Origin of the sequence: Methylobacterium oryzisoli, from assembly GCF_046557895.1 — a bacterium.
Classification (GTDB): domain Bacteria; phylum Pseudomonadota; class Alphaproteobacteria; order Rhizobiales; family Beijerinckiaceae; genus Methylobacterium; species Methylobacterium oryzisoli.
Genome location: NZ_JBKIBX010000037.1, coordinates 610 through 42,694, shown reverse-complemented (window position 1 = coordinate 42,694; position 42,085 = coordinate 610). Strand labels below are relative to the sequence as shown.

Below are 42,085 nucleotides of genomic sequence, written 5' to 3'. Positions count from 1 at the left end.
CCCTTCTCCTGGGGGGGGGGGGGTTCCCCGCGTCCATCATTCAGGCATCGGCGGAAGTGGGACGGTGGTGCCGCAAGCCCCCGGACGGCGCCCCGCTCCGACCATCCCCTCAATGCCCGAAGCCCGATTCGATGAACTTGTACAGGAAGACCGCCGCGATCACCCAGACCACCGGCTTCACGCCCCGCGCCCGCCCGGTGAGGAGCTTGAGGGCCGCGTAGGTGATGAACCCGAAGGCGACGCCGTTGGCGATCGAGTAGGTGAAGGGCATCAGCACCGCCGTGACGCAGGCCGGGATCACCTCCGTGAGGTCGTCCCAGTCGAGGTTCACGAGGTCGTGCAGCATCAGACAGGCGACGTAGAACAGGGCCGGCGCCGTGGCGTAGGGCGGCACCGAGCCGGCGAGCGGCGCGAAGAACAGGCAGGCGAGGAACAGGACGGCCACCGTCAGGGCGGTGAGCCCGGTGCGCCCGCCCGCCTCGACGCCGGACGCGCTCTCCAAGTAGGCCGTGGTGCTCGACGTGCCGAGAAGCGCGCCCGCGAAGATCGCGCCGCTGTCGGCCATCAGCGCCCGGTCGAGGCGCGGGTTGGGGCCCTCCCGCAAGAGGCCGGCCCGGCTCGCGACCCCCATCAGGGTCCCGGTGGCATCGAACAGCTCCACCAGGAAGAGCACCAGCACGATGTTGAGGAGGCCGGCCGAGAGCGCCCCCGAGAGGTCGAGGGCGAACAGCGTCGGGGCGATCGAGGGGGGCCACGACACCACGCCCTGGAAGCTGTTGCCGGCGACGACGAAGCTGAGGGTCGTGACGGTCAGGATGCCGATCAGGAGCGCGCCCTTCACCTTCCGGATCGAGAGCGCCGCCACCAGGATGAAGCCGGCGACCGCCAGCGCCGTGCTCGGCTTGTGCAGGTCGCCCAGCGTCACGAAGGTGGCCGGGCTCGCCGCCACCACGCCCGCGTTCCTGAGCGCGATGATCGCCAGAAAGAGCCCGATGCCCACCGTGATGGCGATGCGCATCGAGCGCGGGATGCCGTCCACGATCAGGCTGCGCAGGCCCGTGAGGGTGACGACGAGGAAGCAGACGCCGGAGATGAACACCGCGCCGAGCGCCGCCTGCCACGTGTAGCCCAACTGGAGCACCACCACGTAGGCGAAGTAGGCGTTGAGCCCCATGCCGGGGGCGAGCGCGATGGGATAATTGGCGAGGAAACCCATCAGCGCCGAGGCGAAGGCCGCGATCAGGCAGGTGGCGACGAAGACCGCCCCCTTCGGCATGCCGGCATCGGCCAGGATCGAGGGGTTGATGAAGACGATGTAGGCCATCGTCAGGAAGGTCGTGAGCCCGGCCAGCAGTTCGGTGCGCACGGTGGTGCCGTGCGCGCGGAGCGCGAACAGCCGCTCCAGCACGCCCCCCGGCGGCCCGCCGGCCGGGTCCCGCATCGCATCCATCATCCCCGCTTCTGCGCCGCGGCGTCCATCACCGCCCGATAGATCCGGTCCGGCGCGAAGGGCGTCGCGGTCAGGCGCACGCCCGTGGCGTCGCGGATCGCGTTGGCGAGCGCCGCCGCCACCGGGTTGAAGGGGCTCTCGCTCATCGACTTGGCGCCGAGCGGGCCGATGCGGTCGTGGGTGTCGGCGAAAAACACCTCGGTGACCGGCACGTCGGCGCAGGCCGGGATGTGGTAGCTGCGGAAGCTGCGCGTCGCGACGTGCCCGCGCGGGTCGAGCCGCACCGCTTCGTGGAGCGCGGCGCCGAGCGCCTGGGCCACCCCGCCCTCGATCTGCCCGCGGCACTGCGCCGGGTTGAGCACCCGGCCCGCATCGGCGGCGTGGACGCTGCGCAGGACGCGCACCTCGCCGCTCCGCGGATGCACCGCCACCCGAAAGGCCTGCACGTTGAAGGCGATGGAGCGCGGGGTGCCGTCCGCCCGGCCCTCCGCCGCCAGCGGCGCCAGGGCGGCGAGCGGCACCGGCCCGCCCGGGGTCTCGACCGCCGCGGGGCCGAGCCGGCAGGCGGCCGGATCCGCCCCCGTCCGCGCCGCCGCCGCGGCCAGGATGCGCTGCGCCAGCGCCTCGGCGGCGCGGAATGTGGCCTGTCCGGCCACCACGATCCCGGTGCTGCCGTAGGCGCCGGTGTCGTAGCCGACCGCGTCGGTGTCGGCGTGGTGCAGCGCGATCCGCTCCGGCGCGGTGGCGAGCACGGAGGCGGCGATCTGCCCGTGCACCGTCGCGGTGCCGTTGCCGAACTCGGCGGTGCCGACCGCGAGCGCGTAGGTGCCGTCCGGCGCGAGCGCGAGGCGCGCCTCGGCGACGTGGCCCCGCGGCGGGATCGTGTCGATCATCGCGAGCGCCATGCCCTGGCCGATGCGCCAGTCCGGCCCGGGCGCCGGCAGGCCGCCCGGCGTGGCCATCGCGGTCTCCGCGAGGTCCAGGCACTGGTCGAGCCCGTAGCTGCCGTACTCGACGTCGTGCGGCGCGAGGCTTTTCGAGACCATCGGGTCGCCCGGCCGCACCACGTTGCGGCGGCGCAGGGCGTAGGGGTCGAGCCCGAGGCCGCGGGCGAGGTCGTCGAGGGCGGATTCGAGGGCGAAGATGGTCTGGCTCAGGCCGTAGCCCCGGAAGGCGCCGGCCGGCAGGGTGTGGGTGTGGACGGCGTAGCCGTCCACGCGCTTGTTCGGGCAGCGATAGACCGCCAGCACCTCGTTGCAGCCGTGGTGCAGCACCCCGCCCGCGTGGTTGGCGTAGGCGCCGGTCTCCGACAGCACGTCGAGGGCGATGGCCGTGAGCGTGCCGTCGCGGCGCGCGCCCACCCGCACCCGCACCCGCATCGCGTGGCGGGTGGTGGCGCCGATGAACTGCTCCTCGCGGGTGAAGTCCCAGCGCACCGGGCGCTTCAGGCGCAGCACCGCCAGCGCCACGAGGTCCTCGGTCAGCATCTCCTGCTTGCCGCCGAAGCCGCCGCCGACCCGCCCGCAGACCACCCGCACCCGGTCGCGGGCGAGGCCGAGGAGGGCGCAGAGCGCGTCGCGCGTCAGGAACGGCACCTGCGTCGAGGAGCGGATCACCAGCCGCCCGTCCGCGTCGAGCCAGCCGACCGCGCCGTGGGTTTCGAGATGGGCGTGCTGGACGCGCTGCGAGCGGTAGGTGTTTTCCACGACGAGGTCCGCCGCGGCGAAGCCCGCCTCCACGTCGCCGATGGCGCCGTGGACCTCCGCGGCGAGGTTCGGATGGGCGCCGGGCGGCCCGGCCCCCGGCCGGTCGGCGGGATCGTGGACGAGGGGCGCGCCGGGTTCGAGCGCCGCCTCCGGGTCGAGGAGGGCTGGGCGCGGCGCGTACTCCACCACCAGCGCCCGGCAGCCCGCCTCGGCGGCGGCCTCGCTCTCGGCGGCCACGGCCGCGACCCGCTGGCCGGCGAAGCGCACCACCGCGTCGAGCATCAGCGTGTCGGGCGCATCGTCGCGCGGGTCGTGGTGGCGCCCGGTCGAGAATGGAACCGCCGGCACGTCCTCGTGGGTGAAGACCGCGACGACGCCCGGCACGGCCAGCGCCGCCGAGCGGTCGATGCGCCGGATGCGGGCATGGGCGTGGGGGGCGCGCAGCACCCGGAGGTGCAGCGCCCCGTCCAGCGCGAGGTCCTGGGTGTAGCGCGCGCGCCCGCTCACCAGGGCGGGCCCCGCGGGCGCGGGCTGGCTGCGCCCGCACGGATCGGCGCCGGAGGAATCGAGCGCGAGGCCCGCCACCGCGTCCGCGATCGCCCGGTAGCCGGTGCAGCGGCACAGGTTGCCCTTGAGCGCGTCCGCGAGGTCGGCGCGCTGCCCCTGATCGAGGCTCGCCGCCGTCATCACCATGCCGGGGGTGCAGTAGCCGCACTGGAAGCCCTGCGCGGCCAGGAAGGCCGCCTGCACCGGGTGCAGCTGCGCGGGCACCGGGTCGCCGGGCCGGCAGGGGCCGGCGAGCCCCTCGATGGTCGTGACGCTGCGCCCCTCGGCCCGCCACGCCGGGACGAGGCAGCTGTGCACCGGCTCGCCGTCGAGATGCACCGTGCAGGCGCCGCAATCGCCCGCATCGCAGCCCTTCTTGACCCCGAACCAGCCCAGCTCCCGCAGGAGCGTGCGCAGGCACTGGCCGGGCGCCGGCCGCGCCTCCTGGTCGTGGCCGTTGACGGTCAGGATCATCCCTCGGTGCCCCCGTCGAAGGCGCGCCGGATCTCTTCGGCGAGGAGACGGGTCACGTGGCGGCGCCAGTCGGGCGCGCCGTGGACGTCGTCGTAATAGGCCTCCTCCGGGATCGCCGCGTCGAGCGCCGCCGCGAGTTCGTCCGCGCCGGGCAGGGCCGGACAGCCGATCCGGACCGGCCGGCGGGTTGAGGCCGTGACGGTGAGCGCGAAGGCGCCGCCCGCGTCGCTCGTGCCGATCAGGAGGGCGCCGGAGCGGCCGTTCGGGCTCAGGGAGATGCGCCGGACGAGGCCGCGCCGCCGCAGGGCGGCGTCCGGCAGGTCGATGCGGTGCAGGATCTCGCCCGGCCGCAGCGCCGTCTCCTGCGGCCCCCGCACGAAGTCGAGCACGGAGAGCCGCCGCTCGCCCCCGTCCGGGGTCCAGATCAGGCAGGTGCCGTCGAGGGCGGCGGCGAGCGCGGTCATGGGTCCGGCCGGCAGCGCGAGGCAGAGATTGCCGCCCACGGTCGCGGTGTTCCAGATCTTGAACGAGCCGAGCAGCGCCCGGCAGCACGGGTCGATCAGGGCGGCGGCGCGCCACTCCGGGGGCAGGTCGAGCCGGTGGAGCTGTGCGAGGGTGCAGGTGGCGGACAGCGACAGGCCGTCCGCGCTGATCCGGGCCGGCGGCCAGCCGAGGCTCGTGAGGTCGAGGAGCCGGGTCACCGCGGGCTGCGGTTCGGAAAAAAGCCACGTCCCGCCCGCCAGCCACGCGTCCCCGGCCTGCCGCAAGGGCAGGTCCGTGCGCGTGCGCGGGGTCAGGACGCTGGTGACGGTGGTGAGGTCCATCGCGGCTCCGCCTGCCCGAATCGGAATGGGTCCCGGGCCGGACCACGATACTCCCACATCGCCGCGCGCTTCTCCTCTCCCGGCCTCTCATGACACCCGCGGGAATCTGTTTCACGACGGACCGTGCAAGCCCCAGGCCGGCTCAGGCGGCGTCGAGCCGCCAGTCGATGGGCGGCAGGCCCTTGCCCGCCAGCCACGCATTCGCCTGCCCGAACGGACGGCTGCCGCGGAAATCCGCCCGCCGGTTCAGCGGCGAGGGATGGCCGGCCTCCAGCACGAGGTGCTTGGCGCGATCGACCAGGGCGGCGCGCTGGCGGGCCGGCGCGCCCCAGAGCAGGAAGGCCGCCGCGGGCTGCGCGGCCGAGACCGCCGCCACCGCCTGATCGGTGAGGGCCGACCAGCCGAGCTTGAGGTGGGCGCCGGCCTTCCCCGCCTCCACGGTCAGCGCGGTGTTGAGGAGGAGCACGCCCTGCCGCGCCCAAGGCGTGAGGTCGCCGGTGGTCGGCACCGCCGTGCCGGTTTCTTCGGCCATCTCGGCGAGGATCACCTTCAGGGAGGCGGGCAGCCGCCGCCGGCCGCGATACGAGAAGGCGAGGCCGTGGGCGTCGCCGGGGGTGGGATAGGGGTCCTGGCCGAGGATCACCGCCCGCACGCGGTCGAGCGGCGTGAGCGTGAGCGCCCCGAACACCGCCTCGGGCGCCGGCAGCACGGTGGCGCCGGCCTCCCGGCGGGCATCGACGGCCTGCGCCACGCGCTCGGCGCTGCCGTCGGTGAAGAAGGGCAGCGAGAGCCAGGGCGAGCCGCTCGCGCGGAACCGGGCGAGCGCGCCCGCGACGCTGTCGGGATCAGGCATGCGGCCTCAACGGATCAGGATGCGTCCTGTTTCCACGCGGACCGGCGCGTGCGCGGCGATGTAGCTCATCACGAGGTTGGCGAGCAGCGGACCGTCGGTGGCGCCGACGAGCGTGCGCCCGTCCGCGAGCATGCCGTAGCCGTTGCCGCCGCTGAGCATGAAGTTGTTGGCGGCGACGCGGTAGCGGCGCTCGGGATCGAGGGGAGCGCCGTCGGCGCGCGCCGCCGTCACGCGCCGGCCGACCGGCGCGGCGGCCTCCACCGTGACCGTGAGGCCGGAGACCTGGGGGAACCGCCCGGCCGGGCGGCCGAGTTCGGACAATCCGTTCTCCAGGGCGGCGAGCACCTGCGCGCCGGTGATCTCCACCACCACCAGGGTGTTGCCGAAGGGCATCTCGGCCGAGATGTCGCGGCGCGTCAGCGTGCTCCCGGCCATGTAGAGCCGGTTGCCCCGGAAGCCGCCGCCGTTGGTGATCGCGATCTCGGCCTCGCCCGCCGCGCGCATCGCGTCCGCCGCGAGGTCGCCGAAGGCCGTCTCGCCCTGGCGGATCGCGCTGATGCGGGTGTCGAGATCGACGTCGGTGCGCCCCACCGGCACGTCGAGTTCGCGCGACAGCTCCCCCTCCAGCCGGGAGACGATCGCCTGCACCTCGGGATCCGGCTCGACCTCGCTCGAATCGTGGATGCGGAAGCGCGGGGTCCAGACGAGCCGGCGCGTCTTGCCCTCGCCCACGATCTCCACCCGCACGTCGATCGCCGTGACGTAATACCCCTCCTCGCTCGACTCCACGAACACCGTGCGGCCGTCGTAGCGCAGCGCGAGGTCGTGATCGTGGCCCGACAGCACCACGTCCACGAGGCGCGAGCGCACCAGCAGGTCGTCGGTGGGCCGGTCGGTATGCGTCACGGCGACCAGGAACTCGGCGCCTGCCGCCCGCAGCCGCGCGGCCTCCGCCCGCAGCGTGTCGAGGGCCGGCCCGAACCGCCAGTCGCCCGAGCGCGCCTTCTGGGGCGTCTCCGGCAGGGCGAGGCCCACCACCCCGACCTTCACGGGGCCGAGCGTGACGATCGTCGAATCCAGCATGCCGGGGATCGGGGTTCCGTCCGCCCGGCGCAGGTTGGCGGCGAAGAACGGGAAGGTCGCCTCGCCGAGCCGCTGCAGGTAGATCTCCTGGCCGAAATCGAACTCGTGGTTGCCCGGCACGAAGACGTCCGGCCGGATCAGGTTGGTGAGCTCGATGATGTGGCGGCCCTTGTCGAAGCCGGACATCAGCGAGGGCGAGAGCGTGTCGCCCGCGTGGCAGAACAGCAGGGGCACGCCCCGCGCCCGCTCGGCCTTGACGATCGCCGCGAGCTTGGCGAAGCCGCCGCGCCCGTCGAGCGCGCCCATGCGGTAGATGTCGTTGACGAGGAGCAGCGTGAAATCGGCGTCGGGCCCGAGCGCCCAGGCCGGCCCGCCGGCGAACGTCACCGAGAGGCCGGCCCCGACACCGAGGCCGAGGGTCTGGCGGCGGGTGGGGCGGGACATCGGAACTCCGGAGCGGGGATTGGGTGGCCCTTTGTGGCCGAGGTTCTTGAATGGTGGAAGACGGAAGGGGTGATGCGCGCAGGCGAGCCGCCCCTCCGAGGCCGTGCGGCCTCGCGGCGGGTCGGCCGGAGCGCTCCCCGAGCTTGCTCGCACGCCCCGATTGCCAATCCGATTTTGTAATGCGATATAACTATAATACCGGATCGGCAGGCCGCACGGCGCCCACGACCAGATCCGGATCAGGGAGAGCACGCCATGACGGACGCGAGGCAACCGGCCCGCCGCCGCCCCCGACCCTTTCGCGCCCTGGTCCTCGCGGCCCTGCTCGGAGCGCTCGCCCCGCCGGCCCGGGCGCAGGCCCCCGCGATCTCCGGCGACGTGGTGCGGATCGGCGTGCTGGCCGACATGTCGACCGGCATGGCCGACAATTTCGGCACCGGCAGCGTCACGGCGGCGCGCCTCGCCCTGGAGGATTTCGGGCCGACCGTGCTCGGCAAGCGCATCGACCTCGTCTCCGCCGACCACCAGAGCAAGCCTGACGTGGCGATAACGCTGGCCCGGCGCTGGTTCGATCAGGACGGGGTCGACATGATCACCGACCTCGACAACTCGGCGATCGCGCTCGGCGTGCAGGCGCTGGCGCGCGAGAAGGGCCGGCTCGCCCTCATCACCGGTTCGGGTTCGACGGTGATCACCGGGGCGCAGTGCTCGCCGAACGGGGCGCTGTGGGTGATCGACACCTACGCGCTCGCCCGCACCATCGCCAAGCCGCTGGTGGAGGCGGGCGAGGCATCGTGGTTCTACATCGTGGCCGACATCACGCTCGGCAAATCCTTCGTGGCCGACGTGACGCCGGTGGTGACGGGCGGCGGCGGCAAGGTGGCGGGGCAGGTCTTCCACCCGCTGCTCTCCCCCGACCTCTCCTCGCAGATCCTGCAGGCGCAGGGGTCGAACGCGGGCGTGATCGCGCTGTTCAACGTCGGGGGCGACGCGATCAACGCGGTCAAGCAGGCCTCCGAGTTCGGCGTGCTCGGCGGCCGGCAGAAACTCGCGGGCTTCTACATGACGGCGGTGGACGTCCGCGCCCTCGGGCTGCCGGTGGCGGGCGGGATGTACCTCGCCGAGGCCTTTTACTGGGACCAGGACGACGCCGCCCGCGCCTTCGCCAAGCGCTTCTACGAGCGCCAGCGCGCGATGCCGAACAGCTACCAGGCGGGCGTCTACTCGGCGGTGACGCACTACCTCAAGGCCGTGCGCGAGGCCGGCACCGACGCGCCGGACGCCGTGATGGCCAAGATGCGCGAGATGCCGATCGAGGATTTCATGACCCGGGGCGGGCGCCTGCGGCCGGACGGGCGGGTGATCCGCGACGTCTCGCTGTTTCAGGTGAAGCGGCCCGAGGAATCGCGCGGCGAGTGGGACCTGCTCAAGCGGGTCGCGACCTTGCCGGGCGCGGAGGCCTTCCGGCCGATCGAGGCGAGCGACTGCCCGCTGGTGAGGAAGCCGTGAGCCTGCCGCCGCCCGGCCTCGCCTTCGCGTTCGACGCGCGGATCGCGGTCGCCCCGCCCTGCAGCGTCGGCCCGACCCGGGCGGGCGAGCGGCGCGTGATCGCGATCACCGGCGGCACGGTGGCGGGGCCGGGCCTCTCGGGCCGGGTGCTGCCGGGCGGAGCCGACTTCCAGACCATCGAGGCGGACGGGCTGACGCTGGTGCATGCCCGCTACGTCATCGAGGCCGCGGACGGGGCGCTCGTCTACGTCGAGAACACGGGTCTGCGCTTCGGCCCGCCCGAGGCGCTGGAGCGGCTGCGCCGGGGCGAGGCGGTCGATCCGGGCCTGATCTACTTCCGCACCGTCCCGCGCTTCGAGACGGCGGCCCCGCACCTCGCGTGGCTCACCACCAGCCTCTTCCTCGCCACCGGCGCACGCGCGCCGGACCACGTGCGCCTGAGCGTGTTTCGGGTGACGTAAGGACAGCGCATACGGGCCAGGCCCTGTTCCGTTCCCCTTATGCGAGGCTGCGCCTAAGCCGGGTCGGTCACGAAGGTCACCACCAAGCGGCCGCCGAGCGCGTGCGCCACCTCATCAAGGCGCCCGAGCTTGGTGCGGTGGTTCGGGTCGAGGACACGCCGCACCTCGCCCTCGGCGACCCCCAGGCGATCGGCGAGCGCCTTGCGGGTGTCGCCCTTCCGGCGAAATGCCTCGTAGACCGCGACCTTCGCGGCCAGTTCCGCCGGGGGCGCGATCAGGCGCCAGCCGGATTGAAGCGCGGACGGAGACGGGATTTCTTCCTGGTCACGCATGCGGCTGCGCAAGGCTTCGCGCAGACAGTCGGACGCGGCGGCGATCGCCTCCGCCTCATCGTTGCCAAAGGTCCGGGCCTCGGGAAGATCAGGAAAATCGACGAGATACGCCTCCTGCTCTACCTGCCGGAACCGGGCGGGATAGGTATAAGAATTCGCCATAGCATTCACGGTTTCCATCAGCATCCGAGCGGGGCTCGCAGGATACAATCCCGGCTAAATCGTCAAACGGCGTCCGAGCCAAGCCCTAGCTGTTCGAGCAAATCATCGATGTAAAAGCGGGGAAGATCCTTATCCGGAACCGTTGTCTTGCGTCCTCCGACGTAGACGGTGCCGTGGCTTCCCTTTCCCTCGCCGGGCTGCCAGTCATAGTACAGACCGTTCTTACGGCAATAACGCCGAACAGCGCGCAAAAACGCGTCCCGCTTCATGTCGCTTCTTCCTGAGATTGGGTGGTTTTGCTCGGTTCATCGTTTTGTCTCTCTCTAGGCGATGCCCCCAGACGAGGAGCTTAGCCGCCAGGGCAACAGGCGTCACGGTCAGTCCAGTCGATATCGTACAAATTTGTACGTTTGTCAATCAGATCGAGAAGGCGCGAGCACACGGAGCCGCTACGCGGCCCAGTCCCCTGAGTTCCGGGGTCGCATTCCGCTGACGCTGCATGTGCCCGGGAAATGGGGGTCTGGCGCGGAGCGAACCGCCGAACCAAGATCAGAACAGGAAGTAGCGCTGGGCCATCGGCAGCACCTCGGCGGGCTCGCAGACGAGGAGTTGGCCGTCGGCGCGCACGTCGTAGGTCTCGGGGTCCACCTCGATCACGGGCGTGGCGTCGTTGAGGATCATGCTGCGCTTGCCGATGCCGCCGCGCACGTTCTCGACGGCGACCAGCTCCTTCTGCACCCGCAGCTGCTCGCGCAGGCCCGCCTCCACGGCCGCCTTCGACACGAAGGTGAGGGAGGTCGCGGCCGGCACGCGGCCGAAGGCGCCGAACATCGGCCGGTAATGCACCGGCTGGGGCGTCGGGATCGAGGCGTTGGGATCGCCCATCGGAGCCGTCGCGATGGCCCCGCCCTTGATCACGAGGTCCGGCTTCACGCCGAAGAAGGCGGGCGACCACAGCACGAGGTCGGCGAGCTTGCCGGGCTCGATCGAGCCGATGTGGCGCGACACGCCGTGCGCGATGGCCGGGTTGATCGTGTACTTCGCCACGTAGCGGCGGGCGCGCAGGTTATCGTTCCCGGAGGCGTCGCCCGGCAGGGCCCCGCGCTGGCGCTTCATCTTGTCGGCGGTCTGCCACGTGCGGATCACCACCTCGCCGACCCGGCCCATCGCCTGGCTGTCCGAGGACATGATCGAGAGCGCGCCGAGGTCGTGCAGGATGTCCTCCGCGGCGATCGTCTCGCGGCGGATGCGGCTCTCGGCGAAGGCCAGATCCTCGGGGATCGACGGGTCGAGGTGGTGGCACACCATCAGCATGTCGAGATGCTCGTCGATGGTGTTGCGGGTGTAGGGCCGGGTCGGGTTGGTGGAGGAGGGCAGCACGTTGGGCAGGCCCGCCACCTTGATGATGTCGGGCGCGTGGCCCCCGCCCGCGCCCTCGGTGTGGAAGGCGTGGATGGTGCGGCCCCGGAAGGCCGCGATCGTGTCCTCCACGAAGCCCGACTCGTTGAGCGTGTCGGTGTGGATCATGACCTGCACGTCGTGGGCGTCCGCGACCGTGAGGCAGCAATCGATCGCCGCGGGCGTCGTGCCCCAATCCTCGTGCAGCTTGAGCGCGCAGGCGCCGGCCCGGATCATCTCCTCCAGGCTCTCGGGGCGCGACGCGTTTCCTTTGCCGGCAAAGGCGAGGTTCATCGGGAAGGCGTCGGCGGCCTCGATCATCCGGGCGATGTGCCAGGGACCGGGCGTGCAGGTGGTGGCGAAGGTGCCGTGGGCCGGCCCGGTGCCGCCGCCCAGCATGGTGGTGACGCCGGAGGTCAGGGCCTCGTCGATCTGCTGCGGGCAGATGTAGTGGATGTGGCTGTCGAAGCCGCCGGCCGTCAGGATCTTGCCCTCGCCCGCGATCACCTCGGTGCCGGGGCCGACCACGATGGTGACGCCGTCCTGGATGTCCGGGTTGCCGGCCTTGCCGAGCGCTGCGATCCGCCCGCCTTTGAGGCCGACGTCGCACTTCACGATGCCCCAGTGGTCGAGGATCACCGCGTTGGTGATCACGGTGTCGACGGCGCCGGCCGCGTTGCTGGCCTGCCCCTGCCCCATCCCGTCCCGGATCACCTTGCCGCCGCCGAACTTCACCTCCTCGCCGTAGCGGGTGTGGTCGTGCTCGACCTCGATGACGAGGGCGGTGTCGGCGAGCCGGATCCGGTCGCCCTTGGTCGGTCCGAACATGGCCGCGTAGGCGGCGCGGGGCAGGCTCGCGGGCTTGGGGGTGTTGGCCATGGGCAGCAGCGTCCGGTCAGACAGGCATGGGAGTGAAGTCGGGGTGGCGCGCCGCCCGGCTATCGAAGGTCAGCGTCGTGCGGGCGCCCGCCCGCCGGTTCAGGCTGCCGATCAGGTAGTCTTGCAGGCCGGCCGGGCCGTGCCGCCAAGCGTCGACGGCTGCCGTGACCGCCTCCTCGTCCGAGAAGACGATGTGCGGCGAGGCGATCATGACGTCGATCAGCGCGAGGACCTGCGCCTTGTCGAACCGTTGCCGGCGCATGAGGGTCCAAACGAACTCGATCAGGACGATCGGATTCACCAGCACCGGATCCGCGAGTCGCTCGGCACTGTCGATGAAGGCGATCGCGCGCGGCGACTGGTCGGCGTCGTCCTCGAGAGTCTGTCGCAGCAGGACGTTCGTGTCGATGCCGATCATGGGCGCGACTTCGTGCGCTCGTCCTCGGCGACGAGGTAATCCCCGATCGGATCGTCGCCCGGATCCGGCGTCGCGCCCGCCGCCCTGGCGCGCCGCGCGATCGCCCGCATCTGTGCGAGACCGTCGCTCGCCCGGGCGAGCGTGGCGCGTCCGCTGTCATCGACCACGAGAGACAGCTTGTCCCCGGGCACCGCGCCGAGCGCGCTCTGCGCCTCGGCCGGCAATGTGACCTGTCCCTGAGCGGTCAGCGTGAGGGCGAAGCGTCGCATCGCTGAAGTCCTCGTTCGTGGGAGCGGACGGTCGATCCTACAGCGTCCCCATCACGTCGCCGCGGAAGCCGTACACGGCCCGTGCCCCGCCCATCGGCACCAGCGTCACCTCCCGGGTCGACCCGGGCTCGAAGCGCACCGCCGTGCCGGGCGCGATGTCGAGGCGCTGGCCGCGGGCCTTGTCGCGGTCGAAGCGCAGGGCCGGGTTGACCTCGAAGAAGTGGTAGTGCGAGCCGACCTGGATCGGGCGGTCGCCGGTGTTGGCCACCTCGATCAGGGTGCGCGGCGCCCCCTCGTTGAACACGATCTCGCCCGGGAGCGTGGCGACCGCACCCGGCACGTCGGCCGAGACCGCGCCGCGGATCGGGTGGTGCACGGTCACGAGCTTGGTGCCGTCCGGGAAGGTCGCCTCGACCTGGATGTCGTGGATCATCTCAGGGATGCCCTCCATCACCTGGGAGGCGTCGAGCACCTGGGCGCCCGCCTGCATCAGCTCGGCCACCGTGCGCCCGTCGCGGGCGCCCTCGACCACGAAATCGGTGATGAGCGCCACCGCCTCGGGGTGGTTGAGCTTCACGCCCCGGGCCAGACGGTTGCGCGCCACCTGCGCCGCCATGGCGACGAGGAGCTTGTCCTTCTCGCGGGGTGTGAGCAGCACGGACGCGTCCTCTGGGTTGGGCGGAGAGCGGAGCCTTCGAGCATCCTTCACGAGGCTCGGGCGTGAGGCAAGACGCGGGCCGAGGCTCAGGTCTGCCAGACGCGGGGCAGCGGCGCCCCGCGGAATCCTTCGAGCAGGTGGGCCGCCGCGCGCCGCAGGGCGCCGATCTCGCGGGCGAGCAGGCGCACGACCAGCATGCCGTTCCAGGCGCTCGCCCCCGCCTCGACCTGCAGGGCCTCGCACCCCGCCGCGTCGATCAGCGCGCGCATCCGGTCGAGCTCGGCCTCCGCGTCCGGCGCCACGTGGACGAGCGTCGCCAGCGCCCGGGCGCCGCCGGCCACGGCCGGGCGCGCCATCAGGTCGGCGACCGCCCCGTCGAGGCGCAGGGTGTCGGCGTAGACGAGCCTCCCGTCCCGGCGGATGCGCCACGCGTCGTGCAGCAGCCCTTCGCGCACGCTCTCGCCCCGGGCCGCGCGGCCGAACACCAGGGCCTCGAACAGCGTCAGGGTGGCGTCGGGCGCCATCTCGGCATCGAGCCGCCGGGTCAGGCGGGAGGCATCGTACAGGATCGTCTCCTGCGGCAGCCACGCGAGGCGCGCCCCGGAGGCGAGCGTGAGCCGGGTCGCGAGGTCGGTGACCGGCCCGTCCGAGCGGTAGATCTTTTCCGCCGCCGTCGTGGTCAGGACGAGGTCGGCCCCCGGCCCGAGATCGGCCGTGACGGTGAAGCGGTCGCCGCAGGCGATCCCGCCCGCGCTGTTGAGGAGCACGCCTTCGAGCACCGGCCCCTCGGGACGGGGCAGGCGCAGGCGCAGGGGGCCGGCCTCGGCGAGGTCCGTGAGGCGGGTGGCGCCGCCCGCGAGCCGCGCGGCGGCGAGCGCGACGCGGCCGAGGGAGCGCTGGCGCTGCGGCCAGGGAGCGGAGGGGGACATCGGCCGCCCTTTAAGCGTGGCCGGGCGCCCCCGCGCAAGTCGGGTCCATCGCGCATGGCCCCAGGCCGCGCTAGGATCGCAGGCGAGGAGCGAGGGAGCACGCGATGGCCCAGGAGCCGACCTCCGAGGAACCGACCTCCAATGAACCGACCTGCCGCGTCGTGGGCGCGGGCGCCGACTACGTCGGCAAGCAGGCGCTGACCTACGCCCCCGGCATCTCGGCCGAATCGGTGGGCGCGAAGGCCATCCACCTCCAGACCGTGACGATGCCGCCGGGCGCGCGGGCGAGAGCCCACCTGCACGAGGGGCACGAGACGGCGCTGCACGTGCTGAGCGGGGTCGCGGGCATGTGGTACGGCGCGCGGCTGGAGCACCACATGTGGTCGCGCGCGGGCGACTACGTCCACATCCCGGCCGGGGTGCCGCACCTGCCCTACAACGCCAGCCGCACCGAGCCCTGCACGGCGGTCATCGCGCGCACGGACCCGAACGAGCAGGAGAGCGTGGTCCTGCGGCCGGACCTCGACGGCCTGCGCCCGGCGGGCGAGGACCCGATGGCCTGAGGGGGTCCTGGGCAGGGTCCGGGATCATCGGGCCCCGGCGGGTCCAGGGCGGGGCGCCGGAGCGTGCTTCCCGTCAGATCTCGGTCGGACGGCCGGCGGCCACGACGAGGAGACGGCCGTCGCCGAGCGTGCGCGCGGCGGCGCGGCGGATGTCGTCCTGGGTCACGGCGCCGATCAGGCCGTTGCGGCGGCCGATATAGTCGATGCCGAGGCCCTCGAAGGCCACCTGCACGAGCTGGTGGGCGATCTTGGTCGAGGTGTCGAAGCCGAGCGCGTAGGAGCCGGTGAGGTAGTCCTTGGCCTTCTGCAGCTCCTCGTCGCTGGGACCGTCCTGCGTGAGCCGCGCGATCTCTTCGGCGATCACCGCCAGGGCCTCGGCGACGCGCTCGTTCTTGGTGGCGGTGTAGCCCCAGGTCATCGAGGCGGCCCGGTGGCTCACCAGGGAGGTGCCGACCGAGTAGGCGAGGCCGCGCTTCTCGCGCACCTCCTGGAAGAGCCGCGACGTGAAGGCGCCGCCGCCCAGCACGTGGTTGAGCACGTAGGCCGGGATGAAGTCGGGATCGCGCCACGGCACGCCGTCGGTACCGAAGCGGATCACCGATTGCGGCACGTCGAGATCCACCACGATGCGCCGTCCGCGGCCCGCGATGCGGGTCGGCGGCACGGCGGCGAGCGCCCCGCCCTCGCCGAGGCGCCCGAAGGCGGCGTCGAGCGCGCGCTGCAGCGCCTCCTCGCCGATGGCGCCCACCGCCGCGACCTTGACCCGGCCGCGGCTCAGGAGGCGCGCGTGGAGCGCCACGAGGTCGTCGCGGGTGATGCCCGACACGCTCTCGATCGTGCCGCCGGAGGGCCGGCCGTAGGGATGTCCCGGATAGGCCTCGGCGAAGAAGCGGCGCGAGGCCATCACGCCGGGATCGTTCTGCTGGTAGCGCAGGCCCGCGAGCATCTGCGCCCGCACGCGCTCGATGGCGGCCTCGTCGAAGCGGGGCTGCGCCAGGGCGAGCGCCAGGAGCTCGATCGCCTCGTCGGCGTGCCTGACCAGCATCTTGAGCGAGCCGCCGATCGCGTCGGGACCGGCATGGAAGCTCAGCTCGATGGCGCGCGCGGCGAGGCGCTCCTGGAAGGCGTCGGAGCCGTAGGGCCCGGCCCCCTCGTCGAGGAGGCGCGCCAGCATCTGCACGGCGCCGGACTTGCCCTCCGGATCCTGGGCGGCGCCGCCCTCGAAGGTGAAGGCCAGCGCGATCAGCGGCACGACGGGGGATTCGACGTGCCACGCCTCGACGCCGCAGGCGGCGGCGACCGGGCGGGCCTGGGCCGGGGAGGAGGCGGGGCTGAGGGCGGCGGTCCGGGTGACGGCATCGGCCGGGGTCATGGGGGACCTCTTCTAGAGCATTGTCCGACGAAGTGGATACCGGTTCGTCGCAGACGATGCGGCAAATAAGGACTTGGAACGGCGCCCGGCCGCAGCGCGATCGGGCGCCGCTCTCGTTCCGGTTCGGGTGCGGGCGGCGCAGGCTCAGGCGGCGGTGATGGCCGTCGGCGCGTCGGCCTCGCGGGCCTTGGTCAGGTAGCCGGTCACGGAGCGGGCCGGGACGAGGTAGCGCTCGGCCACCGCCGCCAGCCGCCGGGCCTCCACCGCTTCGATGTCGGCCGGCCAGCGGCGCACATCCTCGATGCTCTCGCCGATGGCGAGCGCCGAGCCGTAGATGCGCGCGAGCGACGACTGGCTGTCGGAGGAGTAGACCGTCTCGGCGACGAGCCGGGTCTTGGCCCGCTCCAGCGCCTCGGGAGAGAGGGCCTCGCCGGGCAGGCGCCGCAGGGTGGCGTCCACCGCCTGCTCCAGCGCCTCCAGGCTCACGCCCTCGGCCGGCACCGCGTAGACGGAGAAGCGGGTGTCGTCCATGGCCGAGCCCATGTACCACGCGCCCGCATTCACGGCGACGCCCTGCTCCATCACGAGGGAGCGGTAGAGGTACGAGGTCGGCCCGCCGCCCATCACCTCGGCGAGGAGTTCGAGGGCGTGGCCCTCCCCCTCCCTGGCGGTGATGCAGGAGGGGGTGAGGTAGAGCCGCTGCAGGGTCGGCTGCTCGACCTTCGGGTCGGCGACGCTGAGGCGGCGGGCGGCCCGGGGCTCGGGCTCGCGCGGGCGCTGGCGCACCGGCCGGGCGCCGCGGGGCGCCACCCGCCCGTAGGTCTCCTCCGCGAGCCGGCGCACCTCGTCGACCGTCACGTCGCCGGCCACCACCAGGATCGCGTTCTCGGGGGTGTAGAAGCGCTCGTAATAGGCGAGGGCGTGGGTGCGGTTCAGGTCCTCGATCTCGTGCATCCAGCCGATGATCGGGATCCCGTAGGGGTGATGCACGAACAGCGAGGCGGCCATCGCCTCCGAGAGCTGCGCGCTCGGGTCGGTCTCGACCCGCATGCGGCGCTCCTCCAGCACCACGTCGCGCTCGGGCGCCACCACGGCGTCGTCGAGGACGAGGCCGGTCATCCGGTCGGCCTCGAACTCCATCATGGTCCGCAGGTTGTCGCGCGCGACGCGCTGGAAATAGGCGGTGTAGTCGAAGGACGTGAAGGCGTTCTCCTGGCCGCCCAGGCCCGACACCACCTTCGAGAAGGTGCCCACCGGGTGCGTCTCGGTGCCCTTGAACATCAGGTGTTCGAGGAAGTGCGCGATGCCCGACTGGCCGAGCGGATCATCCGCCGAGCCGTTGCGGTACCAGATCATGTGGGTCGCCACCGGGGTGCGGTGGTCGGGGATGACGACGACGTCGAGACCGTTGTCCAGGACGAAGGAGGCGACCTCCGGCCCGCCCGCCTCCGCCCGCCCGAACGGCGCCGCGTCGAGGCGCAGGGCGGCTCCGGGATAGCCGAGCGGGCGGGTGAGCGGGCGCGTCCTGAACAAGTCCATCCTGCTGTCCTTGTGAGCGGGCTGCCGGATTCGCCCGTGGTGATCGTGGAGCGCTTCCCTGGTGGGAAGCCCCGGTGGGCCTCGCGCGAATCGCCGGCCCGTCGCCCGGATGTGGGACTGTTCAACCGATGTTTCTAGAAGATTTTAAGGCAGGACGCGGCTGCGCCCTGCCTGATATGCGCCGACGACAGACGTGGCGGGAAACGGCACAGTTTCGGCGGCCGCGCCGCCGAGGCTGAGCTTGGCGCTGACTGCGTCAGCGCGCCCGCGAGCGCAGGTAGGCGCGCGGATCGGCCTCCTCGCGCTCCTTCTCGCTTATGCTCTGCCTCGGGCCTTCGGGCGCGCGCGCCAGGCGCCCGTTCGGCGGGGCGCGGTAGCCGGTGGGCGGATCGGTGAGGACGTCGCGGCTCGGCTCGACGTCGGAGACCGGGGTGTCGTCCTTGCGGCCCTGGAGGAGCTGCAGCGGGTTGAGCCAAGTCGATTCGCGCACGTTGTCGCCGGGCTTGTAGGTCGGCTCGGTGGGAACCCCCGCGCCCTCGCGGCGGCCGGCGCGCATCTCGTGGATCGAGAGCGTCATGTTGTTGTCGTTCATGCGGCCCTGCTCGCCGCGGGTGATGGGCTTGCGCGCCTCCTTGACCTGCTTGGCGCGGGCGGCGACCTCCGGATCGGTCGGCCATTGCGGCGTGGCTTCGCGCACGGCGCTGCGGGGCACGGGGGGCGGCAGGGCGGCGTTGCCGGCCTTCGGCGGCAGCACCAGCGGGGCGCGCTCGCGGTAGGTGATCGTGGGGCGCTCCGGCTCGATCAGGCCGATGTTCGACAGCGTGTTCTTCATGAACACACCCTCCTCGGCCTGCGCGACGGACGCGACGCCGCACAGCAGCGCCGCGAGCGTGAGGATCGTGCGATGGTCGGTCATGCTGGCTCCCGGACCCTGGCCGCCGCGGATACGCGACGCTTCTCGTTACCTTGGGCGTGGGTCCGGTTTCGGGCGAAGGTATGGCGCAGCCTGTGGAGGACCGCACGCGGGACCGGCCCTGTGGCGGGCGTATCACAGGCCGGTCAGGCGCCGTGCCCCGGCGCGGCGTTGCGGCGCTCGATCCAGAGCCCGTCGTAGAGGAGGCCGACCACCCCGAACACGATGGCGGCGTCCGCGACGTTGAACACGTACCAGGACCAGCCGACCGCATGCAGGTGCACGAAGTCGAACACCGCCCCGTAAGCGACCCGGTCGATGGCGTTGCCGACCGCGCCGCCGACGATGAGGCCGAGGGACACGGCGACGAGCCGGGTCGCGGCCCGGGCCATCCAGACGGTGAGCGCCGCCGAGGCCAGGACCGAGACCGCCACGAGGAGCCAGCGCCCGAGATCGCCGTCCTGCTGCAGGAGCCCGTAGGAGACGCCCCGGTTCCAGACCACCACGAGCTGCGCGAAGGGCGCGAGCACCACCGGTTGGTGCAGCGGCAGGTCGGCCAGGAACAGCAGGCCGAGCTTCGTCGCCTGGTCGAGCGCGAGCGTCGCCAGGGCGACGAGGAGCCCGAGCCAGACCGGACGCAGCCCCATCACTCCGCCGCCCGGGCGGCGTTGAGCGCGTCCCACTCCCGCAGGGCCTGGGCGTCGCGGGGGGTCACGTCCGGGTAGTCCGGATCGCTGCCCACCGCGGGCGACACCTTCCAGGAGCGGGCGCATTTGCGCCCCTCGGCCCGGGCCGGCACCACGGCGACGCCCGGCACCTCGTCGAGCCGGAAGGCGTCGGCCGGGCCCTCGTCCGCCTCGATCCGAACGCCTGAGGTGATGCAGACCTCCGCGAAGTCGATCCCGTCGAGGGCCGCGCGCAGCTCCGGATCGGCCACGTGGACCACCGGCGCGGCCTCCAGGCTCGCGCCGATGCGCTTGGCCGCCCGCTCGATCTCCAGCGCCCCGGTCACCACCCGGCGCACCCGGCGGATCTTCGCCCAGCGGGCGTCGAGCGCCGCGTCGCGCCACGCCTGCGGCGTCTCGGGCAGGGTCAGCAGGTGGACCGAGCCGTCCGCCGAGGGGGTGCGGGCCAGGAAGGCCTCCTCGGCCGTGAAGGCGAGGACCGGGGCGAGCCAGACCACCACGCGCCGGAAGGTTTCCTCCACCACCGCCAGCGCCGCGTGGCGCGTGGGGCTGGAGATCGGGTCGCAGTAGAGCGCGTCCTTGCGCACGTCGAAGTAGAAGGACGAGAGGTCGCCCGTCATGAAGCCGTTGAGCAGCGCCACCACGCGCTTGAAGTCGTAGGTGCGGTAGGCCTCGCGGATCTCGCCGTCGAGTTCGGCCAGCCGGTGCAGGATGAAGCGCTCCAGCTCCGGCATGGCCGCGGCCGCGGCCCGGTCCTCCGGCACGACCCGGTCCTCCGGGCGGTGGTGGGCGAGCGTGCCGAGCATCCAGCGCAGGGAGTTGCGCAGCTTCCGGTAGGTCTCCGAAAACGTCTTGATGATCGGCGGGCCGATGCGCAGGTCGTCGGTGTAGTCGGAGGCGGCCACCCACAGCCGCAGGATGTCGGCGCCGGACGCCGCGATGACGTCCTGGGGCGCGACCACGTTGCCGCGCGACTTCGACATCTTCTCGCCCTTGGGGTCGAGGACGAAGCCGTGGGTGAGCACCACGTCGTAGGGCGCGCGGTCGCGGGTGCCGCAGGATTCGAGCAGCGAGGAGTGGAACCAGCCCCGGTGCTGGTCCGAGCCTTCGAGGTACATCACCGTGTCGTCCCCGCCGTCGCGGCGGCGGCGGATGCCGGCGAGGCCCGGGAAGGCCTTCGGGTCCTCCAGTGTGAAGGCGTGCGTCGAACCCGAATCGAACCAGACGTCGAGGACGTCCGTGACCTTCTCGTAGGCGGCGGGATCGTGGTCGGGCGCGAGGAAGCGGGCGCCGTCGGGATCCGTGAACCACGCATCCGCCCCTTCCGCCGCGAAGGCGTCGGCGATGCGCGCGTTGACGCGCTCGTCGCGCAGGATCTCGCTCGTGCCCTTGCGCACGAACACCGTGATCGGCACGCCCCAGGCGCGCTGGCGCGACACCACCCAGTCCGGGCGGTTGGCGATCATGCCGGTGATGCGGTTCTGCCCCTGCGGCGGCACCCACTGGGTGGCCGCGATCTCGCGCAGGGCCACCTCGCGCAGCGTCCGGCCCTGGAGCGCCGCCACGGGCGCGTCGAGGGCGATGAACCATTGCGGCGTGTTGCGGAAGATGACGGGTTTCTTCGAGCGCCAGGAATGCGGGTAGCTGTGCTTGAGGGTGCCGCGCGCCACCAGCGTCCCGGCTTCCGCGAGCGCGGCGATCACCGCCTTGTTGGCGTCGCCCTTCTCGCCCTTCTCGGTCAGCACGCGCCGGCCCGTGAGGCCCGGAGCCTCCTCGGTGAGCACGCCGTCGGCATCGACCGTGTAGGGGATCGCCACGTCGAGGCCCCGCGCGCGCAGGGCGCGGCCGTTGGCCGTCCAGACCTCGAAATCCTCGCGGCCGTGGCTCGGGGCGGTGTGCACGAAGCCCGTGCCCGCCTCGTCGGTGACGTGCTCGCCCTCCAGCATCGGCACGGAGAAGCCGTAGCCGGCGTTCCAGCGCGCGAGCGGATGCGCGAGCGTCAGGCCCGCCAGCGCCTCGGACGCCACGTCGGCCACGCGCTCGTAAGCATCGACGCGAGCGGCCTTGAAGACGTCGCCCGCGAGTTGGTCAGCAACAATGCAACGAAAATCAGGTTGAACCCAGTTCTCTTCAGGAGCGGCAGAAACACGATAGAGTCCGTATGAAACCTTGCGGGAATAGGCCACGGCCCGGTTGGCCGGGATGGTCCAGGGAGTGGTGGTCCAGATGACCACGTGGGCGCCGGCGAGCGCCGGGTCGGCGGAGGTCACGACCGGAAAGGCGGCCCAGATCGTGTCGCTGACGTGGTCCTCGTACTCGACCTCGGCCTCGGCGAGCGCGGTCTTCTCGACCACCGACCACATCACGGGCTTCGAGCCGCGGTAGAGCTGGCCCGTCATCGCGAAGGTCATCAGCTCGCGGGCGATCTGCGCCTCGGCCTCGAAGGCCATGGTGGAGTAGGGATGGTCCCAGTCGCCCGTGACGCCGAGGCGCTTGAATTCCTCGCGCTGCACCGAGAGCCAGTGCTCCGCGAAGGCGCGGCACTCGCGGCGGAACTCGACGACCGGCACCTCGTCCTTGTTGCGGCCCTTGGCGCGGTACTGCTCCTCGATCTTCCACTCGATCGGCAGGCCGTGGCAGTCCCAGCCCGGAACGTAGTTGGCGTCCTGCCCGAGCACGCCGGCGCCGCGCACCACCTCGTCCTTGAGGATCTTGTTGAGCGCCGTGCCGATGTGGATGTGGCCGTTGGCGTAGGGCGGGCCGTCGTGCAGGACGAATTTCGGCCGGCCCGAAGCAGCGGCCCGGATCCGCCCGTAGAGATCGATCGCCTGCCAGCGCCGCAGGATCTCCGGCTCGCGCTCGGGCAGCCCGGCGCGCATCGGGAAGTCGGTGCGGGGCAGGAACAGGGTCTCGGAATAGTCGCGCCCGGTCGCGGATTCGGGCATCGCGGGCTTGGGCTCGGTCATGGATCAGGGGCTCATCTCGGGGCGCGGCGGCCATGCGGCCGGGCCCGGTCACTCGACGGTCGCGGACGAACGGCATCCCGGCCCCCGCAGGGCCGCGGACGCGGCCCTCAGGCGGAAACCGGGCTCGTAATTCGCCGAGAGCCGGACCGGTGACGCGAGTCGGACATCCGGCCCTTCTAGCAGCCGCAGGGGAGCGGGGGAAGCCGGGTGGGGCCGGCCGCCCCTCTCAGGCCGCCCCGCTGCCGGTGAAGTCGGCGGTGAGGTGCAGCAGGGCGCGCAGCCCGTAGGCGAGGCCCGCCTCGTCCACCTGGAAGCGCGGGGAATGGTTGGGCGCCGCCCCCTGGGCTCCTGGCGCGTCGATGCCGATGAAGAAGAACAGGCCCGGCACGGCGTTGGCGAAATAGGAGAAATCCTCGCTCGGGCTGGCCGGGAAATCGGCTCGCACGAGCGTCCCGCCCGCGCCGCAGGCGCGCGCCAGCGAGGGCGCCATCCTGTCGACCAGGGCGGCATCGTTGACGGTCGCCGGGTAGGAGGCCGGGTTCCAGCTCACCTCGGCGCTGCCCCGCATGCTCTTGGCCACCCCCTCGGCGATCTCACTGATGCGCTGCCTGACGCGCTGGCGGTGCTCCTCGCTGTAGGTGCGCAGGGTCCCGGACAGCTCGACCTCCTCCGGGACGATGTTGTGGCGCACCCCGCCCTTGAACACGCCCACCGTCAGCACCGCGGGGTTGCGCTGGATGTCGGTCTCGCGGCTGACGATGGTCTGGAGGGTGGTCACGATGGTGGAGCCGATGGTGATCGGGTCCACGCCGTTCCAGGGCTGGGCGCCGTGGGTCTGCCGGCCGCGCACCGCGATCCGGAAGGTGTCCGAGCCGGACAGGATCGGCCCGGCCCGGTACGCCACCGTGCCGACGGGCGCGCCGGCCATCACGTGCAGGCCGAAGACGGCGTCCGGCTTGGGATCGGCCAGCGCGCCCTGCTCCACCATGAGCCGCGCCCCGCCGATCTCGCCGACCGGCAATCCCTCCTCGGCCGGCTGGAAGATCAGCTTGATCGTGCCGCGGATCTGCTTGCGCTGGGCGGCCAGCACCTCGGCCGCCGCCATGAGCATCGCCACGTGGCAATCGTGCCCGCAGGCGTGCATCACGCCGACCGTCTCGCCGCCCCAGGGCGCCTTGACCTTCGAGGCGAAGGGAAGATCGACCTGCTCGGCCACCGGCAGGGCATCCATGTCGGCGCGCAGCGCGATGACCGGACCCGGCCCGCCCTCCCCCGCGAGCACCCCGACGACGCCGGTCACGGCGACGCCCTCGCGGACCTCGTAGCCGAGCGCCCGCAGGTGCCGCGCGACCAGGGCCGCCGTGCGGGTCTCCTGGTTGCCGAGTTCGGGATGGGCATGGATGTCCCGCCGCCACGCGATCATCTTCGCCTCGACCCCGCGCGCCGCCTCGTCCAGGACGGCGTGGATCGGGCGCGCGGGACCGGCCGTCGGCGCCGGCAGCGATTGCGCCCGGGCCGCGAGGGGCCGCAGGGCCGCGAAGGCCGCGCAGGCGCAGGCCCCGGCGAGCAGACCGCGCCGGCCTGCGTCGGGCACGACCTCCTCGGCGACGAACCGCGCGGGCCACTTGGTCGTGGGCTTCCTGGCCGTGAGCTTCCTGGCGAAGAGCATGACCGCCTCCCGGGCTTGAGCATCCGCCGCCGCGACGGGTCGAGCCGTCGCGGCGGATCGCCGGAGTGAAGGCCCGCGCCGCGCCGTTGTCGAGGCCGGAGGTGCCGCGAGCGTCGCGCGCGGGGACGAGGGGACCGGAACGAACCGCACGCCCCCGCTTTGACCTTGCGGACGAGAGAATCCGGGCCGAAGGAGCCTCGCATGAGATCACCCCTCGCTCTACCATCCCTCGCTCGATCACCCCTTGCTCTCCTGGCGCTCGCCGCCCTGCTGGCTGCCTCGACAGTCCCTGCGTCCGCCGCCGAGGCCGACGCGTCCCGCCCGCAGCCGAAGGCCTGGACCTCGGTCGACGACATCGACGCCACCGGCACGGTGACGCCCACCGACCCGATCCTGATCCCGGACCTCGACGGCCCCGAGATCGACGCCGAGCGGCCGCGCGGCGACGAGGGCGGGCCGGTGCGCGAATTCGTGCCCGAGTGAGGGACGCCAGGGTGCGCGTCCGAGCGGGCGCGGCGCGGTCGCCGCATCCGCGGGCAGCCGGCGCCCGACATTTCCGCACGACCTGATCTTGCGCTCGTCTTGCGGACGAGTATCGTTCGTACGCGAATGATCTCTCCGGTTGGGCCGGGACGATCGTCGGAGGGTCGTGCGATGCCGGTTCCACTCCCGTCCCGCCGCACCGTGGTCGCGGGTCTCGCCGCGGCGCCGCTCGCCCTCTCGGGCACGGCCGGACGGGCTCAGGGCGCCCCGATCCGCATCGGCGAACTCAATTCCTACGGCCGCATGGCCGCCTTCGCGGGTCCCTACCGCAACGCCATGATCCTCGCCCAGGACGAGATCAACCAGGCGGGCGGCATCAAGGGGCTCGGCGGGCGCCCGCTGGAGATCATCTTCCGCGACGACGGCTCGACGCCGGGGGACGCGGTGCGGGTGGCCGAGGAGCTGCTCACCCGCGAGAACGTCGTCTTCCTGTGCGGCACCTTCCTGTCGAATGTCGGGCTCGCGGTGGCGGATTTCGCCAACCAGCGTAAGGTGCTCTTCCTCGCCACCGAGCCCCTGACCGACGCCCTCACGATGGGCAGCGGCAACCGCTACACCTTCCGGGTCCGGCCCAACACCTACATGCAGACCAAGATGCTGGTGGAGGCCGTGAAGGCCCGCGGCATCAAGCGCTGGGCGATCGTGGCGCCCAACTACGAGTACGGCCAGTCGGCGGCGGCGAACTTCAAGCGCCTGATGAGTGCCGCGGTGCCGGGCTTCGAGGTGGTGACCGAGCAGTTCCCGGCGCTCGGCAAGGTCGATGCGGGCGCCACCGTGGGCGCGCTGGCGCAGGCCAAGCCCGACGGGCTGTTCAACGTGCTGTTCGGGGCCGACCTCACCGCCTTCGTGCGCGAGGGCAACACCCGCGGCCTGTTCGAGAAGCGCACGGTGGCGAGCCTGCTCACCGGCGAGCCCGAATACATGATCCCGCTCGGCGACGAGACGCCCGAGGGCTGGATCACCACCGGCTACCCGTGGGAGCAGATCGATCTCCCGTCCCACAAGGCCTTCGTGGCCGCCTACCGCGCCCGCTTCAAGGACACGCCGCGGCTGGGCTCGCTCCTCGGCTACGTCGTCGTGCAGATGATCCGCGACCTGCTCGAAACCGCGAAGTCCACCGACACCGAGGCGCTGATCGCCGCGCTCGAAGGCCTGCAATCGAACACCATCGCGGGGCCCGTCACCATGCGCGCCCTCGACCACCAGTCGACGCTCGGCGCCTGGGTCGGCGAGACCGCGCTCGACGGGCGCAAGGGCACGATGGTCAAGTACACCTACGAGGACGGGGCCAAGTACCTGCATCCCGAGGCCGAGGTGAAGGCGGCCCGCAAGGGCTGAACGGAACCCCTCTCCCGAGTGGGAGAGGGGCAGGGGATCGAAGATCCCGCGTGAGGGTGTGACGCTGCCGCACTGAGACGCGGAACATGGTGAGGGGAGCGGAACGGGGCAGGATCAATCGCTGACCGTCGTGCTGGTAGCGGCAGCGTCGCGCCTCTTTCTGCTCCCTCCCGCACCCCTACCCCTCTCCCACCCGGGAGAGGGGGTGCTGCCCGCGCTGGATTTCGAGACGGTCTGAAGACGGGCTGAATCTGCAGCCGCACGGAGACGAGGAGGCGGAGCGGAAGACCGATGGACCTGTCCTTCCTCGTCCTGCAGTCGCTCTCCGGCTTCGCCAGCGCCTCGTCGCTGTTCGTGATCGCCTCGGGGCTGACCCTCGTCTTCGGCGTCACCCGCATCGTCAACTTCGCGCACGGCTCCTTCTACATGCTGGGGGCCTACCTCGCGGTGACGATCGTGCCGCGGCTCCTCGACTTCGCCTACTCGCCCTGGACCTTCTTCCTCGGGGTGCTGCTGGCGGCCCTCCTCGTCGGGCTGATCGGGGTGGCGGTCGAGATGCTGCTCCTGCGCCGCATCTACCGGGTCCCGGAGCTCTTCCAGCTGCTCGCCACCTTCGGGGTCGTCCTCATCGTCGAGGACGTGGTGCTCAAGGTCTGGGGGCCGGTCGACATCGCGGGGCCGCGCGCGCCCTCCCTGCGCCATGGGGTCGAGATCCTGGGCCAGCGCTTCCCCGCCTACGAACTCGTGCTGATCGGCGTCGGGCCGCTGGTGCTGGCGCTCCTGTGGCTGGTCATGCACCGCACCCGCTTCGGCGTGCTGATCCGGGCCGCGACGCAGGACCGCGAGATGGTGGGGGCGCTCGGCGTCAACCAGGCGCGCCTGTTCACGCTCACGCTCTTCCTCGGCGCGAGCCTCGCGGGGCTGGGCGGCGCGCTGCAGATCCCGCGCATCCCCGCCAACTCGCACATGGACCTGTCGATCATCACCGATGCCTTCGTGGTCACGGTGGTGGGCGGCATGGGCTCGGTGCCGGGCGCCTTCCTGGCCGCCCTCCTGATCGGGCAGCTCCAGGCCTTCGGCATCCTCATCCTGCCCAAGGTGACGCTGGTCCTGGTCTTCGCCCTCATGGCGGTGGTGCTGGTGGTCAAGCCCTGGGGGCTGCTCGGGCGGCCGGATTCCGGCTCGGGCCGGGTGGTCCTGCCGGAGGGCATCCTGACGCTGCGCCGCTTCCGCCCGCCCGAGACGGCGCTCGCGCTCCTGGCGGCGGTGCTCCTCCTGGCGGTGCCGCTGCTCGGCGACCCCTACACCACCAAGGTCGCCACCGAGATCCTGATCTTCGCGCTCGCCGCCTTCTCGCTCCAGTTCCTCATCGGGGTCGGCGGCCTCGTCTCCTTCGGGCACGCGGCGTATTTCGGGCTCGGCGCCTATGCGGCGGGGCTCCTCGTCACCGGGCCGCTCAAGGCCCCGATGGAGCTCGCGCTCGTCGCCGCTCCGCTCGTCGCGGGGGCGGGCGCGGCCCTGTTCGGCTTCTTCATCGTGCGGCTGTCGGGCATCTACCTCGCGATGCTCACCCTCGCCTTCGCGCAGATCGTCTACGCCATCGGCTTCCAGTGGGTCGAGGTGACGGGGGGCGACAACGGCGTCGTGGGCGTCTGGCCGTCCGCCTGGGCCTCGGGCCGCACCGTCTACTTCTACCTCGTGGCGGCGCTGACGCTCACCGGCATCGTGCTCCTGCGCCGGATCATCTACGCGCCCTTCGGCTACACCCTGCGGGCGGCGCGCGATTCCGCCACCCGCGCCGGGGCGATCGGGCTCGACGTGCGCACCCACCGCTGGCTCGGCTTCACGCTGGCGGGCGCGGCGGCCGGCTTGGCGGGCGGGCTCTACGCCTTCCAGAAGGGCTCGATCGACCCGACGCTCGCGGCGATCCCGCTCTCGATCGACTTCCTCGTCATGGTGCTGGTGGGTGGCATCCAGACCGTGATGGGTCCCCTCGTCGGCGCCGCCTTCTTCCACACGCTGAAGGACGTGGTGATGCCGCTCACCGAGTTCTGGCGCCTGCTGCTCGGCCTCGCGATCATCGCCACCGTGCTGGTCTTCCCCCGCGGCCTCGCGGGCGCGGCCGACGCGCTGCGCGGCCGTGCCCGGACTCCGGCGACCGCGGCGGCCTCCGCATGACCCTCCTCGTCGTCGACCGCCTCAACAAGCGCTTCGGGGGCGTCTTCGCCGCCCGGGACGTCTCGTTCACCCTGGCGGCGGGCGAGATGCTGGCGATCATCGGCCCCAACGGCGCCGGCAAGTCCACCACCTTCAACATGGTCGGCGGGCAGCTGAAGCCCGATTCCGGCAGCATCACCCTCGACGGGCAGGCGATCGCCGGCCGGCCGGCGCGCGCGGTCTGGCGCAGCGGCGTCGGACGCACCTTCCAGGTCGCCCAGACCTTCGTGTCGATGAGCGTCGCCGAGAACGTGCAGATGGCCCTGCTCTCCCGGCACGGGGAGAGCCGCCGCCTGTTCGCGGACACGCGCCGCCTCCACCGCGAGGAGGCGCTGGGGCTCCTCGCCGAAGTGGGCATGCGGGCCGAGGCCGACCGGCCGGTCTCCGAACTCGCCTACGGCGACGTGAAGCGGGTGGAACTCGCGGTGGCGCTGGCCTCGCGGCCCAAGCTCCTGCTGATGGACGAGCCCACCGCCGGCATGGCCCCGCGCGAGCGCGGCGGCCTGATGACGCTCACCGCCCGGCTCGCCCGCGAGCGGGGCATCGGCATCCTCTACACCGAGCACGACATGGAGGCGGTCTTCGGCCACGCCGACCGGGTGATGGTGCTGGTGCGCGGCGAGATCATCGCGGCCGGCTCGCCCGACCACGTGCGCGGCGACGCGCGGGTGCGCCAGGTCTATCTCGGCGAGGCCGGCACAGCGGCGGCGCTCAAGGCGCGCCGGAAGGCGGTGGCGTGATGGCGCTCCTCGACGTCACCAACCTCACGGCCGCCTACGGGCAGGCGCAGGTGCTGTTCGGGGTCTCGCTCACCCTGGCGGCCGGCGAGGTGGCGGCGCTCATGGGGCGCAACGGCGCGGGCAAGTCGAGCACCCTCAAGGCCGTGATGGGCCTGCTGCCGCCGCTCGGCGGCAGCGTCGCCTTCGAGGGCCGTCCGGTCACCGGCTGGGAGCCCTACCGCATCGCCCGGGCGGGCCTCGGCTACGTGCCGGAGGAGCGGCGCATCTTCACCGACCTCACGGTGTTCGAGAACCTGGAGGTCGGCCGGAAGCGGGCGGCGGGCACGGATGCCCGCCCGCCCTGGACGCCCGAGCGGCTCTTCGTGGTCTTCCCCAACCTCGCCGAGATGCGCGGGCGGCGCGCCTCGGCAATGTCGGGCGGCGAGCAGCAGATGCTCACCATCGCCCGCACCCTGATGGGCAACCCCCACGCCGTGCTCCTCGACGAGCCGTCCGAGGGGCTGAGCCCGCTCATCGTCGAGCAGATGGCCGAGGCGGTGCTGCGGATGAAGCGGGAGGGCATCGCGGTGCTCCTCTCCGAGCAGAACCTCACCTTCGCGGCGGCGGTCTGCGACCGGGCCTACGTGATCGAGAAGGGCACGATCCGCTTCGAGGGCACGATGGCGGCCCTGGAGGCGGACGAGGCGGTGCGGGAGGCGTACCTGACGGTGTGAGGCCGTCGGGCGGGAAGGGCGGCCGACGCGCCGTCCGTTCGTAGGCGAACGATCGAGGTGTGACGTGAGACGCGTGGCGGGCATCGATGTCGGCGGCACCTTCACCGACCTCCTGCTGACGGAGGCGGAGCCCGGCGGGCCCTTGCGGGTGCGCCTCGCCAAGGTGCCGACGACCGCGCGCAACCAGGCCGGCGGGGTCATCGCGGCGATCGAGGCGGCGGGCGTCGCGCCCGCCGACCTCGGCCTCGTCATCCACGGCACCACCGCCACCACCAACGCGGTGCTGGAGCGCAAGACCGCCCGGGTCGGCCTCGTCACCACGGCGGGGTTTCGCGACGTGCTCGAACTCGGGCGGCGCACGCGGCCGAAGCCATACGGCCTGTTCGGCACCTTCGAGCCGCTGATCCCGCGCGAGCTGCGCCGCGAGGTGCCCGAGCGGGTGATGGCGGACGGGCGCGTGCACACGCCCCTCGACGAGGCGGCGCTGCGCGAGGCCGTGCAGGCGCTGCGCGAGGCGGGCTGCGAGGCGCTGGTCATCCATTTCCTGCACGCCTACGCCAACCCGGCGCACGAGCTGCGCGCGGGCGAGATCGCGCGCGAGATCTGGCCCAACGCCTACGTCACCCTCGGCCACGCCTTGCTCTCGGAGTTCCGCGAGTACGAGCGGGGCACCACCGCCTCGGTCAACGCCGCGGTGCAGCCGATCCTCGACCGCTACATCCGCCGCCTGCAGGACGAGCTGCGCGCCCGCGGCTTTTCCCGCGACCTCCTCGTCATGAACGGCAACGGCGGCACGGTGCCGGCGGGCCGCGTGGTCGAGGCCGCGGCCAAGACCGTGATGTCGGGACCCGCCTCGGGCGTGATGGCGGCCGCCGCGACGCTGGCCCAGTCGGGCCTGTCGAACGCGATCACCTACGACATGGGCGGCACCTCCACCGACGTGGCGTTGATCGCGGGCGGCGTGCCGGAGGTCTCGGCCGAGCTGACCCTGGCCTACGGCCTGCCCGTCCACCTGCCGATGGTCGACGTGCACACGGTGGGGGCCGGGGGCGGCTCGATCGCCTCGGTCGACCGGGCCGGCATGCTGCGGGTCGGCCCGGAGAGCGCGGGCTCCGAGCCCGGCCCGATCGGCTACGGCCGCGGCGGCACGCGCCCGACCATCACGGACGCCAACCTCATGCTCGGCCGCCTCGACCCGGAGCGCCTCACGGCCGTGCGCGAGGGCGTGTCGCTCGACGCGATCCGGGCCGCCTTCGACCGCGACCTCGCCGGCCCCCTGGGCCTCTCCATCGAGGAGGCGGCCGCGGCGGTGATCCGGCTCGGCACCGTGCACATGTCGGGGGCGATCCGGATGGTGTCGCTGTCGCGCGGCTACGACCCGCGCGACTTCGTGCTGTTCGCCTTCGGGGGCGCCGGGCCGCTCCACGCGGTGGCGCTCGCGCGCGAACTCGGCATCCCGGAGGTGCTGGTGCCGGCCCGGCCCGGCCTCACCAACGCGCTCGGCTGCCTCGTGGCGGATCTGCGCCAGGACCGGGTCAACACCCTCAACCGGCCCCTGGACGGGCTCGACATGGCCGACCTGCGCGGCGTGCTGGAGGCGCAGGCCGCCGACGCGCTCGCCGTCGTCGAGGAGGAGCGGGCCGAGATCGAGGCGGTCACCGTCACGCACGGCGCCGACATGCAGTTCCGCGGGCAGACCCACCTGATCCGCGTTGCGATCCCCTCCCCGGACATCGACCGCGCGGCGCTCCAGACGCTGTTCGAGGCCGCCTATTTCCGCCGCTTCCAGGTGCGGCTGCCGGAGATCCGCGCGGTGGTGGTCAACCTCGTCACCTCGGTGATCGGGCGCCGCCGCACCCTGCCGCTCGCCGCGCTGCTCGACCCGGAATCCCGCACCACCCTCGCGGAGGCCCGCCTCGGCACCCGCGCCCTCCACGCCGACGGGCGCTGGCACGAGGCGGCCGTCTACGCCCGCGAGCGGCTGCCCGAAGGGGCGCGGGTGGCGGGGCCGGCGGTCATCCAGCAGGTCGACGCCACCACCGTCATCGAGCCGGGCGCGACCGCCACCGTCGATCCCATCGGCAACCTGAGAATCCGCGTATGAGCGCCATCGATCCCCTCACCCTGGCGGTGATCCAGGCCGGATTGCAGCAGGTCTGCAACGAGATGGACATCGCCTTCTCGCGCTCGGCCTTCTCGCCCGTCATCGCGGAGGCCGACGACCGCTCGGACGGCATCTACGACCGGACCACGGGCGCGCTGATCGCGCAGGGCGAGTACGGGCTGCCAGTCTTCGTCGGCACCATGCAGCACTCGACGGGCGAGCTGATCCGGCTGATCCGCGAGGGCCAGGCCGGCGCGCCGGAGCCGGGGGACGTCTACATCGTCAACGATCCCTATCTCGGCGGCACCCACCTGATGGACGTGCGCTTCGCGCGGCCGATCTTCGTGGACGGCGAGTTGTTTTGCTGGCTACAGAACACCGGGCACTGGCCCGATATCGGCGGTTCGGTGCCCGGCGGTTTTTCGGCCCACGCCACCGAGGTGGAGCAGGAGGGCCTGCGCCTGCCGCCCGTGAAGCTGTTCAAGCGCGGCGAGATGGACCGCGAGATCTTCGCCATCATCTGCTCCAACATCCGGGTCGCGGACCAGCGCATCGGCGACATCAAGGCTCAAGCCGCGGCGCTCGCGGTGGGCGAGAGCCGGCTCGGTGATTTGCTGGCTAAATATGGCCGCGCCACCCTCGACCGGGCCATCGTGGAGATCCGTGCCCGGTCGGCCGAGCGGATGCGGGCAGAAATCCGCGGCATCCCGGACGGCACCTACCGCTCGGAGGCCTTCGTGGATTCGGACGGGGTGGTGGACGAGCCGCTGCGCATCGCGCTGACCCTGACAAAGGCCGACGACACCCTGACCTTCGACTTCGCGGGCTCGTCGCCGCCCTGCCGCGGGCCGATGAACTCGGTCTGGGCGACCACACTGTCGTCGGTCTACCTCGCGGTGAAGCACGTCTTCCCGGACGTGCCCATCAATGCCGGCACCTTCGCGCCGCTGATCGTGCACCGGCCCGAGGGCACCTTCCTCGATGCCCGCTACCCGCGCCCGGTCTCGGGCTGCGCCGCCGAGGTGAGCCAGCGCATCGCGGAGGCCGTCTTCCTGGCCCTGGTCCAGGCGATCCCCGACCGCGTGACGGCGGCGCCCGCCGGCACCTCGGGCAATTTCGCGCTCGGCGGCTTCGACCCGGAGCGCAACGCGCCCTTCGTGATGTATCAGATCACCGGCGGGGGCTACGGCGGGAACGCCCACCACGACGGGCTCTCGAACGGCTGCTCCACCATCGGCATCTCGAAGACCGCGCCGGTGGAGGTGATGGAGCAGTACTATCCGGTCCTCTTCCGGCGCTTCGCCCTGCGCGAGGGCTCCGGCGGCGCGGGCGCCCATCGCGGCGGCTTCGGCGTCCATTACGAGGTGGAGCTGCTGCGCGGCGAGGCCCGCGCCTCCTTCGTGATGGATCACGGCCGGTTCGGCCCGCCGGGCGTGCGCGGCGGCGCGGACGGCGCGCCCAACGTGGTGCGCATCCACCGCGGCGGCGAGACCCTCACGCCGCTCCACCTCTCCAAGGACCAGAACATCGCCATCCGGGCCGGCGACCGGGTCGAGATCATGACCCCGGGCGGCGGCGGCTACGGCGACCCGGCGCAGCGCGACCCGAGCCTCGTCGAGCGGGACATGGCGCGCGGCTACTACCGGCCGGACGAGGCCGAGCGGCTGTGGGGGAGGCGGGGATGAGGGTGCATCGACGCAATGTGCTGTCCGCGCCTCCGGCCCTCTCCAAATGGAACGCGGGCAGCCCCCCCTCTCCCGTGCGGGAGAGGGGCAGGGGTGAGGGTCCCGGGAGGGTGCAGCAAGAAATCTCGACGCTGCCGCTACCAGCACTGCCGTTCGTGTCTGACCCAGCGCCGTTCTGCTCCCCTCACCACCCTCACCGCTTCACTGCGGCGCCACCTGGACCCTCACCCCTGCCCCTCTCCCGCACGGGAGAGGGGATCCCGCGGGAGCCTGCAGGCGTGGTGCTCGCCGGGAGGACCGCCTGATGCGCTACTTCCGCCCGACCTCCCTCATCGACGCCCTGGCGATCCGCCGCGACCACGCCGTCACGGTGCTGGCCGGCGGCACCGACGTCTATCCGGCCGCCGCCACCCGCCGGGCCTGGGGCGACCCGTCCCACCCCGACATCCTCGACATCTCCGGCGTGGCCGAACTGCGCGGCATCGCGGACGAGGGCGACCACTGGCGCATCGGGGCGCTCGCCACCTGGACCGACCTGATCCGGGCCGACCTGCCGCCGCTCCTCGACGGGCTGAAGGCCGCCGGGCGCGCGGTCGGCGGGGTGCAGATCCAGAACCGCGGCACGCTGGTCGGCAATGCCTGCACGGCCTCGCCCGCGGGCGACGGCATCCCGAACCTGCTCGCCCTCGACGCCGTCGTGGCGCTCCCGGGCCGCGAGGTCGCCGCCCAAGACTTCTTCACCGGCTACCGGGCGACGGCCGTGGGGCCGCACGACCTCGTGACGGCGATCCGGATCCCGAAGCGGCCCGGCCGCGGCCGCTTCGAGAAACTGGGCGCGCGCCGCTACCTCGTGATCTCGATCGCCATGACGGGCCTCGCGGTCGAGACCGATCCGGCGGGGCGCATCGTGCAGGCCCGCATCGCCGTGGGAGCCTGCGCGGCGGTGGCCCGGCGGCTCCCCGCCCTGGAGGCCGACCTCGCGGGCGTGCCCCTGGCCGAGGCGCCGGGCCTCGTCGCCGAGCCCCACCTCGCGGGGCTCTCGCCCATCGACGACGTGCGGGCGAGCGCGGCCTACCGCCTGGCGGCCGCCCGCACGCTGGTCGCCGATGCCCTGGCGGGTCTCGCCGGGTCCCCTGCCGCGAGGGCCGCCTGATGACCGCACCCGTCACGCTCATCCTCAACGGCGAGCCCCGCACGGTCGCGGCAGCGCCCTTCGCGACCCTCGCCGACACCCTGCGCGAGGGCCTGCACCTCACCGGCACCAAGGTCGGCTGCGAGGCGGGCGATTGCGGCGCCTGCACGGTGCTCCTCGACGGCGAGCAGGTCTGCGCCTGCCTCGTGCCGACCGCCCAGGCCGACGGGCGGGCCGTCACCACCATCGAGGGGAGCGATCCCGCCGGCCTGATCGACCGCCTGCGCGAGGCCTTCCTGGTGCGCGGGGCGGCGCAATGCGGCATCTGCACCCCGGCGATGATCCTCGCCGCCGCGGACGGCCTGCGGCGCAATCCCCGGCCGGACCGGCCCGCGGTCGAGGATGCGATCGGCGGCGTGCTCTGCCGCTGCACCGGCTACGTCGCGATCGTGGACGCGGTGATGGACGTGGCCCGCGGCGCCAACGAGCCCGCCCCGCAGGCCGAGGCCGGCGCGGCGGTGGGCGCGCGCATCGCCCGGGTCGACGGCCGGGCGAAGGTCGCGGGCACCGACCGCTTCGGCGCCGACCATCAGCCCGAGGACGCGCTGTGGCTGCGCCTCGTGCGCTCGCCCCATGCCGCCGCGCTGGTCACGATCGGCGACCTCGCCCCCGTCCTCGCGCGCCATCCCGGCCTCACCCGCATCCTCACCGCCCGGGACATCCCGGGCGAGAACTCCTTCGGGGTCTTTGCGCACCTCAAGGACCAGCCGGTGCTGGCGGACGGGCGCGTGCGGATGCGCGGCGACCCGGTCGTGGCGCTAGTGGGGACCCGCGCCGCAGTGGAGGGGTGTCCGGATGCCGACCTGCCGGTGCGCTACGCGGTGCAGCCGGCGCTGACGGGCGTGGCGGCGGCGCTGGCCGCGGGCGCGCCGGCCCTCCACGCCGGGGTGCCCGACAACGTGCTCACCCACGGCCGGCTCACGCGCGGCGACGTCGCCCTCGGCCATGCGGCGGGCGCCGCGACCGTGGCGGGCGCGTTCGAGACCGCCTTCGTGGAGCACGCCTATATCGAGCCGGAGGCGGGCTACGCCCGCCGCGTGGGCGACCGGATCGAGGTCACGGCCTGCACGCAGGCGCCGGTGATGGACCAGGAGGACGTGGCGCGGGTGCTCGGCTTGGCCGCATCGTCCGTGCGCATCGTCCCCACCGCCTGCGGCGGCGGCTTCGGCGGCAAGCTCGACATCTCGCTCCAGCCGATCCTGGCGGTGGCCGCGTGGCTGACGCGGCGGCCGGTGCGGATGGTCTACACCCGCATCGAGAGCATGGCCTCCACGACGAAGCGCCATCCGGCCCGGATCAGCGCCCGGATGTCGGCAGAGGCGGACGGAGGCTTCACCGCCTTCGAGATGGAGGGCGACTTCAACACCGGCGCCTACGCCTCCTGGGGGCCGACCGTCGCCAACCGCGTGCCGGTCCACGCGCCCGGCCCCTACCGGGTGCCGCACGTCCGCAACCGCACGCGGGCGGTCTACACCAACGACACCCCGGCTGGCGCCTTCCGGGGCTTCGGCGTGCCCCAGGCCACGATCGCGGCCGAGACCCTGATCGACGACCTCGCCGAACGCCTGGGCCTCGACCGCTGGACCATCCGGCGCCGCAACGCCCTCGATCACGGCGACACGACCGCCTCGGGCCAGGTGCTGCACGCCTCGGCCGGCCTGCCGCGCTGCCTCGACGCGCTGCGCGACGATTTCTTCGCCGCGGTCGCCGCCGCCGAGGCGGCGAATGCCGGCAGCCCCCGGCTGCGCCGCGGCGTCGGCATCGCCTGCATGTGGTACGGCTGCGGCAACACCTCGATGTCGAACCCCTCGCGCATGCGCATTGCGCTGGGACCCGACGGCGCCCTCACCTTCCTCAACGGCGCGGTCGATATCGGCCAGGGCTCCTCGACGGTGCTGCTCCAGATCGCCGCCGACGCGCTGGGCCTCGCCCCCGACCGCTTCCGCTCGGTGATCGGGGACACCGACCTCACCTACGACGCGGGCAAGACCTCCGCCTCGCGCCAGACCTTCGTGTCGGGCAACGCGGCGCGGCTCGCGGGCGAGGCCCTGCGCGCCCGGATCCTGGCGCTCGCCAATGCGGGTCCGGGCGCCCGGCTGATCCTGGAGGGCGCGCGGCTCACCATCGCGGACGGCGAGGCGAGCCGCAGCCTCGACCTCGCGGCGCTGCCCGTCGACGAGACCGGCGCGGTGCTCGCGGGCGAGGGCTGGTACGATCCCCCGACCACGGCGCTTGACGCGGACGGCCAGGGCATCCCCTACGCCACCTACGGCTTCGCCGCGCAGGTGGCCGAGGTCGCGGTCGACACGCGGCTCGGCACGGTGCGGGTCCGGCGCATCGTCGCGGCCCACGATGTCGGGCGGGCGGTCAACCCGACCCTGGTCGAGGGCCAGATCCACGGCGGCATCGCGCAGGGGCTCGGCCTCGCGCTGATGGAAGAGTTTATCCCCGGCCGGACCGAGAACCTGCACGACTACCTGATCCCCACCGCCGGCGACATGCCGGAGATCGACGTGCGGATCATCGAGGACCCCGACCCGGAAGGCCCCTACGGCGCCAAGGGCGTCGGCGAGCCCGCGCTCGTCGCCACCGCGCCCGCGATCCTGGGCGCCATCCGGCACGCCACGGGCGCGCGCCTGACCCGCGTGCCGGTGCTGCCGCACCGGCTGCACGCGGCGCTCCATGCCAGGGAGGCGGCGGAATGACAGAGGACCCGACGTCCCTCTCGGCACAGGCCCGCACGGCCAAGTTCGGGGCCGCGGAGGCGGACGGCATCGTGCGCTGCGATGCCTGCCCGGTGCTCTGCCGCATCCGCCCCGGCCGGTCGGGCGCCTGCGCGCGCTACGCCAACGAGGACGGGCATCTGGTGCGCACCGATCCGGTGGTGCTGCTCCACCGCACGGCCGAGGAGGGCGGCCGGCTGGTGCCCTTCGGCGCCGCCGACTGGGACGGGCGGGCGCTCGATCCCTCGCGCACCTTCGTGACCGGCATCGGCTCGGGCACCACCTACCCTGACTACAAGCCCGCGCCCTTCATCGTCGCGAGCGAGCACGCGGGCGTCGAGACCGTCACGGTCGTGACCGAGGGCATCTTCAGCTATTGCGGCCTGAAGGTGAAGATCGACACCGACCGGCATCTCGGCCCCGAGCGCGCCGCGATCCGGGCCGGGGGCGAGGAGATCGGCCACGTCACCACCGCCGAGTACGGCTCGCAGATGCTCTCGATCGGGGGGGTGCGCCACCTCACCGGCGGCTCCAAGAAGGAGGGCACCGTCACCTGCGAGAGCATGCTGGCGCTCTGCAGCGGCGAGCCGGTGACGCTGACGATCGACGGCGGCCACGAGGTGGTGGTGCAGGCCGGCCGCGCCCCGATCGTGGACGGCACGCCCGAGAGCCGCATGCGCGTCGGCTGCGGCTCGGCGACGGTCGGCATCTTCGCCCGCCAGTGGCTCGGGCACGCCGACGAGGTGATCGTGGTGGACGACCACATCACCGGCGTGCTGACCGAGCATCAGGCGGGCCGCGTGCTCGGCATGCGCCCCGCCGGCATCCGGGTGCGGGGCCGGCGCTCGACGCCGGGCCGCTACTTCCAGGTGGCCAATCCGGGTATCGGCTGGGGCGGCACCGACATCGCCGACCCGCTCGGCCTCATCCAGGCCATCGACCCCAAGACCGCGTGGCCGGGCCTGCGTCTGCTGATGACCTCGACCACCGGCGAGCACGCCCTCTGGCTCGTCCTCGACGACGACCTGAGGCCGGTGCCGGCCGAGATGCCGCCGGCCGTGCGCGCGGTGGTGGACCGCATCGGCGAGAACTGCGAGCCCTCGCTCTGCACCGTGCTGTTCGTGGCCGGCGCGGGCGGCTCGCTGCGGGCGGGCGTGACCGAGAACCCGGTGCTGCTCACCCGCTCGGTGGCGTCGGGCGAGACCCGGGTGACGATGGGGGGCGCCCCCGTCACGGTCTGGCCCGGGGGCGGCATCACCGTGATGACGGACGTCGCGCGGCTGCCGGGCCGCGCCTTCGGCTCGGTGCCGACCCCGGCCCTCGTCGCCCCGATCGAGTTCACGCTGCCGCGCGACCTCTACGCCCGGCTCGGCGGCCACATGGGCGACGTGGTGGCGATGGCGGATGTGTTGCGCGACCTCGGCGCGGGCGCCCGGGTCGATGCGTGGCCGCCCGCGAATCCTTGGCCCCTGCCCGGCCCGGGGCCGGCCTGCCCGCCGCGGGAGCGGCCGTGAGCGCGCCGCGCCGCCGCCTGGCGGCCCCCCGCATCGATCCGGAGGCCGTGCGGGTCTACCGGTTGGAGGACCAGATCGGCTACCTGATCCGGCGGGCGCACCAGCGCGCCTCCGCGATCTTCGAGGCGGTGATGCGGGACTTTTCCGTCACGCCGGTGCAGTTCGCGGTGCTCGCCAAGCTGCACGACCTCGGGCCGACCTCGCAGAACCAGCTCGGGCGCCATGTCGGCGTCGATCCGGCGACGATGTACGGCGTCGCCCGGCGGCTCACCGCCCGCGGCCTCGCCCAGGCGGCCCCCGATCCGGACGATGCCCGCCTCGTGCTCCTCGCCCTCACGGAGGAGGGACGCGCCGTGGTCGAGGGCATGAAGAGCCGCGGGGCGGAGGTCACGGCCCGCACCCTCGATCCCCTCACCCCCGCGGAGGCGGCCGAGCTGAACCGCCTCATCGCCAAGCTCGGCTGAGGCGCCGTGGAGGGCCCGCGCGTCCAGGCCCTGCCGGGCGGCCGGCTGCACCTCCAGCACGGGCCGATCGACGTGGTGCTGCGCGCCTACGGGGCCGAGGCCGCGGTGGCGGAGGCCCACCGGGCGGCGCAATCGCGCTTCCGCCCGCTCCTCGGCGAGTTGGTGGCCGAACTCGGCGAATTGCGAAAGCCCATGAGCGCGCGGCCCCGGGTCGAGGGCGCGGTGGCGCGCCGGATGGTGGCGGCCTGCCGGCCGCACCGCGTCTTCATCACCCCGATGGCCGCGGTGGCGGGCGCGGTGGCGGACGAGCTGCTCGCCGCGATGCGGGAGGCCGCGCCCCTCGATCGTGCCTTCGTCAACGACGGCGGCGACATCGCCCTCCACCTCGCGGAGGGCGAGTCGATCGCCGTGGGGGTGGCCGGCGACTTTTCCCGCGGCCCGGTGCCGGCGGTGAACGGGCGGGTGACGCTCACGCACGCGGACGGGATCTTCGGCATCGCCACGTCGGGGCGGCAGGGCCGCTCCTTCTCCCTCGGCATCGCCGATTCCGTCACGGTGCTGGCGCGCGACGCCGCCGGCGCGGACGCGGCCGCGACCCTGATCGCCAACGCGGTCGACCTGCCCGGCCATCCCGGCATCCGCCGCACGCCGGCCAGCCGCCTCGATCCCGATTCGGACCTCGGCGCGCAGCCCGTCACCGTCGCGGTGGCGCCGCTGCCGCCCGAGGCCGTCGCGGAAGCACTCGCCGCCGGCCGCGCCCGCGCGGCGGCGTTGCGCGCGGCCGGCCTCATCCGCGACGCCGCCCTGAGCCTTCAGGGCCAGACCCTCACGCTCGGCACCCTCAGGGAGATCCGCCCATGATCGAAGTCCGCAAGATCGTCGTCACGGTCGAGGAGGTGCGCCACGACGGCGGTCCCCCGCTCGGGCGGCCGCTCCTCAAGGGTGCGGTGGCCTGCGTGGTCAAAAATCCCTTCGCGGGCCGCCACGAGCCCGACATCGTGCCGATGATGGAGGCGCTGAAGCCGCTCGGCCTCGATTGCGCGACGCGGCTGATCCAGGCGCTCGGCAACGAGCCCGGCCGGATCGAGGCCTACGGCAAGGGCTCGCTGGTGGGCGCCGCGGGCGAACTGGAGCACGGGGCGCTGTGGCACGTGCCGGGCGGCTACGCCATGCGCGAACTCCTCGGCCGCGCGCTCGCCATCGTGCCCTCGATGACCAAGGTCGGCCCGATGGGCGCGAGCCTCGACGTGCCGATCCACCACAAGGATGCGGCCTACGTGCGCTCGCATTTCGACGGGCTCACCGTGGCGGTGGCGGATGCCCCGCGCGCCGACGAGATCCTGTTCGCCATCGCCATGACCACGGGCGGGCGGCCGCATGCGCGGGTCGGCGGCCTCACCCAGGACGCCATCGCGCAGTGGGACGGGCTGCGCTGACGCTGCTGGGGAGCCACGGGCCGCCGCGACGGGTCTGGAAAAATCGCCGCGCCGCGCGGCGGCCCGTGCCCGTCCGGTCTCGCGGCCATGAGGATACGCGCCCGGCGACGGCCGTGCTCGCCTCGCGCGGCGGATTATCAAATGTATGCGATCACCTACAACATAGGCTATAAAGCGGCTCTTCGGAGGAGCGAATCATAGATCGGATCGTGCCGGTTCCGATATTTGCCCCGCTCCGAGGAGGGATCACGAATGGATGACCGCTCGCAATCCACGGATCAGACCAGAAAGTCTGCCGAAATTGGTTCAAATGCAGGCGATGTCGCGGCTCAGTCGGCTCATGATGCTGCACGCAGCGCTGCCGATGCTGGCCGGCAGGCAGCCAATGCTGGAGAGGACGCTCTGCGTCGCACGGCCGAGAGCGCACAGGACACCCTGCAGGCCGGCATGGACAATGCGGCCCAGAACTTCCGGCGCATGACCGATCAGGTCTCGCAGACCTTGGGGCTCAACGGCGCGCATTACGACGAGATGGCCCGCCGCTCCACGCAGACCATGCAGGCCGCGACGGAGGTCGGGACGATCTTGGCCAAGGGCGCACAGGACGTGTCGCGGGAGTGGGTCACCCTCGCGCAGCAGCGCGCCACGAAGACCATCGATGGCTTGGGCCGGTTGGCGGGCTGCCGCTCCGTGCAGGATCTCGCGACGGCCCAGAGCGACCTCATCCAGACCCACTTCCAGCTGCTGATCGACGGCAACACGCGTCTCGCCGAGATGTCGCTGCGGGTCGTCGACGAGGCCGCCCGGACCCTCCAGGCCGGGACTCACCGAGCCGTGGCCGAGAAGGCCGCGGACCGGGCTCACGGCGCGGCCTGACGCCGGCTCCCGTCCCTGGCCGGCGCACGGCCCGGCCAGGGACATCCCGCATCGCCCCTCCCCCGTGACAGCCGCGCGCGATCGGCGCACTCTCGCGGCCCTGGAGCCCGGTCTCACGACGCCAGGGACATGACCTGGAGCGGCCGGGGCGGGCGGCGGAGCGAGCCATGCCACGATACTTCTTCGACGTGCAGTCCCGGTCCGGTCTCGTGTGCGCCGACTTCCACGGATTGGAGTGCCGCGACGATGCCGCGGCCCTGTCGGTGGCGCGTCACGGGGCCGGCTTCACCTCGCAGGAGGATTGCCGCCGCAACCCGCGGCTGAGCGAGTACCGCTTCGCCGTCGCGGATGCGGAGCACCGGCCCCTGTTCACGGTCCCGTTCAGCGACCTCGAGCCCGATTCTCCCGCCCCGCCCAAGCGCCGCCGCGGCCCGCGC

36 protein-coding genes are annotated in these 42,085 nt (G+C 72.8%); 18 read left to right on the top strand and 18 right to left on the bottom strand.

What is annotated here, in order from left to right; translation table 11 throughout:
• Positions 1-109 precede the first annotated feature (109 nt).
• The 5 genes from ACKUB9_RS26220 to ACKUB9_RS26200 all read right to left on the bottom strand — a co-directional run bounded on the left by ACKUB9_RS26220 (position 110) and on the right by ACKUB9_RS26200 (position 7,380).
• Positions 110-1,450 carry an NCS2 family permease gene (locus ACKUB9_RS26220; protein WP_407528762.1) on the bottom strand — a complete coding sequence of 447 codons (1,341 nt, stop codon included), beginning with the start codon at positions 1,448-1,450 and terminating at the stop codon, positions 110-112.
• A complete protein-coding gene (locus ACKUB9_RS26215) occupies positions 1,450-4,176 on the bottom strand; it encodes a molybdopterin-dependent oxidoreductase (protein WP_407528721.1) in 2,727 nt (908 codons plus the stop codon). The genes ACKUB9_RS26220 and ACKUB9_RS26215 overlap by 1 nt, the downstream gene beginning before the upstream one ends.
• A complete protein-coding gene (locus tag ACKUB9_RS26210; RefSeq protein ID WP_407528719.1) occupies positions 4,173-5,000 on the bottom strand; it encodes an FAD binding domain-containing protein in 828 nt (275 codons plus the stop codon). Before ACKUB9_RS26210 ends, ACKUB9_RS26215 begins: the two co-directional genes overlap by 4 nt.
• A 142-nt stretch (positions 5,001-5,142) precedes the next feature.
• Positions 5,143-5,853: a uracil-DNA glycosylase gene (gene ung, locus ACKUB9_RS26205; RefSeq protein ID WP_407528717.1), complete on the bottom strand. Its 711-nt coding sequence runs from the start codon at positions 5,851-5,853 to the stop codon at positions 5,143-5,145.
• 6 nt (positions 5,854-5,859) lie between these two features.
• Entirely contained in the window at positions 5,860-7,380 is a 1,521-nt protein-coding gene (locus tag ACKUB9_RS26200; protein WP_407528716.1) for a bifunctional metallophosphatase/5'-nucleotidase, read from the bottom strand.
• A gap of 255 nt (positions 7,381-7,635) precedes the next feature.
• Between ACKUB9_RS26200 and ACKUB9_RS26195 the strand changes: the two genes are divergently transcribed.
• Together ACKUB9_RS26195 and ACKUB9_RS26190 are read left to right on the top strand one after the other, a co-directional pair.
• On the top strand, positions 7,636-8,889 hold the full coding sequence (locus tag ACKUB9_RS26195; RefSeq protein WP_407528715.1) for an ABC transporter substrate-binding protein: 1,254 nt from the start codon (positions 7,636-7,638) through the stop codon (positions 8,887-8,889).
• Positions 8,886-9,350: a DUF3237 domain-containing protein gene (locus ACKUB9_RS26190; protein ID WP_407528713.1), complete on the top strand. Its 465-nt coding sequence runs from the start codon at positions 8,886-8,888 to the stop codon at positions 9,348-9,350. Before ACKUB9_RS26195 ends, ACKUB9_RS26190 begins: the two co-directional genes overlap by 4 nt.
• A gap of 53 nt (positions 9,351-9,403) precedes the next feature.
• On the opposite strand, the gene ACKUB9_RS26185 is transcribed toward ACKUB9_RS26190, so the two are convergent.
• From ACKUB9_RS26185 to ACKUB9_RS26155, 7 genes are all read right to left on the bottom strand, one after another.
• Positions 9,404-9,868 (bottom strand): type II toxin-antitoxin system HicB family antitoxin, encoded by a 465-nt coding sequence (locus ACKUB9_RS26185; RefSeq protein ID WP_407528711.1) that lies wholly within the window; start codon positions 9,866-9,868, stop codon positions 9,404-9,406.
• Between the two features lie 38 nt (positions 9,869-9,906).
• Positions 9,907-10,113, bottom strand: a complete 207-nt coding sequence (locus ACKUB9_RS26180; RefSeq protein WP_407528709.1) for a hypothetical protein — start codon at positions 10,111-10,113, stop codon at positions 9,907-9,909.
• A 280-nt stretch (positions 10,114-10,393) separates the two neighbouring features.
• A complete protein-coding gene (ureC, locus tag ACKUB9_RS26175; RefSeq protein ID WP_407528707.1) occupies positions 10,394-12,121 on the bottom strand; it encodes an urease subunit alpha in 1,728 nt (575 codons plus the stop codon).
• A gap of 16 nt (positions 12,122-12,137) precedes the next feature.
• Positions 12,138-12,539 carry a type II toxin-antitoxin system VapC family toxin gene (locus tag ACKUB9_RS26170; RefSeq protein ID WP_407528706.1) on the bottom strand — a complete coding sequence of 134 codons (402 nt, stop codon included), beginning with the start codon at positions 12,537-12,539 and terminating at the stop codon, positions 12,138-12,140.
• Positions 12,536-12,808 (bottom strand): AbrB/MazE/SpoVT family DNA-binding domain-containing protein, encoded by a 273-nt coding sequence (locus tag ACKUB9_RS26165; protein WP_407528704.1) that lies wholly within the window; start codon positions 12,806-12,808, stop codon positions 12,536-12,538. Before ACKUB9_RS26165 ends, ACKUB9_RS26170 begins: the two co-directional genes overlap by 4 nt.
• Positions 12,809-12,845: 37 nt before the next feature.
• Positions 12,846-13,466: an urease subunit gamma gene (locus tag ACKUB9_RS26160; protein WP_407528702.1), complete on the bottom strand. Its 621-nt coding sequence runs from the start codon at positions 13,464-13,466 to the stop codon at positions 12,846-12,848.
• An 86-nt stretch (positions 13,467-13,552) separates the two neighbouring features.
• Complete coding sequence (locus tag ACKUB9_RS26155; protein WP_407528701.1) at positions 13,553-14,395, bottom strand: urease accessory protein UreD; 843 nt, start codon at positions 14,393-14,395, stop codon at positions 13,553-13,555.
• A 104-nt stretch (positions 14,396-14,499) separates the two neighbouring features.
• Between ACKUB9_RS26155 and ACKUB9_RS26150 the strand changes: the two genes are divergently transcribed.
• A complete protein-coding gene (locus ACKUB9_RS26150) occupies positions 14,500-14,958 on the top strand; it encodes a cupin domain-containing protein (RefSeq protein WP_407528699.1) in 459 nt (152 codons plus the stop codon).
• Positions 14,959-15,031: 73 nt separating this feature from the next.
• On the opposite strand, the gene ACKUB9_RS26145 is transcribed toward ACKUB9_RS26150, so the two are convergent.
• The 6 genes from ACKUB9_RS26145 to ACKUB9_RS26120 all read right to left on the bottom strand — a co-directional run bounded on the left by ACKUB9_RS26145 (position 15,032) and on the right by ACKUB9_RS26120 (position 24,103).
• Positions 15,032-16,330 carry a M16 family metallopeptidase gene (locus tag ACKUB9_RS26145; protein WP_407528697.1) on the bottom strand — a complete coding sequence of 433 codons (1,299 nt, stop codon included), beginning with the start codon at positions 16,328-16,330 and terminating at the stop codon, positions 15,032-15,034.
• A gap of 144 nt (positions 16,331-16,474) precedes the next feature.
• Positions 16,475-17,869, bottom strand: a complete 1,395-nt coding sequence (locus ACKUB9_RS26140; RefSeq protein WP_407528695.1) for a M16 family metallopeptidase — start codon at positions 17,867-17,869, stop codon at positions 16,475-16,477.
• Between the two features lie 256 nt (positions 17,870-18,125).
• Positions 18,126-18,785 carry a hypothetical protein gene (locus ACKUB9_RS26135; RefSeq protein WP_407528693.1) on the bottom strand — a complete coding sequence of 220 codons (660 nt, stop codon included), beginning with the start codon at positions 18,783-18,785 and terminating at the stop codon, positions 18,126-18,128.
• Positions 18,786-18,928: 143 nt separating this feature from the next.
• Positions 18,929-19,429 carry a signal peptidase II gene (gene lspA / locus ACKUB9_RS26130; protein WP_407528691.1) on the bottom strand — a complete coding sequence of 167 codons (501 nt, stop codon included), beginning with the start codon at positions 19,427-19,429 and terminating at the stop codon, positions 18,929-18,931.
• Positions 19,429-22,434 carry an isoleucine--tRNA ligase gene (gene ileS, locus ACKUB9_RS26125; RefSeq protein ID WP_407528689.1) on the bottom strand — a complete coding sequence of 1,002 codons (3,006 nt, stop codon included), beginning with the start codon at positions 22,432-22,434 and terminating at the stop codon, positions 19,429-19,431. Before ileS ends, lspA begins: the two co-directional genes overlap by 1 nt.
• A 226-nt stretch (positions 22,435-22,660) precedes the next feature.
• Positions 22,661-24,103 (bottom strand): amidohydrolase, encoded by a 1,443-nt coding sequence (locus ACKUB9_RS26120; RefSeq protein WP_407528687.1) that lies wholly within the window; start codon positions 24,101-24,103, stop codon positions 22,661-22,663.
• Positions 24,104-24,304: 201 nt separating this feature from the next.
• Between ACKUB9_RS26120 and ACKUB9_RS26115 the strand changes: the two genes are divergently transcribed.
• From ACKUB9_RS26115 to ACKUB9_RS26045, 15 genes are all read left to right on the top strand, one after another.
• Positions 24,305-24,586: a hypothetical protein gene (locus ACKUB9_RS26115; protein ID WP_407528685.1), complete on the top strand. Its 282-nt coding sequence runs from the start codon at positions 24,305-24,307 to the stop codon at positions 24,584-24,586.
• Positions 24,587-24,757: 171 nt separating this feature from the next.
• Positions 24,758-25,984 carry an ABC transporter substrate-binding protein gene (locus ACKUB9_RS26110; protein ID WP_407528684.1) on the top strand — a complete coding sequence of 409 codons (1,227 nt, stop codon included), beginning with the start codon at positions 24,758-24,760 and terminating at the stop codon, positions 25,982-25,984.
• 291 nt (positions 25,985-26,275) lie between these two features.
• Positions 26,276-28,162, top strand: coding sequence for an ABC transporter permease (locus tag ACKUB9_RS26105; RefSeq protein ID WP_407528682.1), 1,887 nt, complete (start codon positions 26,276-26,278; stop codon positions 28,160-28,162).
• On the top strand, positions 28,159-28,941 hold the full coding sequence (locus ACKUB9_RS26100) for an ABC transporter ATP-binding protein (RefSeq protein ID WP_407528680.1): 783 nt from the start codon (positions 28,159-28,161) through the stop codon (positions 28,939-28,941). Before ACKUB9_RS26105 ends, ACKUB9_RS26100 begins: the two co-directional genes overlap by 4 nt.
• Positions 28,941-29,654, top strand: a complete 714-nt coding sequence (locus ACKUB9_RS26095; protein WP_407528679.1) for an ABC transporter ATP-binding protein — start codon at positions 28,941-28,943, stop codon at positions 29,652-29,654. Before ACKUB9_RS26100 ends, ACKUB9_RS26095 begins: the two co-directional genes overlap by 1 nt.
• Before the next feature lie 64 nt (positions 29,655-29,718).
• Positions 29,719-31,758 (top strand): hydantoinase/oxoprolinase family protein, encoded by a 2,040-nt coding sequence (locus ACKUB9_RS26090; protein WP_407528677.1) that lies wholly within the window; start codon positions 29,719-29,721, stop codon positions 31,756-31,758.
• Complete coding sequence (locus tag ACKUB9_RS26085; protein ID WP_407528676.1) at positions 31,755-33,443, top strand: hydantoinase B/oxoprolinase family protein; 1,689 nt, start codon at positions 31,755-31,757, stop codon at positions 33,441-33,443. The genes ACKUB9_RS26090 and ACKUB9_RS26085 overlap by 4 nt, the downstream gene beginning before the upstream one ends.
• Before the next feature lie 304 nt (positions 33,444-33,747).
• Entirely contained in the window at positions 33,748-34,596 is an 849-nt protein-coding gene (locus ACKUB9_RS26080) for an FAD binding domain-containing protein (protein ID WP_407528674.1), read from the top strand.
• Entirely contained in the window at positions 34,596-37,340 is a 2,745-nt protein-coding gene (locus ACKUB9_RS26075) for a molybdopterin-dependent oxidoreductase (protein ID WP_407528672.1), read from the top strand. Before ACKUB9_RS26080 ends, ACKUB9_RS26075 begins: the two co-directional genes overlap by 1 nt.
• The gene (locus ACKUB9_RS26070) at positions 37,337-38,872 is read left to right on the top strand and encodes a 6-hydroxynicotinate reductase (RefSeq protein ID WP_407528670.1); all 1,536 of its coding nucleotides are present in this window, start codon (positions 37,337-37,339) and stop codon (positions 38,870-38,872) included. Before ACKUB9_RS26075 ends, ACKUB9_RS26070 begins: the two co-directional genes overlap by 4 nt.
• A complete protein-coding gene (locus ACKUB9_RS26065; protein WP_407528668.1) occupies positions 38,869-39,336 on the top strand; it encodes a MarR family winged helix-turn-helix transcriptional regulator in 468 nt (155 codons plus the stop codon). Before ACKUB9_RS26070 ends, ACKUB9_RS26065 begins: the two co-directional genes overlap by 4 nt.
• A gap of 6 nt (positions 39,337-39,342) precedes the next feature.
• A complete protein-coding gene (locus ACKUB9_RS26060; protein ID WP_407528666.1) occupies positions 39,343-40,197 on the top strand; it encodes a UPF0280 family protein in 855 nt (284 codons plus the stop codon).
• A complete protein-coding gene (locus ACKUB9_RS26055; protein ID WP_407528665.1) occupies positions 40,194-40,772 on the top strand; it encodes an amino acid synthesis family protein in 579 nt (192 codons plus the stop codon). The genes ACKUB9_RS26060 and ACKUB9_RS26055 overlap by 4 nt, the downstream gene beginning before the upstream one ends.
• A 252-nt stretch (positions 40,773-41,024) precedes the next feature.
• Positions 41,025-41,648 (top strand): phasin family protein, encoded by a 624-nt coding sequence (locus ACKUB9_RS26050; RefSeq protein WP_407528663.1) that lies wholly within the window; start codon positions 41,025-41,027, stop codon positions 41,646-41,648.
• A 167-nt stretch (positions 41,649-41,815) separates the two neighbouring features.
• Positions 41,816-42,085, top strand: a 270-nt coding sequence (locus ACKUB9_RS26045) for a DUF6894 family protein (RefSeq protein ID WP_410825949.1), incomplete at its 3' end; no start/stop codon positions are given.

Bases quoted from the DNA above. Each gene is read 5' to 3' on its own strand.
- ACKUB9_RS26215 (WP_407528721.1), bottom strand. From the start codon at position 4,176: ATGATCCTGACCGTCAACGGCCACGACCAGGAGGCGCGGCCGGCGCCC.
- ung (WP_407528717.1), bottom strand. From the start codon at position 5,853: ATGCCTGATCCCGACAGCGTCGCGGGCGCGCTCGCCCGGTTCCGCGCG.
- ACKUB9_RS26105 (WP_407528682.1), top strand. From the start codon at position 26,276: ATGGACCTGTCCTTCCTCGTCCTGCAGTCGCTCTCCGGCTTCGCCAGC.
- ACKUB9_RS26050 (WP_407528663.1), top strand. From the start codon at position 41,025: ATGGATGACCGCTCGCAATCCACGGATCAGACCAGAAAGTCTGCCGAA.
- ACKUB9_RS26165 (WP_407528704.1), bottom strand. From the start codon at position 12,808: ATGCGACGCTTCGCCCTCACGCTGACCGCTCAGGGACAGGTCACATTG.
- ACKUB9_RS26080 (WP_407528674.1), top strand. From the start codon at position 33,748: ATGCGCTACTTCCGCCCGACCTCCCTCATCGACGCCCTGGCGATCCGC.
- ACKUB9_RS26220 (WP_407528762.1), bottom strand. From the start codon at position 1,450: ATGGATGCGATGCGGGACCCGGCCGGCGGGCCGCCGGGGGGCGTGCTG.
- ACKUB9_RS26170 (WP_407528706.1), bottom strand. From the start codon at position 12,539: ATGATCGGCATCGACACGAACGTCCTGCTGCGACAGACTCTCGAGGAC.
- ACKUB9_RS26150 (WP_407528699.1), top strand. From the start codon at position 14,500: ATGGCCCAGGAGCCGACCTCCGAGGAACCGACCTCCAATGAACCGACC.
- ACKUB9_RS26075 (WP_407528672.1), top strand. From the start codon at position 34,596: ATGACCGCACCCGTCACGCTCATCCTCAACGGCGAGCCCCGCACGGTC.
- ileS (WP_407528689.1), bottom strand. From the start codon at position 22,434: ATGACCGAGCCCAAGCCCGCGATGCCCGAATCCGCGACCGGGCGCGAC.
- ACKUB9_RS26155 (WP_407528701.1), bottom strand. From the start codon at position 14,395: ATGTCCCCCTCCGCTCCCTGGCCGCAGCGCCAGCGCTCCCTCGGCCGC.
- ACKUB9_RS26115 (WP_407528685.1), top strand. From the start codon at position 24,305: ATGAGATCACCCCTCGCTCTACCATCCCTCGCTCGATCACCCCTTGCT.
- ACKUB9_RS26145 (WP_407528697.1), bottom strand. From the start codon at position 16,330: ATGACCCCGGCCGATGCCGTCACCCGGACCGCCGCCCTCAGCCCCGCC.
- ACKUB9_RS26070 (WP_407528670.1), top strand. From the start codon at position 37,337: ATGACAGAGGACCCGACGTCCCTCTCGGCACAGGCCCGCACGGCCAAG.
- ACKUB9_RS26055 (WP_407528665.1), top strand. From the start codon at position 40,194: ATGATCGAAGTCCGCAAGATCGTCGTCACGGTCGAGGAGGTGCGCCAC.
- ACKUB9_RS26120 (WP_407528687.1), bottom strand. From the start codon at position 24,103: ATGCTCTTCGCCAGGAAGCTCACGGCCAGGAAGCCCACGACCAAGTGG.
- ACKUB9_RS26095 (WP_407528679.1), top strand. From the start codon at position 28,941: ATGGCGCTCCTCGACGTCACCAACCTCACGGCCGCCTACGGGCAGGCG.
- lspA (WP_407528691.1), bottom strand. From the start codon at position 19,429: ATGGGGCTGCGTCCGGTCTGGCTCGGGCTCCTCGTCGCCCTGGCGACG.
- ACKUB9_RS26210 (WP_407528719.1), bottom strand. From the start codon at position 5,000: ATGGACCTCACCACCGTCACCAGCGTCCTGACCCCGCGCACGCGCACG.
- ACKUB9_RS26085 (WP_407528676.1), top strand. From the start codon at position 31,755: ATGAGCGCCATCGATCCCCTCACCCTGGCGGTGATCCAGGCCGGATTG.
- ACKUB9_RS26180 (WP_407528709.1), bottom strand. From the start codon at position 10,113: ATGAAGCGGGACGCGTTTTTGCGCGCTGTTCGGCGTTATTGCCGTAAG.
- ACKUB9_RS26200 (WP_407528716.1), bottom strand. From the start codon at position 7,380: ATGTCCCGCCCCACCCGCCGCCAGACCCTCGGCCTCGGTGTCGGGGCC.
- ACKUB9_RS26110 (WP_407528684.1), top strand. From the start codon at position 24,758: ATGCCGGTTCCACTCCCGTCCCGCCGCACCGTGGTCGCGGGTCTCGCC.
- ACKUB9_RS26185 (WP_407528711.1), bottom strand. From the start codon at position 9,868: ATGCTGATGGAAACCGTGAATGCTATGGCGAATTCTTATACCTATCCC.
- ACKUB9_RS26140 (WP_407528695.1), bottom strand. From the start codon at position 17,869: ATGGACTTGTTCAGGACGCGCCCGCTCACCCGCCCGCTCGGCTATCCC.
- ureC (WP_407528707.1), bottom strand. From the start codon at position 12,121: ATGGCCAACACCCCCAAGCCCGCGAGCCTGCCCCGCGCCGCCTACGCG.
- ACKUB9_RS26195 (WP_407528715.1), top strand. From the start codon at position 7,636: ATGACGGACGCGAGGCAACCGGCCCGCCGCCGCCCCCGACCCTTTCGC.
- ACKUB9_RS26100 (WP_407528680.1), top strand. From the start codon at position 28,159: ATGACCCTCCTCGTCGTCGACCGCCTCAACAAGCGCTTCGGGGGCGTC.
- ACKUB9_RS26135 (WP_407528693.1), bottom strand. From the start codon at position 18,785: ATGACCGACCATCGCACGATCCTCACGCTCGCGGCGCTGCTGTGCGGC.